We start from the raw sequence: 57,671 nt of genomic DNA on the forward strand, positions 1-57,671 counted from the left end.
TGACTTACGCGGAGGTCAACGACCACCTGCCGGAGGATATTTCAGATCCGGAACAGGTGGAAGACATCATCCGCATGATTAACGACATGGGGATCAACGTATTCGAGAGTGCTCCGGATGCGGACGCCCTTCTGTTGGCTGAAGCTGACACTGACGAAGCGGCCGCTGAAGAAGCAGCCGCAGCGTTGGCGGCAGTCGAAACCGACATCGGTCGCACAACCGACCCGGTGCGCATGTATATGCGCGAAATGGGTACGGTCGAGCTTCTGACACGCGAAGGCGAAATCGAAATCGCCAAGCGTATCGAGGAAGGCATCCGTGAAGTGATGGGCGCAATCGCGCACTTCCCTGGCACGGTCGAGCACATTCTCTCCGAATACACTCGGGTAACCACCGAAGGTGGCCGCCTGTCCGACGTCCTGAGCGGTTACATCGACCCGGACGACGGCATTGCGCCGCCTGCCGAGGTACCGCCGCCGATCGATCAGAAAGCCGAAAAGGCTGACGCTGCCGACGATGACGACGAAGAGTCTGACGGCGACGACGAGGAAGAGGCCGAAAGCGGTCCTGATCCTGTCGTGGCCGCCCAGCGCTTCGGTGCCGTCTCCGATCAGATGGCAATCGCCCTCAAGGTCCTCAAAAAGCACGGTCGTGGCAGCAAGCAGGCTAACGAGGAGCTTCTGGCTCTGGCCGAGCTGTTCATGCCGATCAAACTGGTTCCAAAACAGTTTGAAGGTCTGGTCGAACGTGTTCGTGGTGCTCTTGAGCGTCTGCGTGCACAAGAACGCGCCATCATGCAGCTGTGTGTGCGTGATGCACGCATGCCACGCGCCGACTTCCTGCGCCAGTTCCCGGGCAACGAAGTAGACCAGAGCTGGACCGACGCGCTGGCCAAAGGCAAGGCGAAATACGCTGAAGCCATCGGTCGTCTGCAAGCCGACATTCAACGTTGCCAGCAGAAGCTGACTGCGCTTGAAGAAGAAACCGGCTTGACCATCCTGGAAATCAAGGATATCAACCGTCGCATGTCGATCGGTGAGGCCAAGGCCCGCCGCGCGAAGAAAGAGATGGTTGAAGCGAATTTGCGTCTGGTGATTTCGATCGCCAAGAAGTACACCAACCGCGGCCTGCAGTTCCTCGATCTGATCCAGGAAGGTAACATCGGTCTGATGAAGGCGGTGGACAAGTTCGAATACCGTCGTGGTTACAAGTTCTCGACTTATGCCACCTGGTGGATCCGTCAGGCGATCACTCGCTCAATCGCCGACCAGGCCCGCACCATCCGTATCCCGGTGCACATGATCGAGACGATCAACAAGCTCAACCGTATTTCCCGTCAGATGCTGCAGGAAATGGGTCGCGAACCGACGCCGGAAGAGCTGGGCGAACGCATGGAGATGCCTGAGGACAAGATCCGCAAGGTATTGAAGATCGCTAAAGAGCCGATCTCCATGGAAACCCCGATCGGTGACGACGAAGATTCGCATCTGGGTGACTTCATCGAAGACTCGACCATGCAGTCGCCAATCGATGTCGCTACCGTTGAAAGCTTGAAAGAAGCTACGCGTGAAGTGCTGTCGGGCCTGACCGCCCGCGAAGCCAAGGTTCTGCGTATGCGCTTCGGCATCGACATGAATACCGACCACACCCTCGAGGAGGTCGGTAAGCAGTTCGATGTAACCCGTGAGCGTATCCGTCAGATCGAGGCCAAGGCGCTGCGCAAGCTGCGTCACCCGACCCGAAGCGAACACTTGCGTTCGTTCCTGGACGAGTAAGCACTAGCTTCCTGACAAAACAAAACCCCCGGCCAAGCCGGGGGTTTTGCATTTCAGGGAATAAGATTTCCGGCAGTGTGCCACCTTCCTTCAGCCCGGCTACACTCGACTCATTCTTATCGCTGAAACTATTGAGGCTGCCATGTTCTGGATGCCGGCCATTGTTTTCTTGTGCTTGATGGGGTCGACGACGGTCGACGCTCAGGTTCTCCCCCAAAGGGAAAAAACCTGGCAGGGCATGCACGGGGAGCCAATGCAGAGTACGGATGCTGCATTACCCGACATCGAACGCATAACCGAAAACAGCGCACCACATCCCGGCACCGCAGGCGCTGACGACAGCCTGCATGAAGCCCTGGCATTCACTGAATCGCCAGAAATCGACACAAGCACGCCGACATTGCCGCCGGAGGGTGCAGAGTCCCCAAAATTCTGGCGGGACTTCCTGCTCTATGGGCTTCCGGGGCTGCTGTTGCTTTCCACCATTCTGGCGGTGGTGGTACGCATCAACCGACGCCTCAGTTCGGAAATCTCCCGTCGGGTGGCGCTGGAACAGGAGCTTCGCAGCAGCGAATACCACTATCGCGGCATGATCGAAAGCCTGTCGGCCATCGCCTGGGAAGCCAACACCCACGATTACTCCTACAACTATGTTTCGCCGCACGCCGAAAACCTGCTGGGCTATCCGCTCCATGAATGGCGGCGGCCAGGTTTCTGGCGAAGCATCGTCCACCCAGCCGACCTGGAATGCGCCGAGGGCTTCTGCGCCCGGGAAACTGCACTAGGCAACGATCACAGTCTCGACTACCGCGTCATCAGCGCCGACGGCAGGGTATTGTGGGTGCGCGATATCGTCAGCCTGATCACCTATGGCCATGAACCGGTGATGCGCGGCTTGATGATCGACATCAGCGAAGCGAAGCAGACCGAGGAAGCCTTGCGCCGCTCTGAAGGCAAGTTTGCCTCGGTGTTTGCTCAATGCCCTGACATTCTGGTGATTGCGCGACTCTCCGACGGCTGTTTCCTGGAGGCCAACCAGGCGTTCGTTGAACAGATCGGTCTCAGCGCCAGTGAAGTCATCGGCCGAACTCCGAGCGACCTGAACATCTGGGGCATTCCGGACATCGGGCCAAGCCTGCTGCAACGCCTGCAAAAAGGCAGCATTCGCAACCTGGAGATGCCGTTTCGCCGCAACAACGGGCGCACCTTTACCGGCCTGCTGTCGGCCGAGCCGTTCGACCTCGACTCCACGCCAGCCGTAGTTGTCGTGGTACGCGATATCACACCGCTCAAGGAAGCCCAGCAACAACTGCAGCTGTCCGAAGAGAAGTTCGCCAAAGCTTTCCACTCGTCCCCGGATGGCCTGCTCATTTCGCGTCAAAGCGACGGATTGTTGGTGGAGATCAACGATGGGTTCAGTCGCATTACCGGTTATCACAGCTCACTGTCGCTAGACCGCACGACCCTGGATCTGGGGATCTGGGTCGATCTGAACGAGCGCCAGCAACTGTTGGAACAGCTTAGCCGCGACGGTTTCGTCAAAGACTTCACCAGCCATATTCGTCGCAGGGACGGTCAGATTCGATTGTGTGAAATTTCATCGCGACCGTTACCGATCGGTGGCGAAGACTGCATGCTGACCATCGCCCGCGACATCACGGAACGCCATCAGATGCAGGAGAAACTGCAACTGGCGGCCACAGTCTTCGAGAGCACCGCCGAGGGCGTGTTGATCACCGACACTCGCCAGCGCATCAACGCGGTTAACCGCGCGTTCAGCGAGATCACCGGCTACAGCGAGGGCGAAGCTATTGGCGAAACCCCGCGCTTGCTTGCCTCAGGGCTGCACGACAGCGCCTTCTACGCCGCCATGTGGTATCAGCTGACCGCAGAGGGGCACTGGCAAGGCGAGATCAGCAACCGACGCAAGAATGGCGAGATCTATCCCAGTTGGCTGACCATCAGCGCGGTGCGCAACCGCGACAAGTTCATCACCCACTTCGTCGCCGTGTTCGCGGATATTTCCAGCTTGAAGCAGGCGCAAGCTCGACTCGACTACCAGGCGCACCACGATCCATTGACCGGCCTGCCCAACCGCACGCTGTTCGAAAGTCGCCTGCACGCAGCGCTGAGCCACAGCAAGGAAGCCCACAGTCTGGGCGCCGTGTTGTTCCTCGATCTGGACCGGTTCAAACACATCAACGACAGCCTTGGCCATCCGGTGGGCGACCTGCTGCTCAAGGGCATCGCTTATCGTCTCAAGGAAAACCTGCGCGACATCGACACCGTTGCACGCCTGGGCGGCGATGAGTTCATCATTCTGCTACCGGGCCTGCAAAACGCCGGCGATGCTGAAACCATTGCGACAAAACTGCTGAACAGTTTCTCGGCGCCTTTCCAGGCCGGCGAGCACGAGTTCTTCATCAGTACCAGTATCGGTACCGCCATATTCCCAACTGACGGTGCAGACGTCGCGACGCTCATCAAGAATGCCGACGCGGCCATGTATCGCTCCAAGGCGAAGGGTCGCAATCGTGTGGAAAGCTACACCCGTGATCTCACTGCCCAGGCCAGCGAACGCATTGCGCTGGAGCACGAATTGCGCAGGGCCATCGAACGCAACGAATTCACCCTTTCCTACCAGCCTAAAGTCAGTCTGCTGACGCAGCGACTCGTAGGAGCCGAAGCCTTGATTCGCTGGACCCACCCGACCTTCGGCGATGTCCCACCGGAACGCTTCATTCCGCTTGCCGAAGAGAACGGCATGATCCTGCAGATCGGTGAATGGGTGCTGGAGCAGGCCTGTCACCAGCTACATGAGTGGAACCAGACCTACGACATTTTCGGATCGTTGTCCGTGAACCTGGCCGGTGCGCAACTGCGTCAGCCGAATCTGGTAAACCGCATCGAGCAACTGCTGACGCAATACCACTTGCAGCCCGGCTGCCTGCAATTGGAGATCACCGAAAACTTCATCATGTCCCAGACCGAGGAGGCACTTTCCGTACTACACCGCCTGAAAAAACTCGGCGTGCAACTGGCAATCGACGACTTCGGCACTGGCTACTCCTCACTGAGTTACCTCAAGCGTCTGCCACTGGACATCCTCAAGATCGACCAGTCATTCGTGCGAGGTTTGCCGGACGATCCACACGACGCCGCTATCGTCCGCGCGATCATCGCGCTTGGCCGCAGCATGCAACTGACCGTCATTGCCGAGGGTGTGGAGAGCCTGGAACAACAGCAATTCCTCGCCGACGAAGGCTGTGAACAGATCCAGGGCTACATCGTCAGCCTGCCCCTTCGCCCCGAGGAATTTTGCGCGACGTTTCTTCGTATCACCGTTTCAGACTTTTCGGATAGCACAGCACGTAAACCGTCGTTATAATCCGCGGCCAGACTGAGGGCCTATAGCTCAGTTGGTTAGAGCAGAGGACTCATAATCCTTTGGTCCACGGTTCGAGTCCGTGTGGGCCCACCACCTTTGAAAGCCGCGCATTGCGCGGCTTTTGTGTATCTGGCGAATGAGTCTCCAGGCCCGGCAGCGGATCAGGAGCCCCCTGAGGTATATTCCGGTTTGCTGCGAACACAGGGGTTCTCTGGTTCGAATTGAATCTCTTGCGCGCCGCTTGTAGTTTTCCACGATGGGGAATTACCCCCTCCCCAGACGGTCTGTTACCCCATGAATACACCCGCCATGCCCCTCTTCATCCGCCGCATTCTGCGTCCACTTCTGGACCCATATCGCCGTTATCGCCACGCCCGTTACATTCATGCCGGGCGTATCGTTGTCGGTCTGCTGGTGTCCATCCTGCTGACCACCGGGATTCACCTGCCCCATGGCGAATGGGCGTCGGTGACGATGCTGATCGTGATCGGCGGTCTTCAGCATCACGGCAATATCGGCAAGAAGTCTGTGGAGCGGGCCTACGGGACCTTGATTGGTGCGGCGCTGGGGTTGGCCGTCGTCGCGCAGGAAAGCTACTTGGGCATGCCGCTGCTGACGTACGTGATCATGTCGCTGATCTGTGGCTTCTTCGCCTATCACGCCATCGGCAAGGGTGGGTATACGGCGCTGTTGTCAGCCATCACGCTGTTTATCGTCGCCGGGCATGGCGATAACCCGATCACTGACGGGCTGTGGCGCACCGTGGATATTTTGATTGGGATCGTTCTGGCGCTGGCGTTTTCGTTCGCCTTGCCGCTGTATGCGGTGTACTCGTGGCGCTATAACCTGGCCATCGGCCTGCGCGATTGCGCAAAGGTCTATGAACGCATCAGCAGCGGCCAGTCGATCAGCGCCGACGAGCATCTGAAGCTGACCGCGCGCCTCAACGCGACGATGCTGCAACTGCGCTCGTTGATGCCGTCGGTATCGAAGGAAGTGAAGATTTCACTGGTTGAACTGGACGCCATTCAAAGCCATTTCCGCATGTGCCTGAGCACTCTGGAAATCCTCTCCAACCTGCGACCGGCTGAAATAGGCAACGTAGGCATGAACGCCGAGCAGCGTCGGATTCGTCGCATGCTGATCGGTATGGCGAGAGCCTTGCAAAGTGGCGCGACAGAGCGTCTGCAGCGTCCGACCGAATCCCTTGCCGTCGGCCCGGAAGCGCCCGCCGTTTCGGCCGACGTATTGGGTTATCAACTGATGACTCGACAATTGGCGCTGAACATCGAGGGCTTGCAGCAGCGGCTGGCGACGACGGCGAAGAAGTGGAAAATCTGATCTGCGCCGTCGCGTGATCGGTCAATAAACCGAAGGCACCACCATGTCCCGTGGCACCGGCGCCCGCAGGTAGTTGGCGTTGTACTCGCGTTCCGGCAGCACCACTTGGGGCGACTCCACATCGCCACGAGGAATCTGCTGCAGGAGGTGATGAATGCAGTTCAGACGCGCGCGTTTCTTGTCGTCGGCTTCGACGATCCACCAAGGCGCTACATCGGTGTGCGAGCGGGTGAGCATTTCCTCTTTGGCGCGCGTGTAATCTTCCCAACGACGGCGAGACTCAAGGTCCATTGGCGACAGCTTCCATTGTTTCAGCGGATCGTGGATGCGCATCAGGAAGCGGCGATATTGCTCATCATCCGTGATCGAGAACCAGTACTTGATGAGGATGATGCCCGAGCGTACGAGCATCTTTTCAAACTCAGGGACAGTACGGAAAAACTCTTCGTACTCGTCGTTATCGCAGAAGCCCATGACCCGCTCGACGCCTGCCCGGTTGTACCAACTGCGGTCGAACAGGACCATCTCGCCAGCCGCTGGTAGGTGCGACACGTAGCGCTGGAAATACCATTGAGTGCGTTCGCGTTCGCTGGGCGCGGTCAGTGCGGCGACCCGGCAAACCCGCGGATTCAGGCGCTGGGTGATACGCTTGATTGCGCCGCCCTTGCCTGCGGCGTCGCGACCTTCGAACAGCACCACGACCTTGAGCTTCTGGCTAACCACCCAATCCTGCAACTTGACCAGTTCGCCCTGCAGGCGCAGCAATTCGCGGAAATACACGCGCCGGTCAATGCCCTTCGGTACCTCCTCGCCAAGGTCGGCGAGCAGCCCGTCCAGACGAGCATCGTCGTATTCCATTTCCAGCTCTTCGTCGAAGCTGTCGAGGATATCGGCGTGGATGTAACGGGCGGTTTCGGACAAATCCAGATGCTGGCTATCGGTCATGGCGGGGCTCCCGGCGTGGATTCAGAGGGTCAGGGAGCCGATTTAGACATGCAGGGGGTGACAGCTGAATGACAGAGCGGTGACAGCAGGGAAAAGGCCTACAGAGAATGTCGATCTCACCTGCCAGCTCGAAGGGTTATTCAGTTGTCGAGGGTGGTTTCAACCGTAATTTGCTGTATCGCCTTGAAGGGCGCCAGCAGTGTTTCATCGGCCTGCGAAGAAGTGATTAAGGTCCATTCGCGCTCGATGGGCGTCCAGTGCTGCTGGCGAGCCCGACCGAGTTTGTCGGCATCGGCGAGGACGAAGACCTGCGCGGCACGCTTGATGATGCACTCCTTGAGATAGGCCTGCTGGTCGCTGGCTTCGCACAATCCGAATTCCGCGACCACACCGTCGGCGCCCATGAACGCCTTGTCGACGCTCAAGCGGCTCAAGGTCAGCTCGGCGAGCGGCCCCAGGGTGCTCATGCTCGAGCCGCGCAAGTCGCCACCGATCAATGTCAGGCGTATGCCCGGTGCGTTCGCCAGGGTCATGACAGCCAGAAGATTATTGGTGACCACATGCACGTTTTGCCGCGAACACAGATGCAGCGCCAGCGCCGCACAGGTCGTACCGCCGTCGAGCAGCACCGTGTCGCCATCGTCGACATGCAGCGCCGCCGCTTTGGCGATGGCGTCTTTCTGATCGCGTTGGGTCGCTTTGCGCTCTTCCAGCGACGCTTCCGGTTCATGCACACCAATCAGCGCGGTGGCACCGCCATGGGTGCGCACCAGATGACGCTGTTTGGCGAGCATGGTCAGGTCGCGGCGCACGGTGGCTTCCGACACGCCAAGCGCGGCGCTCAGCTGCTCGACGTTCGTGTCGCGAGCGCGCACCAGTTCGAGAATGGCGCGGTGTCGGTCGATAGCTTTCATGGGCGGCCTCGTTGCACAAAGGCCGCTGATCTTACACGACCGAGCCGCAACACCTCACCCCCGACGCGTGGCCAGTTCGGCGCCTTGACGCAGGGCCTCGAGCAGGCTGCGCTCGTCCGCGATGCCTTTGCCGGCAATGTCGAACGCAGTGCCGTGGTCGACCGAGGTGCGAATGACTTCCAGCCCGACCGTCACGTTGACCCCCGCTTCAAGCCCGAGCACCTTCACCGGGCCATGGCCCTGGTCGTGATACATCGCCACCACCAGGTCGAAATCGCCGCGGCCCGCGCGGAAAAACAAAGTATCCGCGGGCAGCGGCCCCGTGACATCGAGCCCTTGCTCCTGCAACAGTTTGACCGCCGGAATGATCTTCTCTTCTTCTTCGCCATAACCGAACAGACCGTTCTCGCCCGCATGTGGGTTGATGCCGCACACGCCAATGCGGGGCTTGGCGATATCCGCCTTGATCAAGGTCGCGTTGCCACGTTCGATGGTGCGCTGCACCAGACCCGGCTCGATCTTGCGGATCGCGTCAATGATGCCGATGTGGGTGGTGACGTGAATCACGCGCAATTGTGGCGCCACCAGCATCATCGACACTTCCTCGACGTTGGTCAGGTGCGCGAGCATTTCAGTGTGCCCAGGGTATTTGTGGCCCCCCGCGTGCAGCGCTTCCTTGTTCAGTGGCGCGGTGCAGATCGCATCGATCTGCCCCGCCTCGGCCAGTCGCACCGCACGGGCGATGTATTGATAAGCACCATCGCCGGCAATCGGCGAAAGCTGACCAAATGGCAGATCGGCCGGAATCAGGTTCAAGTCGATGCAGTCGATGACTCCCGGCTGGTATTGAGCTTCTGAAGCCTCCTTGATACGACGAATCCTGGCAGTGCCCTTGACGATCTCGTTGGCCAGTTCCAGGCGCCCGGCATCGCCGATCACCAAGGGGCGGCACTGCTGATACACCACGTCGTGGGTCAGACTCTTGACGATGATCTCCGGACCTACGCCAGTGGCGTCGCCCATGGTGATGCCGATGATGGGCAAATAGTTACTCATGATTTTTTACCTTGTAGCGCAGGATTCTTTACCGAGCCTGTGGCGTATTCCAAAGGCTCAACAGCGTTATTCATGTGTAGCCAGGCCGCGTAGAGCGCGTGATCGGTGCCAAACGCACCCGCCTTGGTCACCACACCAGGGCGATGGCCTTCGCGGCTGGAGATCGGGCGCCCGAATGCGACGCCCGCCTCGATTTCACAGAGCAGTTGCAGACTGCCGATACCCACTGCGCCGAGCATGGCCCGAGCGGTTTCGCCGCCGGTCGCGACCAGGCCGCCTACATGCGCGAAATGCGGGCGCACCATGGCCGCCAGCAGGGTGGAGAGGCGCGCGCCTTCGGCTGGATCAAACGCCTCATCACGGCCAATGCGCAGCAGCAGATCGTCGCCGCGACGCAGATATTCTCCGATACGAATTTCCCAACCGGCCCAATCCGCGTGTGCTTTGCCCTGACGCAACACCGCAGGCGGCACAACCAGCTCGCCAATCGATGCGCGCTCCTTGAGCATGGCGCACTGGCGCTCGGACACCCCGGAAAGACTTCCCACCAGTACCAGCGTCGGGGCGTGTTTTTCGCGGACAGCCTCCGGACTCTCTGCAGCATTTTTCGCCATCGCGGGCAACCCGGCTATTTCCCGGGCGAGACCACCAGATCCCACCCAGAACAGCGACTCGTCAATTGACACGGTGACGGTTGCCAGTGCTTGAAGGTCTTCGGCGGTCTGCGCATCGACAATCAACGCTTGAGTATCGCCGCCAGCAATCTCGACGATGTGGCTGGCCAAGGCGGCAGCATCGCCGCGCAAAGTGCTGAGACCCAGTTTTGCTGTACGCAGACCGGCGCCTTCGAGCAACGCTGCGATGTCCGCAGAGCGGTCCGTATGCTCAAGCTTCCAGGTGTCTGTGCTTTCCAGTGGTTGACCGTTGACCAGCACCTTGCCCTCAACCGTGGTTCGGCCGGTGGCAGGAAACGCGGGCGCAACGATCGCCAGGCCGGCGAGTGACTGGAGCGATGCGACTTCAGCAGCCCAATTGCCACGCAGCGTCGAATCGATCTTCTTGTACAGCCGCTGAGCGGGTTTGCGCAGCGTCTGACATGCCATCAGCGTGCGCTCTGCGGCTTGCGAGGCGGACAGGCGACGGGTATCGGTGTCGATGGCGACCACGCTGGCATCGCCGGTGTCATGGGACGCATCAAGGGTCACGACCGTGCTCAGACCGGCGCTGGCAAAGGCGATTGCGCAATCCGCCGCGCCCGACAGGTCATCGGCAATGATCAGCAATGTCATCGCACAGCCTCCCGCTCAGCCGTTATCTTCACTTGTTTTTCAGCGTGACGCTCTTTGTAGCGTTTGGCGACATATGCCGTAAGAATCGGCGACAGCACCGCCGTAACGACCACACACGCCGCGACCAGAAGCGTCGCCGAGCTTGCGGCTTCGGAGTAGACCGGATTCGCCGCGGCCACCAGTGCCGGAACCGCCGCCGCATTGCCTGCCGTGTTGGCTGCGGCAACGCCTGCGACGCCAGTGCCACCGGACGCCCGATCCGCGAAGTACAGCGCAATGCCGGTCAGCACGACGACCGCCAGACCCAGACCGATGCCCAGCAGGCCCGCCTGCCAGACCTTGTGCAGGTCCAGACTCGCGCCCAGTGCCAGCGCGAAAAACGGGATCATTACCGGTACGGCCTTGGCCAGAAAGTCGCGCATTTCGCGGTCGAGATTACCCAGCAGCATTCCCAGCAACAGCGGCAGGATAGCCCCCACCAGCGTCGGCCACGGAAAAGCCGCCAGACCTGCGACGCCGAGGGTGACCATGGTCAGAAACGGACCGGACTCCAGCGACATCACTGAATAAGCACCCACGTCTTCAGAGCGTCCGTATTGCCCCATGAGCGCCATGTACAGGCCACCGTTGGTGTCGTTCATTGCAGCCACGACCGCGAGTGTCGATAGGCCGGCGAAGATACCCGAAGTGATCGGTTGCTCACCCAGGAAGTGCCCCATGATCACGCCGATGACGATGGCGGTGCCCACCTTGGTGCCGAACAGCACGCCGCCCTTTTTCAGCAGATACGGCGTGGCCTTGATGTCGATGCTGGCGCCCATGCACACGTAGAACACCGCCAGAATCGGCAGCGACCCGGTGAACAGTGCGTTGGTGAACGAGCCAAAGAACTTCGGCATGTCGGGCAGAAACGTCGCGACCAGGGAGCCGATGAGTAAAGGCACGATCATCATGCCGCCGGGTACACGTTCAATGGTGCGCTTGATTGGAATATGGGCCACGGGGGTGCTCCTTATTTTTATAGGTCAGCTACGTATGTCGCTTCGAGGGCTGCAGGCTAAATGCTTGAATTTGAGCGAAATGATCATTTACCTGATCGATTCGCTCAAAACAGCCTATTCCATTCCTATAAAATGCGCAAACCGATCATAAAGATGATCGATCCAAGCATTTGCGCAAAGAGTCTGTTTCAGGCCATCAGTAGGTCGGCGGCGTGATAACCCACAGCACCACGGCATCGGTCTCGCCCGGATTGCCGTAGCGATGAGGCTCGTCGCTGGCAAAGCGGAAGCTGTCGCCTTCCGTCAGCAGGAAATGCTTCTCTCCCACCCACAGCTCGAACGTGCCAGTCAGTACGTAGCCAACCTCTTCGCCCTCGTGGGTATAACTGGTGCGGTTGTAGGCGCCGGGCGGGAACCGGGAATGGACCATCTCGATCTGGCCGCTGGGGCTCGGCGTGAGCAACTGGTCGTAAATGCCATCGTCGTAATGAATATTCTGCCGGCTGTCCTTACGCACCACATAGCCAGCGTCGGCCTCGCTGACCTCGGACCTGGTCGAGAAGAACCACTGGATATTCACGCCAAGGCAACGACCGATCTTCAGCAATGTGTCCACCGAAGGCCGAGACAGATCGCGCTCCAACTGGCTGATGTAGCCCACCGACAACTGGCTGCGTTGCGCCAGCTCGGCGAGGGTCAGGCCCTGGCGTTTACGCAACCCGCGAATCCGCTCACCAAGAAAGCTTTCGCCTGCCGGCGCATCGTCCGACACCGGCTTGGCCGTCCTGGCGCTGTCGCTGGTTTTTCCTTTGGTCATCGTTTACCTCGGTGCCTGTGTGCGGGATGCGCTGAGCGATGGGCAGTTTAAGCGGCGAAGCATGAAAATAGTCTATCGGGCAGAGCGTTTTTAACCGGCAGTGAAATTTCAGACGTTTTTTTCACAAAATAACGATTCCTATCTTCTTTTTTCACAGACGCTGGATTAGTCTCTAGCCACGCCCGCGCCCCAGCACGCAGGTCAGAACAACAATGAACACACTCGCCGAACGCCTGAAAAAAGCGTCGCGAACAAGAGCTCCAGCTTCCCCGTTTTGCAAACCAATGCCTGTTTCTATCCGCTTACCCCTATGCAGCCATGGGCGTGCCCGCGTGCGCCATCGACTGCGAAAAAAAGAGCCCTGCGGCCAAAGGAAAATGTCGATGAACAGTAAGAACCTGAAGATTGCGTGTGCGTTGTTGATGCTTTCGCCCTTGTCGGCGCTGGCGGCGGAAAATCTGGTGATCGTCGGTTTCGGCGGTGCGGCCCAGAAGATTCAGAACACGACGATCTTCGAACCCTTCGCCAAGAAGGCCGGTGTTGGTGTGGTGCAGACCGAGTACAACGGGGAAATGGCCAAAATCAAAGTCATGGCCGAAACCGGGCATGCCGACTGGGACGTGGTGCAGGTTGAGGCGCCGGATCTGGAGCGCGGATGCGCCGAAGGCCTGTTCGAGAAGCTCGACTGGCCGAAGCTCGCGGGTGGTCAACAATTGATCGACGGCGCTCAGCAAGACTGCGGCTCGGCTGCACTGGTCTGGGGCATGCCGTTGGTGTACGCCACCGACAAGGTCAAGAGCGCGCCGTCCAGCTGGGCCGACTTCTGGGACACCGAGAAATACCCGGGCAAACGCGGCTTGCGCAAAGGGGCGATGTACACCCTCGAATACGCGCTGCTGGCCGATGGCGTGCCCGCTGCCGATGTCTACAAAGTGCTGAGTACTCCGGCTGGCGTTGATCGTGCATTCGCAAAACTGGACAAGCTCAAACCGTATATCCAGTGGTGGGAGGCAGGCTCGCAGCCGATGCAGTGGCTCGCCTCAGGTGACATCGTCATGACCACCACCTTCAGCGGTCGTGGCGCGGTGGCTGCCAGCGAAGGGCTGAAAGTAGCGCCTGTCTGGAAAGGCTCGTTGTACAGCATGGACTACTGGACCATCGTCAAAGGCTCACAGCATAAAGACGCGGCGAACAAATTCATTACCTATGCCAACGAGCAGACGCCGCAGCAAGCCTTCTCGCAGTCCATCGCTTATGGCGTGACCAACACGGCGCTGAGCGACAAACTGGACCCGAGCAAAGCACCGTGGATTCCAACCTCGCCTCAGAACATGGCCGTGGCCATGCCGCTGAACATCGAGTTCTGGGTTGACCATGGCGAAGAACTGGAAGAACGCCTGAATGCGTGGCTGGCACGCTGAGCCAACCACCCACCGAGATTGACCGGAGGAACAATGACACACGCCTACAGCCCGCAGGAATGGCAGCTCAGACAGGAACTGGCTGCCTGTTATCGTCTGATTGCTCATTACAAGATGACTGATCTGATTTCGACGCATATTTCCCTGCGCATCCCTGGGCCGGACCATCACTTCCTGATCAACCCTTATGGGCTGTTCTTCGAAGAAATAACCGCGTCGAATCTGGTGAAGATCGATCTGGACGGCAACAAGGTCGAAGCGTCGCACTATCCGGTCAACCCTGCAGGCTTCGTGATTCACAGCGCAATTCACCGGGCGCGCGAGGATGCGCAATGTGTGCTGCACACCCACACCAGGGCGGGCTGCGCGGTAGCGGCACAGGAAGCTGGATTGCTGCCGGTGAATCAGATCTCTCTGGAGTTCTATGGCCGCGTTGGCTATCACGAGTACGAAGGGATCGCGCTGGACTTCAGTGAGCAGGAGCGGCTGGTCGAAGACTTGGGCGGCAACTCGGTGATGATCTTGCGCAACCACGGTTTGTTGACCGTTGGCGACAGCGTGAAGCAGGCGTTTTTGCGCATGTATTACCTGGAAAAAGCCTGCGAGATTCAGATCGCCGCGCAGGCAGGCGATGCCTTGCGTTACCCGCCAGACGAGGTCTGTCGTCGCACCGAGAAGCAATTCAACGAGCCTGGCCAGGACGTGGCTGAAGGCGAGTTGAGCGACCCTGATGCAGTGAATTTCGCGTGGGCTGCGTTGCTGCGTCTGTTGGATCGCGTGGCGCCCGACTACAAAAACTGAGGCGGGAAGCGGGTAACATGCCCGCTTACCTCTGGAGATCCATCCCTTGCCCGACACTCGTCCTCCTGCGCTCGACGATATCGACCGCCAATTGATCGCTTCCCTGCAGATCAACGCCCGCGAACCGGTCGCCAATCTGGCCCGTCAACTCGGCATCGCTCGCACGACGGTGACCTCGCGTCTGGCGCGTCTGGAAAAAAGCAAAATCATCACCGGCTACGGCGTTCGTCTCAGTCAACGGGTGGTTGATGGCGGGTTGCAGGCTTATGTCGGGATCACCGTTCAGCCGCGCTCGGGCAAGGAAGTATTGCGGCGTCTGACCGCTTTGGCTCAGGTGCAACAGCTGTGCGCGGTGAGCGGTGAATTCGATTATGTGGCGTGGCTGCGCACTGACTCGCCGGAGCAACTGGACCAGTTACTGGACCTGATCGGCAGCGTAGATGGCGTCGAAAAAACCACGACCTCGATCATTCTCAGTAGCAAGATCGATCGTGGGCAGCCGGTTTGATCCGATTAAGCGGCAACCGTTTCGCGAGCAAGCTCCCCCCCACATTGGGCCTGTGTTGAACGCTAATGTGGGATCGACGCAATACCTGTGGGAGGGAGCCTGCTCGCGAAAGCGTCAACTAAGTCGCATAAGGTCATAATGCTCACAACTCTCGTCAGTCTGCTAAAAAACTCTACATAACGACGACACTCTGCGTCTTATTAACGTCTCAGCTGTTATCTAGACTTGTTCACTTTCGCGCCACAGTCGAACAAGGTCAGCCATGAAGAACAATCGCCATCCCGCCGACGGTAAAAAGCCGATCACGATTTTCGGTCCCGACTTTCCGTTCGCCTTCGATGACTGGATCGAGCACCCGGCGGGACTCGGCAGCATCCCCAGCGAAAACCACGGCAAGGAAGTCGCCATCGTCGGCGCCGGCATCGCCGGGCTGGTGGCGGCCTACGAACTGATGAAGCTCGGCCTCAAGCCTGTCGTCTATGAAGCCTCCAAAATGGGTGGGCGTTTGCGCTCCCAGCAGTTTGAAGGCGCCGAAGGCATCATCGCCGAGCTTGGCGGTATGCGCTTTCCGGTCTCTTCCACCGCGTTCTATCACTACGTCGACAAATTGGGGCTGGAATCCAGACCTTTCCCCAACCCGCTCACTGCGGCGTCTGGCAGTACTGTCATCGACCTGGAAGGCACTACTCACTACGCACAGAAACTCTCGGATTTGCCTGCGCTGTTTCAGGAAGTGGCTGACGCCTGGGCCGATGCACTGGAAGACGGCGCGCAGTTCGCTGACATTCAGCAGGCCATTCGCGATCGAGACGTACCGCGCTTGAAGGAATTGTGGGACAAGCTGGTGCCGCTGTGGGATGACCGCACGTTCTATGACTTTGTCGCGACCTCCAAGGCCTTCGCCAAACTGTCGTTCTATCATCGCGAAGTGTTCGGCCAGGTCGGGTTCGGCACTGGCGGCTGGGACTCGGACTTCCCCAATTCGATGCTGGAAATCTTCCGCGTGGTCATGACCAACTGCGACGACCATCAGCACCTGATCGTCGGCGGCGTGGAACAAGTGCCGCTGGGCATCTGGCGTCACGCGCCGGAACGCTGCGCTCACTGGCCCGAGGGCACGAGCCTCTCGACGCTGCACCACGGCGCGCCGCGTACCGGGGTGAAACGCATTGCTCGCGCCGCCGATGGCCAGTTCGCGGTCACCGACAACTGGGGCGACACTCGCCATTACGATGTCGTTCTGGCGACCTGCCAGAGCTGGCTGCTGACGACGCAGATCGAGTGCGAAGAGTCGCTGTTCTCGCAGAAGATGTGGATGGCGCTGGACCGCACGCGTTACATGCAGTCATCGAAAACCTTCGTCATGGTCGACCGACCGTTCTGGAAGGACAAGGACCCGGAAACCGGCCGCGACTTGATGAGCATGACCCTCACCGACCGTCTGACCCGTGGCACCTATCTGTTCGATAACGGCACCTACTCCAACGGCGTCGATAAGCCGGGCGTGATCTGTCTGTCTTATTCGTGGATGAGCGACGCACTGAAAATGCTCCCGCACCCGGTAGAAAAACGCGTCAGCCTGGCCTTGGGCGCACTGAAAAAGATCTATCCGAAGGTCGACATTGCCGCACGCATCATCGGAGATCCGATCACAGTCTCGTGGGAAGCCGACCCACACTTCCTCGGCGCTTTCAAAGGCGCGCTGCCAGGCCACTACCGCTACAACCAGCGGATGTACGCACATTTCATGCAGAAGGACATGCCTGACGACCAGCGTGGCATTTTCATCGCTGGCGATGACGTGTCGTGGACACCGGCGTGGGTCGAAGGCGCGGTGCAGACTTCGCTCAACGCGGTGTGGGGAATCATGACTCACTTCGGCGGCAAGACCCACGCCGAAAACCCGGGGCCGGGAGACGTCTTCCACGAAATCGGCCCGATCGTTCTGCCGGAATAAGGAGCCTTCCATGCGCGTCGCTCTGTATCAATGCCCACCGTTGCCGCTGGATATCGGCGGCAATCTGCAACGTCTCAATACGCAAGCAATCGACGCTGCTGCGCAGGGCGCGGCATTGCTGGTGTGTCCGGAGATGTTCCTCAGTGGCTACAACATCGGCCCTCAGGCGGCACGTTCACTGGCCCAACGCAGCGACGGCCCCGCAGCCCAGGCAATTGCGGCCATTGCTCAAGCCACCGGCGTGGCGATCCTGTACGGCTATCCGGAGCGGGGTGACGACGAGCAGGTCTACAACGCCGTGCAACTGATCGATGCCAAAGGTTCGCGTCTCTGCAATTACCGTAAGACGCATCTGTATGGCGAGCTGGACAAGTCGATGTTCAGCGCAGGCGAGGAGCATTTTCCAGTCGTGGAATTCAACGGCTGGAAGCTGGGGTTCTTGATCTGCTATGACGTGGAGTTTCCCGAGAACACACGGCGTCTGGCGCTGGAAGGCGTCGATCTGATCCTGGTGCCGACCGCGAACATGGAGCCCTATGACTTCGTAGCGGAAGTGACCGTGCGGGCCCGCGCCTTCGAAAACCAGTGCTATGTGGTGTATGCCAACTACTGCGGGAGCGAGGGCGACATTCACTATTGCGGGTTGAGCAGCATCTGCGCACCGGACGGCAAACAGGTGGGCTTGGCGGGTCAGGATGAAACACTGGTGATCGCGGAGCTGGATCGGCAGTCGATGAGCGAATCCCAGGCGATCAACACGTATTTCAAGGATCGACGGCCGGGGTTTTACTCAGGGCTGGTGAAGTAAACCGTTGAACTCTATAGCAGTCCAGCTTGCCGACGGCATCATGGATATCTATCGTTCGGCAAGCCGGATTGCTACAGAGCAGCGTTTGCAAATATCACGAATCCACCTGTTATCCGCTAGCATGAGCAGTCACTTTCCCGAGCTTCTGCGGAATTCGTCATGCCTGTGCCCGATTCATCCAACCATCGTTCACTCACGCTACTCAATGGCTTGAGGGTGGTGCTGTATTCGGCGCCGCGCCTGAAACGTTGCGCGGCGGCGTTGCGAGTGGCGGCGGGCAGTCACGATGTTCCCGAGCAGTGGCCGGGACTGGCGCACTTTCTTGAACACCTTTTCTTTCTCGGCACCGAACGTTTTCCCGCCGAGCAGAACCTCATGGCCTACGTTCAACGGCATGGCGGGCAGGTCAACGCCAGCACACGAGAACGCACCACTGACTTCTTCTTCGAGCTCGCGCCGCCAGTCTTTGCAGGGGGGTTGGAACGTCTGTGCGAAATGCTCGCTCATCCGCGCATGTCGATGGCCGATCAGCTGCGTGAACGAGAGGTCCTGCACGCCGAATTCATTGCCTGGTCGCGAGACGCAGCGTCACGGGATCAACTGAAACGCCTGCAGCCGATCTCTCCGTTGCATCCGCTTCGCTGGTTTCACGCAGGCAATCGCTTCAGTTTGCCGGTCCCGCGTCCGGCGTTTCAGCTGGCGCTGCAGGACTTTTACCGACGGTTCTATCAGGCTGGGCAAATGACCCTGAGCCTCGCCGGGCCGCAATCGCTGGGTGAGCTGCAGGCTTTGGCCACTCGTTTTGGCGGCTATTTCGCCGCGGGTTCTCGGGCGGATCAGGTCAAGCCTCCAGCGCTGATAGGCAATCGTGTCGAACCACCCGCAGAAAATACCTCGCATCAGAGCCACCTGATATTTGCGTGTGAAGAATTGCCCGAGGGACACGAGCAGGCCGCTGCGTTTCTCTGCACCTGGATCAATAATGCGCAGTCAGGCGGTCTTGTGGCGGAGTTGCGTGACCGAGGTTTGATCGGGTCGCTCAAAATGAAGGTTCTGTACGAGTTTGCCGGGCAGGCTCTGCTCGATATCGCGATCGTCCCGGACGACCACGGGGCGCAGGTTGCGGCGTTTGTCTTCGACTGGCTGGCCTTTTTCAAAATCCGTTATCGCCACCTGCTCACCGAATACACCTTGCTCGAACAACGACGCCTTGCCGTGAGCGGCGCATTGGCTCTTGCCAGACACTTCAGCGCAGAGACAATCAACGAACCCGTCGTGCCTGCGTCGGCCCTCCGCGCTCTGGATGCCTTGCTGGATAGACTCATCCCGCAAACCCTGTTGCGGCCGGTCCCCGGCATTTCAGCGCAGCCGCCAACGAACATTGAATGGCGCCTGCCCGAGCCCAATCCTTTTCTGCGTCCAAGTTCTGAGCCTCTCACACACGTGCAGCCGCTGCCGGCATTCACGTTCAGCAACGCCGTGCCCGCCAACGGGGAAGCCACTGTCTATTTGCGCTGGACGCTATCGACGCCGCAGCCAAAGCTCGCGCTTATGCTCAACGACAGCCTGAGAGCCCTGACTGATGACGCACAGCAAGCGGGGGTGGCGATGACGTTCAACGCATACGGAAACTTCTGGCAGTTGAAATTGAGCGGGCTGACCGAACCTCTGCCTGCCGTACTGCAACAGGCGTTGCGCCAGCTGAGTCAGCCCGACGAGCAGGCGTTATCCCGTTATGGGCAGCCGAGCCACGAACCCGCACCTATGCCGATCCGCCAGTTGCTCAAGACGCTTCCTGATCATTATTTGAACAGCGAAGCCCCGTCGGAAACCGACGACCTGCAAAGCGTCTGGATCAATGCCCGCTGGATCGGCTTCGCCACCGGCATGCCGGAAAGCGGGCAAAACTCACTCATTCATGCCATGGCTCGGATTCCCGGCGATCCGGATGACAAACCCGGTCACCCGCCCCTTCAAGCGCGGGGCAAGCGCTGGCAGGAGGTGGCGTCAGAAACGTCCGAAGATGCGGTGCTGATGTTCTACCCGGCTCCGTCGACACTCATCGAAGATGAAGCCATCTGGCGACTGTTCGCACATCTGGTACAGGCGCCGTTCTATCAGCGTTTGCGTGTCGAACTGCAACTGGGCTACGCGGTGTTCAGCGGTTTCCGACAGATTGCCGGGCAAAGCGGACTGCTGTTTGGCGTGCAATCTCCCAGCGCCAGTGCCGCGCAGTTGATCGAGCACATAGAACGCTTCATCGCTGTGCTACCGACCCTGATCGAAACAGCCGACCTGCCAGTGCAGATAAATGCCCTGCAAAATCAGCTCGATCCTGCAGCTCTGGACATCCATCAAGCGTCCGAGATGCTCTGGCAGGCGCACATGGCAGGGCATTCGACGAATTACATCGAACGCCTGCAACATTCGTTTGCACATTTGCAGCAATATGGGCTGCAACGTGCCGCCAGTCGGGTAGCGCTACCCGAGGCTTCCGCGCTTTGCTTGTCCAATCGCCCCAGCCCAAGCAGGTCGGGCCGTGTAGCAGGGTGATCCTTGCTGAATATGCAAAAAGCTTTATCTGATATTTCATCATTGGAAGAGCGTTATTTTTAGTAACATAGCTCCCTAAGCATTTGAACGTCTCCTCTCGCAGGTGTACTAAAGATGTACTCACCCACCGTTGCATTAACCCAGAAGGAGTCTTTTATGTGGACTAAACCTGCTTACACTGATCTGCGTATCGGCTTTGAAGTCACCATGTACTTCGCAAGCCGTTGATCTCTGCGCGGTGAGAAGCCTCGGTTCGCCGGGGCTTTTTTGTTGAAGGATTTCAGATTTTCGGGCGCAGCAGCCCATTTGGCACGGAGTACTCATGCACATCCAGATTCTCGGCTCGGCCGCAGGCGGCGGTTTCCCTCAGTGGAACTGCAACTGCGTCAACTGCGCAGGCTTTCGTGACGGCAGCCTGCGAGCCCACGCTCGCACTCAGTCGTCCATTGCCCTGTCGGACGACGGCGTGAACTGGGTCCTGTGTAACGCATCCCCCGACATTCGCGCGCAACTGCAGGGCTTTGCGCCCATGCAGCCCAATCGCGGCCTGCGCGACACCGGCATCAGCGCGATCATTCTGATGGACAGCCAGATCGACCACACCACTGGCCTGCTGAGCCTGCGCGAGGGTTGCCCGCATCAGGTCTGGTGTACGGACATGGTCCACGAAGATCTGACCACCGGTTTCCCGCTGTTCAACATGCTCAAACACTGGAATGGCGGCCTGGTCTGGAACCGTATCGAGCTGGAAGGCAGCTTCGTGATCCCGGCCTGCCCGAACCTGCGTTTCACGCCGTTTCCGCTGCGCAGCGCGGCACCGCCCTACTCGCCTCATCGCTTCGACCCACATCCCGGCGACAACATCGGTTTGATGGTCGAAGACACCAGGACCGGCGGCAAACTGTTTTATGCGCCAGGCCTGGGCAAAGTCGATGATGCCCTCATGGAGAAAATGAGCGGCGCCGACTGTCTGCTGGTAGACGGCACGATGTGGGATGACGATGAAATGAAACGCCGTGGCGTTGGCACCCGCACCGGCACCGAAATGGGCCACCTGGCGCAGAACGGCCCTGGCGGCATGCTGCAAGTGCTGGAAAAACTGCCGAAACAGCGCAAGGTGCTTATTCACATCAACAACACCAACCCGATTCTCGACGAAGATTCGCCCGAGCGCGCCGAACTGGCCCGCCGTGACGTTGAAGTGGCCTTTGATGGCATGAGCATCGAGCTTTAAGGAGCCGACATGAGCGACCCGACGCCGCTGTCCCCCGCTGAATTTGAACAGGCCCTGCGTGCCAAGGGCGCGTACTACCACATCTACCACCCGTTCCACGTGGCGATGTACGAAGGCCGCGCGACCCGTGAACAGATTCAGGGCTGGGTCGCCAATCGCTTCTACTATCAGGTGAACATTCCCCTGAAGGATGCCGCGATTCTGGCCAACTGCCCGGACCGCGAAATCCGTCGCGAGTGGATTCAGCGCCTGCTCGATCACGACGGTGCGCCCGGCGAAGATGGCGGCATCGAAGCCTGGCTGCGCCTGGGCCAGGCGGTGGGTCTGGATCCGGACCAGCTTCGCTCGCAGGAACTGGTTCTGCCGGGCGTACGATTTGCCGTCGATGCCTATGTGAACTTTGCCCGCCGCGCCAACTGGCAGGAAGCGGCGAGCAGCTCGCTGACCGAATTGTTCGCGCCGCAGATTCATCAGTCGCGCCTGGACAGCTGGCCGCAGCATTACCCGTGGATCGATCCGGCCGGCTACGAATATTTCCGTACGCGTCTGGGCCAGGCGCGGCGCGACGTCGAGCATGGTCTGGCGATCACCCTGCAACACTACACGACGTGGGAGGGCCAGCAGCGCATGCTGGAAATCCTGCAGTTCAAACTCGACATTTTGTGGAGCATGCTGGACGCCATGAGCATGGCGTACGAGCTGAACCGTCCGCCCTATCACAGCGTCACTGACCAGCGTGTCTGGCACAAAGGAATTGCCCTATGAGCTTCAATCGCGAACTGGTGCCGAGCTGGCGCCGGGGTTATCGGTTTCAGTTCGAGCCCGCACAGAATGGTCATGTGCTGCTGTACCCGGAAGGCATGATCAAGCTCAATGAAAGCGCCAGCGAAATTGGCGGCCTGATCGATGGGCAGCGCAGTGTTGCTGCGATCATCGCCCTGCTCGACGAGAAATTCCCTGGCGTTCCCGAGCTCGGCACCGACGTCGAGCAATTTATGGAGGTCGCTCGTGCAGAACACTGGATCGAACTTGCCTGAAACCGGAGTTGACCCAGGCTCTGAGTCAGCGCCAGCCCACACGCAACCGTATATTCCGCCGACGCCTGCCGTCGGCCTGCCACTGTGGCTGCTCGCCGAACTGACGTATCGCTGCCCGCTGCAATGCCCCTATTGCTCCAATCCGCTGGATTTCGCCAAACAGGGGCAAGAGTTAAGCACCGAGCAGTGGTTCAAGGTCATGGCCGAAGCCCGGCAAATGGGTGCGGCGCAGATCGGCTTTTCCGGTGGTGAACCACTGGTGCGCCAGGACCTTGCCCAACTGATCGCCGAGGCCCGCCGACTGGGTTTCTACACCAACCTGATCACCTCCGGAATCGGCCTGACCGAGCAGAAGATCATCGACTTCAAGGAGGCCGGTCTGGACCATATCCAGATCAGCTTTCAGGCCAGCGACGAGCAAGTGAACAACATGCTCGCAGGGTCGAAAAAGGCCTTCGCGCAGAAGCTGGAAATGGCCCGTGCGGTGAAGAAGCACGGCTATCCGATGGTGCTGAACTTCGTGACCCACCGGCACAACATCGACAAGATCGACAAGATCATCGAGCTGTGTGTGGCGCTGGAAGCGGACTTCGTCGAATTGGCCACCTGCCAGTTCTACGGCTGGGCGCAGCTGAATCGCGTCGGTCTTTTGCCGACCAAGGATCAGTTGGTGCGCGCCGAACGCATCACCAACGAATACCGCGAGAAGCTCGCAGCCGAGAATCACCCGGTCAAACTGATCTTCGTCACTCCCGACTATTACGAAGAGCGCCCCAAAGCCTGCATGAACGGCTGGGGCAACCTGTTCCTGACGGTCACCCCGGATGGCACCGCCCTTCCCTGCCATGGCGCGCGGCAAATGCCGATTCAGTTTCCCAATGTGCGCGACCACAGCATGCAGCACATCTGGTACGACTCGTTCGGCTTCAATCGTTTTCGCGGTTACGAATGGATGCCTGAGCCTTGCCGCTCCTGCGACGAGAAGGAAAAGGACTTCGGCGGCTGTCGCTGTCAGGCGTTCATGCTCACGGGTGATGCGAGCAATGCGGACCCGGTGTGCAGCAAGTCGCCGCAACACAGCCTGATCACCCAAGCCCGCGACGAAGCCGAGTATGCTAGCCAGACCATCGAGCAACTGGCTTTCCGCAATGAACGAAACTCACGCCTCATCGCAAAATCCTGATCTGTTCTCTGCCGCCCAGGCCGTGGCGGCAGGCATCGATTTCGCCGAGCTGAGCGTCAGTCCCGCCGGCCTTTTCTGGAACGAATTCCGCCCGCAGGACGCGGCCTCTCGCATATGGCGCTGGCAAGACGGCGCCACCACTTGCCTGACGCCGAACGGCTTCAGTGTTCGCAGCCGCGTGTATGAATACGGCGGCGGCTCGTTTTGCCTGACCGATGATTCAGTCGCGTTCGTCAACGAAACCGATCAACAGATCTATCTCCAGCCCTTCGACTCCAGCACCCCACAGGCCCTGACTCAGGGCGACAAGCGCTATGGCGATGTCCGATTCGCCCGTGGGCAGATTCTGGCGGTCGAGGAGGATCAAGATGTTCACCGGCTGGTGTCTCTCGGTCTCGCCGATGGCCGACGTGAAATCCTGGCAGAAGGGGCGGACTTCTATGCGTCGCCAACCCTGAGCCCCAACGGTGATCGTCTGGTATGGATCGAGTGGTGGCGCCCCCATCAGCCCTGGACGTCGACGCGCCTGATGAGCATGGAGCGTCTGGCCGACGGAAACTGGGGACGCGCGCATTGCCTGGCAGGCGGTCTGGGACTGGAAGCGCTGCAACAGCCGCGCTTCGACGATCAAGGCCGCTTGTACTGCCTGACCGATCGCTCTGGCTTTTGGCAGCCGTGGGTCGAAACGTTAGAAGGTCTTGAAGCATTGCCCGCCGCCAAAGCCGATCATGCCCCTGCCCCATGGCAGCTGGGCGGTTCGAGCTGGTTACCGTTGAGCGACGGCGCTTATCTGGCGACTTGGTCCGAAGACGGAGTCGGCGTTTTAGGCCTGCGCTTGGCTGACGGCACTCAGGAAAATTTCAGCGGCGATTACAGTCGTTTTCGTAGCCTGGCTATCGACGATGACTTTATCTACGCTATCGCCGCTTCGGCCATCTGCCCCTCGGCCGTGATCGCGATCAACCGCGCCGACAGAAGTGTTCTGGTGCTGGCTGGAGGTGTTTCACCCTTGCCCGCCGAGCGCATCAGCCGCCCGCAGACGTTGCGTTATCCAAGCGGATCGGGGGAGGCTCACGGCTATTTCTACCCGGCCATGAAAGGCGAGGAAAAACCGCCACTGGTGGTGTTCATCCACGGGGGCCCGACTTCCGCCTGTTATCCCGTGCTCGATCCACGCATTCAATACTGGACGCAACGCGGTTTCGCCGTCGCCGACCTCAATTATCGCGGCAGCACCGGTTATGGCCGCGCATATCGACAGGCGCTGTTTCTGGAATGGGGCGCGGTGGACGTCGAAGACGCCTGCGCAGTAGTGGATTATCTGGGCAATAAGGGCCTGATCGACCCGAGCAATGCATTCATCCGCGGCGGTAGCGCCGGTGGCTATACCACCTTATGTGCGCTGGCTTTCAAGGACGTCTTTCGCGCGGGCGCGAGTCTGTATGGAGTCAGCGATCCACTGGCGCTCGCCGAAGCCACGCACAAGTTCGAGGCGGATTATCTGGACTGGCTGATCGGCGACCCGGACATCGACATGGTCCGCTACCGCGAACGCACGCCGTTGCTACATGCCGATCGGATCAAGGTGCCGGTGATCTTCTTTCAGGGCGAACTCGACGCCGTGGTCGTCCCCGCCCAGACCCGCGACATGCTCAACGCTCTCTTGGAGAAAGGCATCCCAGCCGAAGGCCACTTCTACCCTGACGAACGCCACGGCTTTCGCAAGGCCGCCAACCAGGCCCATGCGCTGGAGACCGAATGGGCGTTTTATCGCAAGGTGATGGATAGCTGAGTCTTGCAACTGCAGCAGTCCGGCTGCTGGCGGTGGCGATTTAATCAACGCCACCGCCGGCAAGCCGCACGGCTACAGGTCCTGGAGGCGAACTTTCTGCTGCTTACTTACGGCTGGCAATGATGTAAACCGCATGAATGATGCCGGGGAAGTAACCGAGCAGGGTCAGCAGGATGTTGAGCCAGAAAGCGCCGGCGAAGCCGACTTGCAGGAACACGCCCAGGGGTGGCAGCAGGATAGCGATGATGATACGAATGATGTCCATGGGTAGAGCTCCTGATCAATAAGATGGCCCATGAAGGCCACACAGCTAATCGACTCTGCCGCGTCGCAGACGTTCACTTTTTGGCTATCAGCGAGCCATCATCCAGCGCGCAAAAAAACGCCCCGCCCCAAGGGTTTCCGGAGCAGGGCGAGCGTACAAAACGCAAGACGGTATGGGGTGTTAAATCCGGGTCACGCCATCAGGCCCGTTGGAACGGCGTGGCGTTGCGGTTTGGCATTGGAAGTCGTGCGTGAGGGACGCATTGAAGTGGGTTCAGGCACGCAGCCAGGAAGCTGTTCGATTTGTGCTGTGCAGGCATGACCGCGAGCGAGCAATGCCGCACTGCGCGGGCTGCGATTGGAGTGATCGCCCAGCACCACGATATCTGCTGAGACCTCATAGGCGTCTTCACACAACAATCCACCGTGCTGACCCACGGTGCCCCGCGCCTCATTGAGAATCAGCAGGATATTCAGTTCGCGACAGAGTTTTTCCACGCCTTTCACATAGGCTTGCGAAGCGGGCGTCACCACTGCACTGCCTTGGATCGGCTCCAGCACGATAGCGACGGTGTTCGAGTCCACTGCCGCATCGATTGCCACCCGATCATTGAATGGCACACAGCTGAAGTGGCTCGCCATCGATTCGATCAGCACATCGAAACGTCCGCCACTGGCGACCACAACGCCGCATTTGCCACGCCGATGTCGCTCGCCCCATTTACGCGCCAGTGTTATCGCCCCAGTAAAGGCATCCTGTTCATCGACGAACAGACCAGCCTGATCGCTATGGGTACGTTGGCGCAGCCGTTGTAGCGGGGATAGCAGTGCGGGAGCGACAAGGACATCACCGGCTTCTGTTTGCGCCTGGCGCAGCAGCTTGAGCAGGTTCATGAGCGCGCCCCCTTCAACCGCTGAAATCGTCGCTCATCGATATCGCCGATCAATCCTTGATCCAGATTTTTCGCTTTACCTATGTAAGCATCTTCGACTCGAACACTGCTCATTGCGCTTTATCGCCCTGCAACCCCTGTGAGTTGGGCGTAGACTATGCCCCGACAACCTCTACGGCCATTTCGATTTTCCAGCCATTTCGATAAGAATCACTTATGGATATCCGCCAACTGCGCTATTTCGTCGCGGTGTATGAAGAGGGGCACGTGGGTCGGGCCGCCGAGCGTCTCTCCCTGTCGCAGCCTGCGCTGTCCCAACAGATTCGTTTGCTGGAACACAGCCTCGACGTCAGCCTCTTCGAACGCACCAGTAAACGCCTGCTGCCCACCCTCGCCGCACACACCTTGTATAACCATGCCGTTCCGCTTCTGGACGGGATGCAGCGGGCTCGCGACGCGCTACGTAACTTCAAGGGGCAATCCCAGAGAACCTTGGCCATTGGCGTGATGCAGACCGTGCATTCGAGCTTGGTGCCGCAAATGCTGGAACATGTGCGAAAGGCGCAACCCCATTTGGTCGTACAGATCTACGAGCTGAGCGCGATGGAAATCGAACGTCGTCTGCTCAATGGCTCGCTGGATATCGGCATCAGTTATCTGCCGCCACGTCAGCCGGGGCTGCACGGCATGCTGCTGTACGAAGACGAACTGAAACTCGTCATTCCGGCGAACCATCCCCTGCGCGAATTCAAGAAGGTCTCGATGAGCCAGGCGGCGGAATTGCCGATGCTGTTGCTGGGTGAGGAGTTTCAGGTGCGGCAGATCTGGCAGACGCAGCTGAGCAATCTGGGTCGTCGCCCTCACGTGCAGGCCGAGCTGAACAATATGTCAGGGATTCTCGACAGCCTGACTCACATGAAGCTGGCGACCGTGTTGCCGGGCCGCGCTCAGGATATTCAGGACAACGAAGAATTGCTCTGGAAGCCATTGAGCGAACCGAGGGTGCCGCTGCAGATCGGCCTTGTGTATCGAGATGCACAACGACAGCAGGCGACGCTGGAATTGCTCAGGTCCGTGCTGGACGAAGTGGAGAACCCGAAACCGGCGACTCTGGAGAGGGATGTAGGGAGCGGAGAAGGTTTTACGAAGCGCAGATAAAAGAAAACCCCGCCGAGGCGAGGTTTTCCAGACTGTTTCCCTGTGACTTCCTTTTCGTCCCGCCATCCTGGCAGGTATTCCCTACGTGTCCATGTTGTCTGTTTGCGCATCCTGCGCGACGTCCATGTGTGTAGATTAATGTTGGATCCATTAGAGCGATAGAGCCAGATTGTCAGCACGTCGTGTAAGCAAATGCTTACACGAGCGCGACTTCATCAGAACTGCGATGCGTCCAGCAGGTACAGGGATTCACTGCCTGCTTTTACCGACGCCGCAAGTGACTGAATTCTCGGCAAAAGACGCGCGAAATAGAAGCGCGCCGTTCCCAGCTTGCTCGCGTAGAAGTCTTCCTGGGCCTCTTTGCCCAACGCGGCCTTGGCAGACATCGCCCACATATAGGCATAGGCCACGTAGCCGAAGACGTGCAGATACTCGACCGATGCGGCGCCGATCTCGTTGGGATTGCTGCGTGCGCGGTCCAGTACCCAGTCGGTCAATTCATCCAGGGTGGTCAGCGCAGCGCCCAGCGGCTTGGTGAATTCTCCGAGGGAGGCGTCAGACGCGGCGATGAATTGGCGAACCTCTTCCGAGAACAGCTTGTAATACGCGCCACCGCTGCCGACGACCTTGCGACCCATCAGGTCCAGCGCCTGAATGCCGTTGGTGCCTTCGTAGATCTGGGTGATGCGCACGTCGCGAACCAGCTGCTCCTGGCCCCATTCACGAATGTATCCGTGGCCGCCGAACACTTGCTGGCCGTGGACGGTGGTGTCCAGGCCCATGTCGGTAAGGAAAGCCTTGGCCACCGGCGTCAGCAACGCAACGAGTGCGTCGGCGCGCTCACGCACCTGCGCATCTTCGCTGTACTTTGCGGTATCGAGCTGCATGGCGACATACGTCGAGAACGCGCGACCGCCCTCGTTCAGGGCTTTCATCGTCAGCAGCATGCGACGCACGTCAGGGTGAACGATGATCGGGTCGGCGATGGTGTCTTTGGACTGCGCGCCAGTCGGCGCACGGCTTTGCAGGCGGTCGCGAGCGTATTCGATCGCGTTTTGATAGGAGCGCTCACCCGACGCCAACCCCTGAATGCCAACGCCCAGACGCTCGTAGTTCATCATGGTGAACATCGCCGCCAAGCCCTTGTTTGGCTCGCCGATCAGATATCCTTCAGCCCCATCGAAGTTCATCACGCAGGTGGCGGAGGCCTGAATACCCATCTTGTGCTCGATAGAGCCACAGGAAAGGGTGTTGCGCGCACCCAGGCTACCGTCGCCATTGACCAGGAATTTCGGCACCAGGAATAGAGAGATGCCTTTCGGGCCTGCTGGCGCGTCCGGCAGTTTCGCCAGCACCAGGTGAATGATGTTTTCGGTGAGGTCGTGCTCGCCACCGGTGATGAAGATCTTGGTGCCACTGATCTTGTAGGCCCCATCGACCTGCGGTTCAGCCTTGGTGCGGATGATGCCCAGGTCAGTCCCGGCATGGGCCTCGGTCAGGCACATGGAACCGGCCCAGATACCCGCATACATGTTTGGCAGGTAAGTGGCTTTCAGTTCTTCGCTGGCGTGAGTGTTGATCGAAACGCAGGCGCCGGAGGTGAGCATCGGGTACAGACCGAACGCCAGGCTCGAGGAGTTGACCATTTCTTCGACCTGAGCCGAAACCGCCTTGGGCATGCCCATGCCGCCAAACTCGGGATTGCCGCCAACACCGACCCAGCCGCCTTCGGCGTAGGTCTTGTAGGCCTGAACGAAGCCTGCCGGCGTGGTCACGGCGGTGTCATTCCAGTGGCAGCCCTCTTCATCGGCTGCGCGGCTTAGAGGCGCGACTGATCTGCTGGTGACCTTGCCGGCTTCTTCGAGAATCGCCTCCACGGTTTCTGCATCCACCGCTTCGGACAGCTCGGGCAACGTGGCCCAGAGTCTGGAGACTTCGAACACTTCATTGAGGACGAAGCGCATATCGCGCAAAGGCGCTTTGTAGTCAGCCATGGCAAACCTCGCAAACAGCAGCAGAAAACCCGGAAAAGAGACGCCGCAGTCATTCTGCGGCGCCGATGTGTCAGTTGATCCGAGTGTACATGAACACCATTTGCGACACATAGGGTCAGGTAGTGACCATTTATCAAATTATGGTCACCCGAAAACGACAGGTATGGAAAGGCCTTCACCGGAAGGTGAAAGCCTTTGATTACATAGAATAAGGAGATGTCACTCAGCTGGCGGCGGCCATTCTCACAGCACCGCGCTTGTTGGTCTGGCCATGGGCGATGACGCAATTTCGACCAGCACCCTTCGCCGCATACAGCGCCTGGTCGGCGGCCTTGAGCACTTCTTCAGGGTTGCGATGCTCGGGTTGGCGCTCGGCAACACCCATGCTCACGGTGACTGAAACGGTCGTGGCTTGGGACCCTGCGCGGCGCTGGCGGCCTTGCTGGTCATCCTGTGGCCGACTGTCCGGGTTACGTAAATGGATGGCGTAGTTAGCGATGGTTTCCCGAATGACCTCCAGATGCGGCATGCACTCGTCCAGCGTCTTGCCCGCGAAAACAATGGCGAATTCCTCCCCGCCGTAGCGATAGGCCCTACCGCCGCCGTTAGTGATCTTCGACAGTTTGCTGGCCACTAGACGCAGCACCTGGTCGCCCACGTCGTGGCCGTGGGTGTCGTTGAATTTCTTGAAATGGTCGACGTCACTCATCGCCAGCACATAGTTGCGACCCAGACGCTGCATGCGCTCGTTGAGCGCACGACGTCCCGGCAAGCCGGTCAGCTCATCGCGGAACGCCATCTGATACGCCTCATGGGCGACCGCCGAAGCGATCATCAGCATGACCTGGCTGCACATGATATTCAGGGTGAACGGCAGGATGAAGGTTTTCGGCAATGCCCAGAACAATCCGACCAGACCCACCAGCTGCGCGGCATGCAGCGGGCGAGGCTTGCGGATGTACTGGGTGGTCAGCACAGCAAACGCAATCAGGAAGGTGGCGTAGGACAACTGAATCAGGCTCATCCACTCGCCATGCAACGACGGCCAGCGAATGTCGGCAAGCCACGCCAGCAAGCTTTCCGGAAAGCTCTGCTCAAGCCCGAGGGCCACGCTGCCGACGGCGACCAGCACCGCCAGGCGCGCGACCAGATCCTGAAACAGATGCGTGCGTTCTTCCCAGGAGGCATATAACGCGAACATCACCGGGAGCAGCAAACAACAGAGATGAAACACCACCGCTGCGTCTTCACGGACTTTTCCGTTATCACGGTAGTAATCGGTCTGGGTGTCGAGCAGGAAGTAGGCGATGTACACCGTGATCATCAAAAACAGCTCGCGCTGGCGTTTGTAAACGCCGCAATACGCACCACCCAACAACAACACCAGGGTGGGAAGCACGTTGAACAGTGAAGTGAAGAACACATTGAGGTCCTTCACATACGCAGCCGCGAGTCCGGCGAGCAAGAGCGCCAGTGAGGGTAGGAAATGGCTGATACGTGCAGCGGAAGGGCGCAGCAAGAGGAGTGACTCCTACTTTTTCAAATCAAATGGCATTGTGCCTTTATCGGCCGAACATCAGATTTGATTAGTAGAAAATGTGAGGCAGATCACTCTTTTCGTGTGCTCACAAAAAAGCCGCCTATCCCGAAGGACAAGCGGCTTTGAGCTAAAACCCTGGGGCTGGCTTAGTACGCCAGGCCGAAGTGCTCTTCGTTCATGTCCATCAGGTTGCCTGCGCCCGACAGCATGGCTGCAACGTGGGTGCGGGTACGCGGCAGGATGCGCTGGAAGTAGAAGCGCGCAGTTTGCAATTTGGCGGTGTAGAAGGCTTCTTCGGTGGTGCCGGCTGCCAGCTTCTCAGCTGCGACACGTGCCATGTCAGCCCAGAAGTACGCCAGGCAGACGTAGCCGGAGAACATCAGGTAATCCACCGAAGCAGCACCGACTTCTTCACGGTCCTTCATGGCGGCCATGCCGACCTTCATGGTCAGATCGCCCCACTCCTTGTTCAGTGCAGCCAGCGGAGTAACGAATTCGTTGACCGCTTCGTTGCCTTCCTGCGCCTGGCAGAACTTGTGAACGATCTTGGTAAAGCCCTTCAGCGCCTCGCCTTGAGTCATCAGCACTTTACGACCCAGCAGGTCGAGGGCCTGAACGCCGGTGGTGCCTTCGTACAGCATCGAAATGCGGCTGTCGCGAACGTTCTGCTCCATGCCCCACTCGGCGATGAAGCCGTGGCCGCCGTAGATTTGCACGCCATGGTTGGCGGATTCGAAACCGACTTCGGTCATGAACGCTTTGGCGATCGGGGTCATGAACGCCAGCAGGCCGTCAGCTTGCTTTTTGGCTTCTGCGTCGTCGCTGTATTTGACGATGTCGACCTGCTTGGCGGTGAAGTACACCATCGCGCGAGTACCCTCGGCGAAAGCCTTCATGGTCAGCAGCATACGACGCACGTCCGGGTGAACGATGATCGGGTCAGCGGCTTTGTCCGGCGCTTTCGGGCCAGTCAGCGAACGCATCTGCAGGCGTTCACGAGCGTATTTCAGACCGCCCTGAAAGCCGATCTCGGCGTGAGCCAGACCCTGAAGAGCGGTGCCCAGGCGCGCGGTGTTCATGAAGGTGAACATGCAGTTCAGGCCCTTGTTCGGCGGGCCGATCAGGTAACCGGTGGCGCTGTCGAAGTTCATCACGCAAGTGGCGTTGCCGTGGATGCCCATTTTGTGTTCCAGCGAACCACAGCTCACCGCGTTGCGCTCGCCAACACTGCCGTCGGCAGCTGGCAGGAACTTGGGAACGATGAACAGCGAGATGCCTTTGGTGCCAGCAGGCGCGTCGGGCAGGCGGGCCAGCACGATGTGGACGATGTTATCGGCCATGTCGTGTTCGCCAGCGGAAATGAAGATCTTGGTGCCAGAAACTTTGTAGGAACCATCAGCCTGAGGTTCGGCCTTGGTGCGCAGCATGCCCAGGTCGGTACCGCAGTGAGGTTCGGTCAGGCACATGGTGCCGGTCCATTCGCCGGAAACCAGTTTGGTCAGGTAAGCGTCTTGCTGCTCGGGGGTACCGTGCTCGGAGATGGTGTTCATCGCGCCATGGGACAGGCCTGGGTACATGCCCCACGACCAGTTGGCTTCGCCGACCATTTCGCTGACTGCAAGGCCCAGCGACTCAGGAAGGCCCTGACCGCCATGAGCGACGTCGTGGGCCAGGCTAGGCCAGCCGCCTTCGACGAACTGCTTGTACGCTTCTTTGAAACCAGTCGGAGTCTTAACGCCAGACTCGCTCCAGGTGCAGCCTTCTGTATCGCCAACACGGTTCAGCGGTGCCAGTACCTGCTCACAAAACTTGGCGCCTTCCTCGAGAATGGCGTCGACCATGTCAGGCGTGGCGTCCTGGCATGCTGGCAGACTCTGATAGTGCGCTTCGTAGCCGAGCAGCTCGTCACGAACGAAGCGAATATCACGCAAGGGGGCCTTGTAGTCAGGCATAGCGATAAACCTCTGCTGATGAATCCTGGAATTGATGACCGTAGGGTCACTGCGGGGACTCGCCCCTGCGCCGACGTCTATGGTTTTGTTCGGCGGTCAAACAGTTGTTTGAAACATACGTTTACGCCCAATTGTTGTCAAGGGTGCGTCATGAACCTTTCATCGACGATGCGTTGGAGATCACGAACGAACGCGCCCGCAGCACACTGAAAGTGCTGAGCCGATTGGGTTGAGTCTAGTTGACGGGGCGTCGAGAACGGCGGTCAGAGCGCCGCGATTCGGACGGCTGATAGGGCGTTATTCAGGGAAGGGCGAAGCAGACGTCGACGTGCGCCGAAGCGCACGTGAAAGGGGGTCAAGCGTAGGTGTCGATCAATGTGCCGAGCATTTCGTCGCTGGCCTTTTCGACTTTGACGCCAGCCTGGACCTGGATCTTGCCTTGGGTCAGTTCGACGATATTGGTCGCCATGTCTGACGCAGGAGGGCGGTCGACCGCTCGCAAGCGCTCAAGCTGAAAATCAGAAGATTGAGTGCGTCCGGACACTTCAGTCGCCGGGCTGGCCAATTGAGTGGCGGCCTGATCGACACGATTCTGCCCGACCTGAATAGCGCTCAGGCCTGGATACAACGTGTTGTTCAGTGAGATTTGCATGACCACGATCCTCTGTTCATAAAACGAACAGTCAGCATTGAAACAGACGAAGCGAGAAAACGCCCGTCAAAAACCATAATGGCATTAGGCCTCCTAATAGAGAAAGACCAAAACCGTCGACGAACGTTACTGCGTAGCAACCGGTGACACGCCCTGCGTGAAAATGGTGCAGCGCGAAACAGTTCCAGGCTTCACCATAACCGGTTGGCGCCCTGCTCGCCGCGTCCATAGTCTGGAAATGTGCAGTGGCGCACATCCTGCATCCTGTGCTGAACTGCCCTTCCACGGACCCGCCCTCGAACGTCTCCATGCGCCCAAAGGAATTGAAACACTGGACCACCGGCATCGCTCATCTTCTCGACCTTCCGGGAGGCGCCGCGCGTCTGGCAGGTTTGAGTCAGTGGCTGAAGCAGATTGCGCCGGTCGATCACTTCGTCCTGTTCGTCTACGAGGGCAACCACCGTCCGTTGGCGCTGTTCGACACCTTCGCGCCTGACAAACGCAAGATTTACGTCGACGACTATCAGGTCGGGCCTTATCTGCTCGATCCGTTTTATCTTGCCTGTACACGCAAGCAGCAGCCAGGGCTGTGGCGCCTGCGCCAGTTCGCCCCGGACCACTTCTACCTCAGCGAGTATTACCTGGCGTATTACCAGCAAACGGGCCTGGCGGAAGAAGTCGCGTTTTTCGTCGATCTGGGCGGTGACGCGATGGCCGTGCTGTCACTGATGCGTGCGACCGCCAGCTGCGCATTCAGCCGTGACGAACTGCAGTTGATGGAGTGCGCGCAGGCGGTCGTCGAGCAGGTCATTACCGAGGCGTGGCGTCAGCATCGCGTGCAACAACCTCGCTCGCCTCAGGATCTGGACTTCAAGGTTCACGCCGCTTTCGACCATTTCGGCGATCACATCCTTACCGGACGCGAGCAGGAAATCGTTCGCCTGCTGCTGCGCGGTCATTCCAGTGCCTCGGTGGCAGAACAGCTTTCGATCAGTCCGGGGACGGTGAAAATCCATCGCAAGAACATCTACGCGAAGCTCGGCATCGGCAGCCAGGCCGAGCTTCTGGGGCTGTTCATACGTGAGCTGACGGGGCCGGATATCGCCGTTTCCGCCTAAGGGCTTCACCGTGGGAGCTGCCGGAGGTTACGACGGTGGCGAAAGCGGTTGTTCGGCCAGTAGAGGTGTATCGGATGTACCGGCCTCTTCGCGACCCTCGTAACCTCGGATTGCTCCGACAGAGGATGCGTTGTTCCACCGATCTGCTGCCCCCCGAAACTGCGGGATGATCTGGATTCTCGACTGAATATCCAGAAACGACCTCTATCCCCCGAGGGATATATACAGCGCAAAACCGCGATTGTTAGTTTGGCCTCCATTGCAGCGAACCCTGCACGGAATGCGAGAGCCAATGATGAGCGACAATCGCCACGAAAACGATATCGAGTTCTGCAACGTAGAAAAGCACTACGGGAACCTGAAGGCCGTCAACAACCTGAGTTTTCAGGTCAAGCGCGGCACGTTTCATTCTTTTCTCGGTGGCTCCGGCTGCGGCAAGACCACGACGCTGCGCATGATCGCAGGCTTCGATCAGCCGACCCTCGGCGAGGTGCGTCTGGGCGGCAAGAATGTCGCAGGCGTGCCGGCCTATCAGCGTCCGGTGAACATGGTCTTCCAGCATTACGCGCTGTTTCCTCACATGACCGTGTCGCAGAACATCGCCTACGGGCTGCGTTATCTGACACCCCGCCCCGATAAAAAAGAACAGCAGCGGCGCGCCGACGAAGCGCTGGAAATGGTGCGGCTCTCCGGGCTTGGCCACCGCAAGCCCAGCGAGCTGTCCGGCGGCCAGCAACAACGAGTGGCTCTGGCCAGAGCCTTGGTGAACAAACCGACCGTGCTCTTGCTCGACGAACCACTGGCGGCGCTGGATCGCAAGTTGCGCAAGGAAATGCAGTCCGAACTCCTGCGCCTGCAACGGGAAGTCGGCATCACCTTCGTGCTGGTGACCCACGATCAGGAAGAAGCGCTGTCGATGAGCGACAGCATCAGCGTCATGCACAGCGGCTCGATCATCCAGACCGCCTCGCCCGAGCAACTCTACGAAGCGCCAGCGACTCGTTATGTGGCGGACTTCATCGGCGAATCGAATCTGTTCAACGGCACCGTTCGCCATGTGCAGGGCAATTCAGCACTGCTGCGCACAGAGCAAGGCATCGAACTGAGCAGCCCGCTGACGCCCAACGGCACGACCCTGAGCGCGAACACCGAAGGCTGCATCGCGGTGCGCCCGGAGCTGATCGACATCGCCGCGAGGGGCAGCCTGCAAGGACGGGATGTCACGCTGGACGGCTGCGTGGAAGACCGCATCTATCTCGGCAACATCACCGAATACCGTGTGCGCACTCAGCCGTTCGGGATCGTCTGCGTGCGAGTGCCGCGCCAGCATGGTTCGGGCACCCAAAGCACTTTCGACAACGCAGGTTTTGAACACGGCGCGGCAGTGCAGGTGGGCTGGAACAACGCCAGCGGCCTGGCCATGGCCCTGTAGCGACTAAAGCAGCGAGCAAAGCAACTCTAACGATCGAACACTTATCAGACGGGGAGAATGCCATGGACCAGAAGACCTTTATCAAGACGATGCGCAGCTGGCAGAACGGTTCGATCACTCGCCGGGACTTCCTTGGGCGCACAGGCCTTGGCATTGCGGCTGCGGTGGTCGCCACCAACATGCCGGGGCTGCTCGCTGGCAGCTCGAGCGCCAGTGCGTTGGGCGCTGAAAAGAGCATCGGTGATCGACTCGGCCTGGCGACCTGGCCCAACTATCACAGTCAGGACAACCTCGATAATTTCGCCAAGACCACCGGCGCGCGCGTCGCGATGAGCGTGTTCGGCTCCAACGAAGAAATGCTCGCCAAACTGCAGGCCGGTGGTAGCGGCTGGGACGTGCTGGTACCGACCAACTACACCATCAGCACCTACGTGAAACTGGGCCTGATCGAGCCACTGGATCTGGCGCGCATTCCCAACTTCGACCCGTCAGCGTTCCAGGAAAAATTCATGGCCCAAGGCACGGTCGACGGCAAGGTCTATGCCGTGCCGAAAAACTGGGGCACCACCGGCATGGCCTACGACAGTGCCAAGCTCAAGGCCAAGCCTGCGTCGTGGAAAGAGTTCTGGGCCATCGCCAAGGATCAGGCCGACGGCCGCACCATGGTCCACGATTATCAACTAACGGCCATCGGCAACGCGCTGAAGTCCTTCGGTTACAGCTTCAACTCCCTTGATCCGAAAGAACTGGCGGACGCCGAGAAGCTGCTGATCGAGGTCAAGCCGCACCTGTTCGCGATCAACTCCGATATCCAGCCATCGATGCGCAGCGGCGACGCAATTCTCGCCATGTCCTGGACCGGCGATGCCTCGCAACTGCATCGTGACATTCCGTCGATGGTCTATGCCCTGGGCAAGGAAGGCGGCGAGTTGTGGAGCGACTTCTTCGCGATCCCGAAAAGCGCCGAGCACAAGGACGCCGCCTACGCATTCATCAATTACCTGCTCGACCCACAGCACAACAAGCTGGAAGTGCTGAGCCATGGCTACCCGAGCGGTGACAAGCGCGTCGACGCGCTGCTGCCCGCGGCAATGCTCAACGACCCGATCATGTACCCGGCCGCCGAGCAGTTGAGCCCGCTGGAGTTCGGCGCTGCCGCGACGCTGACCAGCCCGTTGCGCGCCGAACTGATGGCCCGCTTCAAGTCCGCATGACCTCTCGCTATGAGCAATAAGGAACCGCACATGGATGCCGTCATTAACTCAGCCGCGCGGCACGCCGAGGCCAGCGCGGCCGACGCTGATACTCAGCGCGCGCAGGACAAGCGGCGCAGCCTGGGGCGCCGAATCACGCTGCTGATGCTGCTGCCGTCGACCCTGTGGTTCCTGCTGCTTCTGGTGATGCCGCTGGTGATCATTCTGGTCTTCAGCTTTGGCGAACGCAGTGCCGTCGGCGGATACGCCGGGGGCCTGACGCTGGCCAACTATCTAAACCTCGGCTCCCGCGCCGCCGCGTTTGGCAACACGTTGTTGCTCGCGCCCCTAGGGACGCTGGTGTGCCTGCTGGCCGCTTATCCGCTGGCGTATTTCCTTGCGGTCAAGGCCGGCAAGAATCGCTCGTTGTTACTGACGCTGGTGATCGTGCCGTTCTGGACAAGCTTCCTGATCCGCACCTACGCATGGATTTTCATCCTCAGCGGCAAAGGCATTCCGGCGCTGCTCGCCAGCGTCGGGCTGGACGACGTGCGCCTGATCAACACGCCGTACGCGGTGCTGATCGGCATCGTCTACGGCTACCTCCCGCTGATGGTGTTTCCGATCTACGTCAGCCTGGAAAAACTCGACAAACGCCTGCTGGAAGCTTCGGCCGATCTGGGCGCCAGCGCCTTCGAAAGCTTTCGACGCATCACTCTGCCCCTGTCTGCTCCGGGGATCATTACCGGGGTGATGCTGGTGTTCATTCTGCTGATGGGCGAATTCCTGATCCCCGCCGTGCTCGGTGGCGGCAAAGTGTTCTTCGTCGGCAACGCACTGGTGGACCTGTTCCTGCAGTCGCGCAACTGGCCATTCGGCAGTGCGCTGGCGATGACGCTGGTGGCAATCATGCTGGTGATCATCGGCATCTATCTCAAACTGGTGGCCCGCTACGGCGGCAAGCCCGGCGAAGGAGCGCTCTGACATGTGGCTGCGCACGTACTCCACTTCGCTGTACCTGTTTCTCTACCTGCCGATCGCCCTGATCATGCTGTTCAGCTTCAACGCCGGTCGCAGTGGCCTGGCCTTCGAATGCTGTTCTGTGCAGTGGTTCGGTCGCGCCTTCAGCAACCCTTTCATCATGGAAGCCTTGGGCAACAGCGCGCTGATCGCAACCTGTTCGGCAGTGCTGGCAACGCTGTTCGGCACGCTGGCGGTGTTTGGTTTGCAGCGCGCCAACAGCAAGGTGCGGCTGGTGTTCGATGCCCTGACCTACTGCGCAATCATCATTCCCGGCATCGTCATCGGCATCTCGACGTTGATCGCCTTCATCAGCGTGTTCGACCTGATCAACCCGCTGCTGGCCCAGCTGATGCCGAGCATTCCCAAGTTGAACATGGGGTTTTTCACCGTAGTCGCAGCCCATTCCTTATTCACCATGGCGCTGGTCATGGTGATTGTGCGCAGCCGCGTCGATTCTCTGGACAAAGCGTTGCAGGAGGCCTCCGCCGATCTGTACGCCCCGCCACTGGAGACCTTCTGGCGGGTGACCCTGCCGCAGATCACCCCGGCGATCATGGCGGGCTTCCTGCTGGCGTTCACCTTCAGCTTCGATGATTTCATCATCGCGTTCTTCGTCGCGGGACCGGAAACCACGCTGCCGATCTACATCTTTTCGTCGATCCGGCGAGGTGTCACGCCGGAAATCAATGCCGTCTCGACCGTGATCATCTGCGCCTCGCTGGCTTTGCTGTTCACCTCCCGCTATCTGCAGAATCGCCGCACAGGAGCCTCACATGCGTGATCAGTTGTACATCAACGGCGAGTGGGTCAGCCCCGATCTGGGCGGCTACATGGATGTCATCGATCCGGCGACCGAGCAGGTTCTGCAACGGGTCGCGGCCGGCACCGAAGAAGACATCGATCACGCTGTGCGTGCTGCGCGAAGGGCGTTCGACAGCGACTGGGGGCAGACTACAGGCGCCGAACGGGCCGTCTGGCTGGAGGCGCTGGCCGACGAACTTCACGATTCGCAGGATGAGTTGGCGACGCTGGAAGTAGGCGATAACGGCAAACCCTTGCCTGAAGCGCAATGGGACATCGGCGATGCGATTGCCTGCTTTCGCTATTACGCGGGGCTGGCTCGTGAGCTGGACGGTCGGCAGGATCAGCCATTGGCCCTGCCTGACGAACGCTTTCGTTGCCGCACTCGCCTGGAGCCGATCGGCGTCGCCGGGCAGATCATTCCGTGGAACTACCCGCTGCTGATGGCCGCCTGGAAAGTCGCCCCGGCACTGGCAGCAGGGGCGACAGTCGTATTGAAACCCTCGGAGCTGACGCCACTCACAGCCCTGGAACTGGCAGGCGCCGCAGACCGTATCGGTCTTCCGGCGGGCGTGCTGAACATTGTCACGGGACTTGGGGCCGATGCGGGCAGCCCACTCACGTTGCACCCTGGCGTCGACAAGCTGGCTTTCACCGGCAGCGTCCCGACGGGCTCGAAAATCATGGCGGCGGCCGCCAGCGACATCAAGAACATCAGCCTGGAGCTGGGCGGAAAATCAGCGTTCATCGTGTTCGACGACGCCGATGTCGAGGCGGCAGTGGAATGGATTCTGTTCGGGATTTTCTGGAATCAGGGGCAGGTCTGCAGCGCGACGTCCCGCCTGCTGGTGCAGGAAGACATTGCTCCGCGCCTGATTGAACGACTGGTCGAGGAGACTCGCAAGATCACTATCGGCCAAGGTCTTGAGGAAGGCGTGCTGCTCGGACCGCTGGTAAGCCGCGGTCAATACGAAAAGGTCTTGGGCTTCGTCGATCAAGGTAAGGCCAGCGGCGCGAAGCTGCTCACCGGAGGCAAGCGTCCAGCGCATCTGGAGCAGGGTTACTTCATGGAACCTGCGATTTTCGACGAGCCTGCGCACAACAGCATCATCTGGCGCGAAGAAATCTTCGGGCCGGTGCTCTGCATCAAGCGCTTCAAGGATGAACAGCAAGCCGTGCAGATGGCTAACGCCAGCCGCTTCGGCTTGGCGGCGGCAGTGATGAGCGCCGATCCGCAACGAGCGACGCGCGTGGCCAATCAGCTGCGCGCCGGAATCATCTGGGTGAACTGCTCACAACCCACCTTCGTCGAAGCGCCCTGGGGAGGAATGAAGCACAGCGGCATTGGCCGGGAGCTGGGCCAGTGGGGGCTGGATAACTATCTGGAGGTCAAGCAGGTGACCGAGTACGTCAGCGATCAGGCTTGGGGGTGGTATATCAGATGATTTCACCTGATTTGACGCAGAGCGTCAGACGAAGCATTCCCACGCAGAGCGCGGGAACGATCACTGGATCTGACGAACCCAGCGCTCTAGTCCAGCAGCTCCAGATGCAAATGCTCGGCAACCATTTCCGCAGTGGCCTTCTTCATGTGGGGCACGCGGCCCAGGCACGGCGCGGGCAAGCGCTCGGCCAGAGTCGCGAGGTTTTCTTCGAGGCGCGAGGTTTTGGGGTCGATGATATTCGCCACCCAGCCCGCCAGTTGCAGACCGTCGTTAGCGATAGCCTCCGCCGTGAGCAACGCGTGGCTGATGCAACCCAGCCGCACACCCACCACCAGGATCACGGGTAGCTTCAACGCGATTGCCAGATCGGAAAGGTTTGCCTGATCCGCCAGTGGCACGCGCCAGCCGCCCGCGCCCTCGATGAGGGTGAAGTCGGCCTGTTTGGCCAAGATATGGCGCATCGGTTCAAGCAACGAACTCACCGTCAGCGCTACCCCCGCCTCCCGCGCTGCCAGATGCGGGGCAATGGGCGGCTCGAAGGCAACGGGGTTGACCTCGTTATACGTCAATGCGATGGAACACTCGGCGCGCAATGCCACCGCGTCGGGGTTGCGCAGGCCCTTGGGCTTCACATCGCAGCCGGAGGCGACAGGCTTGCCCGCCGCCGTGCTCAATCCGGATTGTCGCGCCGCATACAAAAGCCCGGTGGCAATGGTGGTCTTGCCAACATCGGTATCGGTTCCCGCGATGAAATACGCAGCGCTCATCTTGGCGACCATCCGTTCAGAATTTTTCAAACTATTGCCTATTCACTATAGCGCTCACACGAACGGCGCTCGCAAAACCGGTCACTTTTTAAACAATCGCAGGTTTTTCCAGCACGGCATAGACCACCTGATAGGTCGCCGGCAGGCCTTTTTCCTGACGATAGCCTTCATAAGCCTCGATCAGCGCCTGAATGCGCGCTCGCCCGGTCAACCCGCCCGGACGTCCCGGATTGATGTTGTGGGCGCCGAGGGCCTTGAGTTCGTGGGTCAAGCTGCGCACGTCGGGGTAATGCAGAACGTGGGGCAGCACAGCCAGGCTGCGCACTCGCAGACCGCTGGCGGTGCACAGCGTCTGATAGTCCTCGAAATCACGGAAACGATTGACGTGAACCATGCCGTCCACGGCCTGCCAGCTGTCGCGCAGTTCATACAAGGTGCCGACGCACAGGCTGGCAAAGCCGAACACGCCGCCCGGCAGCAACACTCGATTGGATTCGCTCAGGACCGCAGCGAAATCCGAACACCACTGCACGGCCAGGCTGGAAAACATCAGTTCGACGCTGCCATCGCGCAGCGGCAGGTTCTCGGCATCGCCGGCCACGTAATGCTGCGCGCCACCCGAAGGACGTGCGTGACGCAACATGCCTTCGGCGATATCTAGCGCGACACCTTCACTCTGCGGAAAATTCTGCGCCAGCACGCGACTGAAATAGCCCGTCCCGCTACCCAGATCGAGCCAACGCGAGGGCGTCATCTGAGGCAGACGTGACATCAGCTCGGTACCAACGGCGCGCTGCAGATCGGCAACGCTGTCGTAGCTCGCCGCTGCCTTGGAAAATGACGCCGCTACCTGACGCTTGTCAGGCAGATGGCTCTGGGTGGTCGCCTGTTGCTGTTTCACGGCCTTCAACACCGCACAATGGGAAAGATCAGTCATCACCGGACTCATGTAGGAACGCCTGGACCGCCGCAGCGACGCCGTGGGGGTTTTCCAGGATGAATGCGTGGCTCGCCTGTTCGATCATGCCGACTTCGATATCGGGCAAAAGATTGAGCAGATCGGCCGAAGCCTCAGCCGGGACCAACGCATCAAGACCGCCGAACAGATGTAACTGCGGCCCTCTGAAAGCCTGCAGCGCGGCGCGAGTGTCCATTTGTTCGAGCAATTTCAGGCCCTCGATCAGGCCATTGCTGGTGCCGTGGGGGGCGCCAGCCTTGAGTTGTCGCGACAACGCGCGTGGCTCTTCGGCGCCTTGTACGCAAAGCAGGCTGAAGCGCTTGAGGGTCGCATCCGGATCGGCCTTGCAGCCTGCGATGAACGCATCGAAATCGGTCTGTGGCATCGCGTTCGGCCATTGGCTGCGGGCGACGAAGCAGACGTTGCTGGCGAAGGTTGCCAGCCCGCAGCAACGCTCGCCACGTCGCGCCGCCAGCTCGGCTGCCAGCATGCCACCCAAGGACCATCCGCCGAGCCAGACGTTGTCCGGCAGGCTCGAATCCAGTTCGTCGAGCCAGTCGCCGAGGTCGTCGTTGTCCATGTCCGGCAACGGTTCGATCTCGACGCGCAGGTGTTCGTCCAGCCCTCGTAGCGCCGCAGCCAAAGGCTCCAGCGGCGAAACGCCAAGCCCCCAGCCTGGCAGCAGGATCAACCGATCACGCATGATGTGCGCCCACCGTTTCACTTTCCCCCAGCAGCGGCCAGCACTGCTCCAGTGCTTCCAACAATAGCTGCACCTGAGCCTGGCTGTGGGCCGCGGACAAGGTAACGCGCAAACGCGCGCTGCCAGCAGGAACGGTCGGAGGGCGAATCGCGGTGACCATCAGGCCGCGTTCTCGCAGCATCTGCGACAAGCGCAGGGCGCGACCGCTGTCGCCGATGAGAATCGGCTGGATCGGCGTGAAACTGTCCATCAGCTCCAGGCCAATGGCTTGCGCGCCATCGCGGAACTGCTTGATCAAAGCCTTCAGATGCTCGCGGCGCCAATGTTCGGTGCGCAGCAGTTCCAGGCTTTTCAGGGTGGCGCAGGCCAAGGCTGGTGGTTGGCTGGTGGTGTAGATGTACGGCCGGGCAAACTGGATAAGGGTTTCGATCAGCTCTTCGCTGCCCGCGACGAACGCCCCGGCGGTGCCGAACGATTTGCCCAGGGTGCCGATCAACACCGGCACATCATCCATGCTCAACCCGAAATGCTCGACGATCCCTGCGCCGTTCGCACCCAGCGGGCCGAAGCCATGGGCATCGTCGACCATCAGCCAGGCATTTTTTTCTTTCGCGACCTTGGCCAGCGCAGGCAAGTCAGCGATGTCGCCGTCCATACTGAACACGCCGTCTGTTACGACCAACGTGTCACCCACGGCCTTTTCCAGCCGATTGTTCAGGCTGTCAGGGTCGTTGTGCAGATAACGAGAGAAACGCGCGCCGCTGAGCAGGCCGGCGTCGAGCAAAGACGCGTGATTGAGGCGATCTTCCAGAACGGTATCGCCCTGCCCCACCAGAGCCGTAACGGCACCGAGATTGGCCATATAACCGTTGGAGAACAGCAAGGCGCGCGGGCGACCGGTGAGGCCTGCAAGTGCTTCTTCGAGTTCATGGTGCGGTGTGCTGTGGCCGATGACCAGGTGCGAGGCCCCGCCACCCACCCCCCAACGCTCTGCGCCTGCTTTCCAGGCCTTGATGACCTCAGGGTGATTGGCCAGCCCCATGTAGTCGTTGTTGCAGAATGCGAGCAACGGTTTGCCGTCGACCACAACCTCGGGGCCCTGCGGGCTCTCGAGCAGCGGGCGTTGACGGTAAAGGTGTTCGGCACGCCGGGCAGCGAGACGTGCGCTCAGATCGAAAGACATGCAGGCCTCGTGGTTCAGATCACAAGAATCGAAGTAAATGCGGTCTCTGTGGGAGGGCGCTTGCTCGCGAATACGCAATCACGTTCAACATTGATGTCGAGTGACCTGACGCCTTCGCGAGCAAGCTCCCTCCCACAGGATTTTGCATTTCAATCAGCAGAGTCTGTGACGAGATCAAACCGCCGCGTCGTAGAACATCTCGCTGCTCTTCTGCTCGATCAGCGCCTGCTCGATGGCCGCCTGATGCAATTCATCGGAGTGCTCTTCGCGCGCTTCCGGCTGGATGCCCAAACGGGAGAACAGCAGCATGTCCTTGTCGGCTTGCGGGTTGGCGGTGGTCAACAGCTTGTCGCCGTAAAAGATCGAGTTGGCGCCGGCGAAGAACGCCAGGGCCTGCATCTGATCGTTCATGGCTTCGCGGCCTGCGGAAAGGCGTACGTGGGACTGCGGCATCAGGATGCGCGCCACGGCCAGCATGCGGATGAAGTCGAAAGGATCGACATCCTCGGCGTTCGCCAGCGGCGTGCCCGCAACCTTCACCAGCATGTTGATCGGCACCGACTCAGGGTGCTCTGGCAGGTTAGCCAGTTGAATCAGCAGATTGGCGCGGTCGTCCAGCGACTCGCCCATGCCGAGAATGCCGCCGGAACAGATTTTCATGCCCGCATCACGCACGTACGCCAGGGTCTGCAGACGCTCGCTGTAAGTACGGGTGGTAATGATGCTGGTGTAGAAGTCCGGCGAGGTGTCGAGGTTGTGGTTGTAGTAATCAAGACCCGCGTCAGCCAGTGCCCTGGTCTGATCCTGATCCAGCTTGCCCAGGGTCATGCAGGTTTCCAGGCCCATGGCCTTGACGCCTTTGACCATTTCCAGCACATACGGCATGTCTTTGGCCGACGGGTGCTTCCAGGCGGCGCCCATGCAGAAACGGGTCGAACCAATGGCCTTGGCGCGCGCAGCCTCTTCCAGCACTTGCTGGACCTGCATCAGCTTTTCTTTTTCAAGTCCGGTGTTGTAGTGGCCGGACTGCGGGCAGTACTTGCAGTCTTCAGGGCAGGCGCCTGTCTTGATCGACAGCAGGGTGGAGACTTGAACGCGGTTGGCATCGAAATGAGCGCGGTGCACGGTTTGCGCCTGAAACAACAGGTCATTGAACGGCTGTGTGAACAGTGCCTTGACCTCGGCTAGATTCCAGTCGTGACGCAAAGTGGCATTGATGCTGGCGCTCATGGGCGGCTCCTTGATGTTTTTTGGCGAGTACCCGGGCGGTCAGCTCAATCGGCAAAACCAGAAAGTCCCCAGGCGCAACACGGATGTTCGGCATATTTAAGGAAGAGACATGCCCTGTCAACTGCGCAACGATCATCAGGTTTACATCTGGCTAAAAAACGTACAGATATGTTTGTTGTGCGATGAACGCACCGATTCCCCGACCCCCATCTGCATGGCCTGCGAAAGCGAGCTGCCCTGGCTGATGGATCAATGCGAACGCTGTGCCTTGCCGTTGCCGATGTCCGGCCTGACCTGCGCGCAATGCACCCGGCAGTCGCCCGCGTTCAATGAAGTCGTCGTACCGTGGCTCTACGACTTCCCCATCGACGCGTTGGTCACGCGCTTCAAGCATCAGGGTAAGTGGCCCATCGGGCGCTTGCTCGCCGAACTCCTTGCCCAGACCTTACAGCATCGCTTCGACGAAGGGCTGCAACGCCCGAATGTGATGATCCCCGTACCGCTGGCCAACAGAAGAATGCGTGAGCGCGGCTACAACCAGGCAGCGATGCTCGCCCATTGGCTGGGCAGTTTGCTGCAATTGTCTGTAGACGAAAGAACGGTCAGACGCGTAAAGGAAACGCCCGCGCAACAGGGTCTGGATGCCAAGGCCAGGAAGCGTAATCTGCGTGAAGCGTTCGCGTTGTCCGATTCGGCTTGCGTGGTCGATAAGCATGTCGCCTTGATCGACGATGTGCTGACCACGGGCTCTACCGCTGACACTCTTGCGCGATTGATGATCAGGGCCGGGGCCAGGACGGTGGATGTGTATTGTCTGGCGAGGACGCCTAAGCCTCGGGATTGAATATTCCAGTGATAATCCCCTGTAGCATTCCAGTTTGCCGGCGGTAGCGATGCCACAGACGCTGCCCCCGGCAAGCCGGACTGCTACAGGGCGTCGTGTGGAACCCAAGGAAACTGGCTTACACTCTGCCCTCATCTCCACAAAAAATTGCCGAATATGTCGCTACCCACGTCCCTCACCCAACACATGGTCCGCCGCCCGCATCGCATCGCGCTGTTGCAGCACATTGCCGAGCAAGGCTCGATCACCCGTGCGGCGAAGAGTGCTGGGCTCAGTTACAAGGCTGCCTGGGATGCCATCGACGAGTTGAATAACCTGGCGCAACAACCGCTGGTCGAGCGCAGTGTCGGCGGCCGCGGCGGTGGTGGAGCGAAGCTGTCGGAAGAAGGTGAGCGTGTACTGCGTCTGTATCAACGCTTGCAGGCGTTGCAGACCCAGTTGCTGGAAACGCCGGAAGAGTCGAGCGATCTGGCGCTGCTCAGTCGCCTGATGTTGCGCACCAGCGCACGCAACCAATTGCACGGTCAGGTGGCGAGCATCACCCCGTTTGGTCGCAACGACATGATCAGCTTGAAACTGGCAGGGGGGCTGACGATCGATGCGCAGATCACTCACGACAGCACCCTGCGTCTGGAACTGGAAACAGGTACCGATGTGTTCGCATTGATCAAGGCTAGTTGGCTGGAGTTGCTGGCGCCCGATCAGCCAGTAACAACTGGACACAATTGCCTGGCCGGGCAAATCGAGGAAATTCTCGACGCAGAAGACGGCCCCTGCGAGGTGAGAATTGGCCTTTCAAGCCGCCAGACGTTGTGCGCGCTGGCCGAGCCGGATTATCTCAAGTCCTTGAAACTCAAGGTTGGAAGCGATGTACAGGTGCGGTTCGCACCGTCCTATGTACTGATTGGCACCCCGCTCTAAGTCTTTATCTGTGCCGTATCACAAGGTCAATGCCGTCGCAGGACGGACACAATAGCGTCATCAGGGCTGAATAAGGTTTGCGCCAAAACCGCAGGAAGCCCGTGATGAAACGCTTAGAAGAAAACCAGTCCACCGACCTTGAAACCCTGGTGCAGGAGAACAGCGGCGGCCTGACCCGCCGACGCTTTATCAGCGCAGGCGCCCTGTGCGGTGCCGCGATGTTCCTGGGTGGCAACCTGCTCAGCCGCAGCGTAATGGCTGCCAGTGTCAGCGCGGGTAACAGCACGCTACTCGGCTTCGACAGCATCTCCTCCTCCACGGCCGACGCGATCGCGCTTCCACCGGGCTACAAGTCTTCGGTACTCATCAGCTGGGGTCAGCCGCTTCACGCCAACGGCCCGGCCTTCGACCCGAGCGGCAAAGGAACGGCGAAGGCGCAGGAGCTGCAGTTCGGCGACAACAACGACGGCATGAGCCTGTTCACTTTTCCCGACGACGACGCTGACAACTCCAGCCGCGCGCTGATGGCGATCAACAACGAATACACCAACTACCGTTACTTGTTCGATCACGGCAAGGACCCGCAATCCGCCGAGGATGTGCACAAGGCTTTGGCCAGCGAAGGCGTTTCAGTGATCGAGGTGAAGCGCGACGGCGGTCAGTGGAAATTCGTCCAGGGCTCCAGGTACAACCGGCGCATTCACGGTAATTCGCCAATTCACCTGAGCGGCCCGGCAGCTGGCCATGAATGGCTGAAAACCGCTGCAGACAAGACCGGTAAAAACGTGCTCGGCACCTTCCAGAACTGCGCCAATGGCAAGACGCCATGGCGCACTTATCTGACGTGCGAAGAGAACTTCACTGACTGCTTCGGCAGCAGCGATCCCGCACAGTCATTCGATGCTGCCGCCAAGCGTTACGGCGCGGTCGCGACCAGCAAGGAAGTGAACTGGCACCCGCACGATCCGCGATTCGACTTCGCGAAGAACCCCAATGAATTCAACCGCCACGGCTGGGTGGTGGAAATCGACCCGTTCGACCCGAAGTCCACGCCGGTCAAGCGCACAGCCCTGGGCCGCTTCAAGCATGAAAACGCGGCGATCACCGAGACCAAAGACGGTCGCGTTGTGGTGTACATGGGCGATGACGAACGCGGCGAGTTCATCTACAAGTTCATCAGCCGCGACAAGGTCGATCACAAGAATCCGAAAGCCAACCGCGACATCCTCGACCACGGCACGCTGTACGTAGCGCAGTTCGACAGCGGCGACAGCCACCCGGATCACCCGAAGGGCCAGGGCAAGTGGATCGAACTGACCCACGGCAAAAACGGCATCGATGCCTCTAACGGGTTTGCCAACCAGGCAGAAGTGTTGATTCATGCGCGCATTGCGGCGAGCGTCGTCAAGGCCACGCGCATGGACCGCCCGGAATGGATCGTGGTCAGTCCGAAAGATGGTCAGGTCTATTGCACGCTGACCAACAACGCCAAGCGCGGCGAGGACGGCCAGCCAGTAGGAGGCCCGAACCCTCGGGCGAAAAATCAGTACGGGCAGATTCTGCGCTGGCAGGAAACGGGCTCCGACGCAGCGTCCATGGCGTTCGCCTGGGATCTGTTCGTGGTCGCGGGAAATCCGGGCGTGCATGCCGGCACACCTCAAGGCGGATCGAGCAACATCACCCCGCAGAACATGTTCAACAGTCCGGACGGCCTGGGTTTCGACAAGGCTGGACGGCTGTGGATTCTCACTGATGGCGACTATTCGAACGCAGGTGATTTCGCCGGAATGGGCAACAATCAGATGCTTTGCGCCGATCCGGCCAGTGGCGAAATTCGTCGATTCATGGTCGGGCCGGTAGACTGTGAAGTCACCGGCATCAGTTTCGCGCCGGACCAGAAAGCGCTGTTCGTGGGCATTCAGCATCCGGGTGAGAAAGGCGGCTCGACCTTTCCCGAGCATTTGCCCAGCGGCAAGCCGAGGTCTTCGGTGATGGTGATTACCCGGGAAGATGGTGGCGTGATCGGCGCCTGATTTTTCAATGGAGCCCCTTCGCTGCACCAGTCCGGCTTGTCGGCGGTGACATTCTCAGGATCACAACCGCCGGCAAGCCGGATTGGGACAGGGGTTTGTCGGGCCGCTGCCCCATCTCCCGACAATCCATTGGTCTCATTTCTCTTGCTCTGCGTTACCATGACTGGCCCGACGCGGCAGCCTGCCGCGCGCAGGAGTACGCATGGCCCACCCGTTCGCAACACTCACACCTGACCTTGTGCTGGACGCCGTCGAGAGCATCGGCTTCGTCAGCGACGCCCGGATTCTCGCGCTCAACAGCTACGAGAACCGCGTCTATCAGGTCGGCATCGACGAAAGCCAGCCGCTGATCGCCAAGTTCTACCGGCCCAATCGCTGGACCACCGAAGCCATCCTCGAGGAACACAGCTTCACCGCCGAGCTTGCCGAGGTGGAGATTCCGGTAGTCGCGCCACTTGTACACAACGGCCAGACTCTGTTCGAACACGCGGGCTTTCGCTTCACACTGTTCCCCCGTCGTGGCGGCCGCGCGCCAGAGCCGGGCAATCTCGATCAGCTGTACCGCCTGGGCCAGTTGCTCGGGCGCATTCATGCCGTGGGCGCGACTCGCCCTTTCGAGCATCGCGAAGCGTTAGGCGTGAAAAATTTCGGCCACGACTCGCTCAATTACCTGCTGGAAAACGACGTCATCCCCCGCAGCCTGCTGCCCGCCTACGAGTCGGTCGCCAAGGATCTGCTCAAGCGCGTCGAAGATGCCTACGCCGCCACCCCTCACCAGAACATCCGCATGCACGGGGACTGCCACCCCGGCAACATGATGACCCGCGATGAGATCTTCCACATCGTCGACCTCGATGACTGCCGCATGGGGCCGGCGGTTCAGGACATCTGGATGATGCTGGCAGGTGATCGTCAGGAGTGTCTGAGTCAGTTGTCGGAATTGATGGACGGCTACAACGAATTCCACGATTTCGACCCTCGTGAACTGGCGTTGATCGAACCTCTGCGCGCCTTGCGCCTGCTGCATTACAGCGCCTGGCTCGCACGTCGCTGGGATGACCCGGCGTTCCCGCACAGCTTCTCCTGGTTCGGCACCGAGCGTTATTGGGGCGATCAGGTGCTGGCGCTGCGTGAACAAATGGCCGCGCTTAATGAGGAACCGTTGAAGCTGTTTTGAAATTGCCCGCAAGCCCTGTAGCACTCAGGCTTGCCGGCGGTGACCTTCTCAAGATCGCTGCCGCCGGCCAGCCGGACTGCTACAGAAGTACCGCCCCTCACACCAGAACACACAAAAAAACTTGCCGAAGGACCACCCATGCAAGCTGCCAACCCGCGTCGCGGGTACATTCTGGGCCTGAGCGCCTACATCATCTGGGGACTGTTCCCGATATATTTCAAGCTGCTCTCCTCAGTCCCGGCGCTGGAGATCATCGTCAACCGTGCCATCTGGTCAGCGATCTCCGGCTCTCTGCTACTGCTGGTGTGGAAGCATCCGGGTTGGTGGCGTGAGCTGCGTGACAACCCACAGCGTCTGGCGATTCTGGCAGGTAGCGGCACATTGATCGCCGCCAATTGGCTGATCTACGTGTGGGCGGTGAACAACAACCACATGGTCGAGGCGAGCCTGGGTTATTTCATCAACCCGCTGATCAACGTGATGCTCGGCATGGTTCTGCTGCGTGAGCGGCTGCGCCCGTTGCAGTGGGTCGCGGTGATCCTCGCGCTGATCGGCGTTGCACAGCAGGTCTGGCAAGTCGGCAGCTTGCCCTGGATCTCGCTGGCGCTGGCGTTCAGCTTCGGTTTCTACGGGCTGATCCGCAAACAGGCACCCGTCGCGGCACTGCCGGGGTTGGTGGTGGAGACCTGGATTCTGGTGCCATTGGCGATTGGCTGGCTGCTGTTCAACCCTATGGCCCATAGCGCGCAACCGGAATTCTGGACCACTTCGGAGGCGATCTGGCTGGCGATGGCAGGCCCGGTAACACTCGTGCCGCTGGTTTGTTTCAATGCAGCAGCCCGACACCTGCCCTACGCCACACTGGGCTTTCTGCAGTACATCGCACCGACGCTGGTGCTGTCGCTGGCGGTGCTGATGTTCGGCGAGCACATGCCTTCCGCCACGTTGGTGACCTTCGTATTCATCTGGGTGGGTCTGATCATCTACACCATCGACGGCTGGCTGGCGATGAAACGCCGCGCCGAGCGTTGATCAAAAAACGCACAACTGCTGACAAGCCACGATAAGCGTGGCCTGCAGCAGTTCTCGCGCAGCTTGAGTTGCGTCAGATAAGCCCTGTCTCTGCGGATTACTCATCCGTTTTGAGTTTCAACTCCACCATCAGATCGTCAGCTAGGGTTTCGAGACGCTTCTGCAACACATCCAGCGAGAGCGTCAGCGGCAACCCCAGCAACGCATTGGCACGGAAAAGCGGCTCACTGCTCATGGGCGCAGGTTCGACGTTGGTCACCAGTTGCTCGACATTGACCCCTTGTTCGGTCAGAAGGCGCGTCACGTCCCGCACGATTCCCGGCCGATCGTTGCCCACCAGTTCCATGCTGATCGGTTTCCAGCTGCACGATGCTTCAAGACCGATTTCCGCAAACTGCACACGAATGCCATGGGTCGACAAACCTTGCAGGGCGTCCCTCAACTCGGTGTGGGCCTCGGCGGGAACGCCTATCCGAAGAATCCCGGCAAACTGCCCGGCCATGTGAGTCATGCGGCTTTCCAGCCAATTGCCACCGTGATTTGCAATGCACGATGCGATCTGTTCGACCTGCCCCGGTTTGTCGGGGGCAAATACGGTGACGATAAGATGGTCCACGGTCGACTCCTTTTTTTGCATGTCCGCAGGCGGGATGGCGGCACCTGCGCGGCTGTCGGGCAAGTATAGGCAAGGGTCGGTCGAGCGCCCGACTGCTTCCACGAGAAACAATATGTGTACTATTTCCACAATTCTCTGGAACAATTCACTGTTTTTTTGAGAACATCCGTAACCCCGACGTGACTCATTGTGAAAAACCAGTCGATCGGTGACATATTCAGTCTGATTTTCACACCGCGACTCATCATGTAGTATTCCGCCGCGTTCACTACATAACGTTGGACAGATGCCTGACTGTGCATCGCCGCTCGTTGAAACCTGTTCCGCAAAGCGCACAACGCCTTTCCTTCAGGTCCTCCCGGCCCCGGCCCAGCCGCCAACCATGGCAAGATCTGGCAAGGGTGAGCAGCGATGTCGATGGCTTTAACAAGAGAGCGCTCGAGATTGAAGCGCAGATAGCTGAGCAGAGTGAGGCAAGCAATGACTGAACACGTTCAAGTCGGTGGCCTTAAGGTCGCCAAAGTCCTGCTGGATTTCGTGAACAACGAAGCCCTTCCTGAAACCGGTGTTGAAGCCGCCGCTTTCTGGGCCGGTGCCGACAAGCTGATCCACGAGCTGGCGCCGAAGAACAAAGCCCTACTCGCCAAACGTGACGACTTCCAGGCGCGCATCGATGCCTGGCACCAGTCCAATGCCGGCAAGGCCCACGACGCCGCCGCATACAAAGCTTTCCTGCAGGAAATCGGTTATCTGCTGCCAGAAGCGGCGGACTTCCAGGTCACGACGCAAAACGTTGATGAAGAAATCGCTCGCATGGCCGGCCCGCAGCTGGTCGTGCCTGTAATGAACGCCCGTTTCGCCCTCAACGCTTCGAATGCCCGCTGGGGCTCGCTGTACGACGCGCTGTACGGCACCGATGCCATCAGCGAAGAAGGCGGCGCGGAAAAGGGCAAAGGCTATAACAAGGTTCGCGGCGACAAGGTCATTGCCTTCGCTCGTGCATTCCTCGACGAAGCCGCGCCACTGGCCGCTGGCTCCCATGTCGATTCCACCAGTTACAAAATCGTCGATGGCCTGCTGATCGTCGGTCTCAAGGGCGGCAGCAATACCGGCCTGCGTGACGATGCGCAATTGATCGGCTTCCAGGGTGATGCCTCGGCACCCACCGCGATCCTGCTCAAACACAACGGCTTGCACTTCGAAATCCAGATCGACGCCTCCAGCCCTGTCGGCCAGACCGATGCCGCAGGCGTCAAAGACGTGCTGATGGAAGCGGCACTGACCACCATCATGGACTGCGAAGACTCCATCGCAGCGGTCGATGCCGACGACAAGGTCGTGGTCTACCGCAACTGGCTGGGCCTGATGAAGGGCGACCTGTCCGAGGAAGTCTCCAAGGGCGGTTCGAGCTTCACCCGCACCATGAACCCGGACCGCGTGTACACCTCGCCTAAGGGTGAGCCAGTGACGCTGCACGGTCGTTCGCTGCTGTTCGTGCGTAACGTCGGCCACCTGATGACCATCGACGCAATCCTGGACAACCAGGGCAATGAGGTGCCGGAAGGCATTCTCGACGGTCTGGTGACCAGCCTCGCGGCGATCCACAACCTCAAGGGCAACACGTCGCGCGCCAACAGCCGCGCCGGCTCCATGTACATCGTCAAACCGAAGATGCACGGCCCGGAAGAAGTGGCGTTCACCAACGAGCTGTTCGGTCGGATCGAAGAAGTCCTGAACCTGCCGCGCAACACGCTGAAGGTCGGGATCATGGACGAGGAACGTCGCACGACGATCAACCTCAAGGCCTGTATCAAGGCGGCGAGCGAACGCGTGGTGTTCATCAACACCGGCTTCCTGGACCGCACCGGCGATGAAATCCACACCTCCATGGAAGCAGGCCCGGTCGTGCGCAAGGCGCAGATGAAGGCTGAGAAGTGGATCGGCGCGTACGAAAACTCCAACGTCGATATCGGCCTGAAATGCGGGCTGCAAGGCCGTGCCCAGATCGGTAAAGGCATGTGGGCAATGCCTGACCTGATGGCCGCAATGCTCGAACAGAAAATCGCTCACCCGCTGGCAGGCGCCAACACTGCGTGGGTGCCGTCGCCGACTGCGGCTGCTCTGCATGCGCTGCACTATCACAAGGTCGACGTGTTCGCCCGTCAGGCTGAACTGGCTCAACGCGCAGCGGCGTCGGTCGATGACATCCTGACCATTCCACTCGCGCCGAACACCAACTGGACGCCTGAGGAAATCCAGAACGAACTGGACAACAACTCCCAGGGCATCCTCGGCTACGTGGTGCGCTGGATCGATCAGGGTGTGGGTTGCTCGAAGGTGCCGGACATCAATGACGTCGGCCTGATGGAAGACCGTGCGACGCTGCGCATTTCCAGTCAGCACATTGCCAACTGGTTGCGCCACGGCGTGGTCAACGAGCAGCAAGTGATGGATAGCCTCAAGCGCATGGCGCCGGTGGTGGATCGCCAGAATGCCAATGACGCGCTGTATCGCCCTCTGGCGCCGGACTTCGACAGCAACATCGCCTTCCAGGCGGCGGTCGAACTGGTGATCGAAGGCACCAGGCAGCCTAACGGCTATACCGAGCCGGTGCTGCATCGCCGTCGTCGTGAGTTCAAGGCAAAGAACGGTCTGTAAAAAGCCCCGTTGAACAAAAAGGCGGTGTGTCCCACGACACACCGCCTTTTTTGTTTAGCTCATCCCCAATTCCCGCTTCACCAGCCTTAACAACTGCTTGGTGTTGATCGGCTTGAGCAGAAAGTCCACCACGCTCAAATGCATCGCATCGATGGCATCGCGGACATGCGCATCGCCCGACACGATAATGATCGGCAGCGCTGCACGGTCCGAATCCCGCACTTGCCGGATCAGATCCAGACCATCGCACGGCGCCATGCGCAAATCGGTGATCAGCAACGCGATGGAAGGCCGAGTCTGCAGCAGATGCATCGCGCTGGTACCGCCTGCAGCCGTAATGCAGCTGATGTCGTTGAGACTGAGGATTTCGGCCAATATTTCCCGCGCATCCTTGTCATCGTCGACGATCAGCACCCGTTGTGGCGATTGCGATGGAGGCGCCAGCATCACCTCATTGAGGGCTTCGCGCTCTTCATCACTCAAAATGTCGTGATCGAACATACCCGTCTCATCTTCCTGTCGACTCCCATTCTGACAGCGCAAACAGACTGAATACGCTGCACGCTTTGTCGGCTTCATGCCAGGGCTTGAACCCTACGCAGGAGAGGCGCCGATACGGTATTGATCCCCTCCTTCGATGCTGTCCTGCGGCTCTCTCGTCACCTAAGACTTACGTCCAATGGGCACTGCCCGATAAGCGGTCGACCATGGAGCCATAAAAACAAGTGGTACCGGTCATGAGCAAAGCGGACGCTTTTACCCAGGCAGGAAAAACAGCCGTGTTGCAGAACATCCACGGCACGATGCAATTCCTGCAGAAATTCCCGCCATTCAATCAGATGGAGAATGCCCATCTCGCCTATCTGGTCGAACAATGCCAGCTGCGTTTCTACGCTACGGATGAGAGCATCATCAAGCCTGGCGATGGGCCAGTAGAGCATTTTTATATCGTCAAACAGGGGCGCGTCGTTGGCGAGCGACCTCATTCGGCCAAAGGCGGCACTGAAACCACGTTCGAAATCACCACTGGCGAATGCTTTCCTCTTGCAGCGCTACTGGGCGAGCGCGCCACCCGCACCGAGCATCTGGCGGCCGAAGATACGTTTTGCCTGCAACTTAACAAGCAGGCGTTCATCAAACTGTTCGCGCTCTCCAGCAGCTTCCGCGACTTCGCCCTGCGCGGGGTCAGCAGCCTGCTGGAACAGGTCAATCAGCAAGTAAAGCAGAAGGCGGTTGAAACACTTGGCACCCAGTATTCGCTGAACACTCGCCTAGGCGAACTGGCCATGCGTCACCCGGTGACCTGTTCGCCGGAAACGCCCCTGCGCGAAGCCGTCAAACAGATGGACGAGCAGCAGGTGGGCAGCATCGTGATCGTCGATGAAGCCAAGGCGCCGCTGGGTATTTTCACGCTCCGCGATCTGCGCCAGGTGGTCGCCGATGTGAATGCCGATTTCGGGCAGCCGATCCGGCACAGCATGATTCAGGCACCTTTCTATCTCAGCCCTGATGCCAGCGCATTCGATGCAGCCATCGCCATGACCGAACGGCACATCGCACACGTCTGCCTGGTCAAGGATCAGCGCTTGTGCGGCGTGGTGTCCGAGCGTGATCTTTTCTCGCTGCAACGCGTGGATCTGGTGCACCTGGCCCGGACCATTCGTAGCGCCCCACGCATCGATTCCCTGAGCAACATGCGTGGAGACATCGTGCAACTGGTGGACCGCATGCTGGCCCATGGCGCGTCTTCTACGCAGATCACCCAGATCATCACCCTGCTCAACGATCACATGGTCTGCCGCGTGATCGAACTGGTGCTGGAAGAACGCGGAGATCCCGGCATCCCGTTCAGCTGGCTGTGCTTTGGCAGCGAGGGCCGTCGCGAGCAGACGCTTTATACCGATCAGGACAACGGCATCCTGTTCGAAGCCAAGGACGCCGCTGAGGCTGCCGAAACCCGCGGCCGACTGCTGCCCATCGCCGAGCGTATCAATCAGGGTCTGGCGCTGTGCGGTTTCGCGCTGTGCAAGGGCGGGATCATGGCGAGCAATCCCGAACTGTGCCTGTCGCGGGTCGAATGGGCGCGGCGCTTTGGCTCGTTCATTCGCGAGGCGACCCCGGAAAACCTGCTGTCTTCCAGCATCTATTTCGACCTGCGAGTAGTGTGGGGCGACGAAACCGGCGGCGAACAGTTGCGCCAGAGTATTCTGGCGCAGGTCGCCGACAACAAATTGTTCCAGCGCATGATGGCCGACAACGCTCTG

48 protein-coding genes and 1 tRNA gene (2 of these 49 cut by a window edge) are annotated in these 57,671 nt (G+C 59.6%); 30 read left to right on the forward strand and 19 right to left on the reverse strand.

Translation table 11 applies throughout. The features are described 5' to 3' along the window. The 4 genes from rpoD to BWR59_RS07195 form a co-directional block, all read left to right on the forward strand. Window positions 1–1,775 carry the 3' portion of an RNA polymerase sigma factor RpoD gene (rpoD, locus tag BWR59_RS07180; protein WP_081564947.1) on the forward strand. It extends 70 nt beyond the left edge of the window, so only the last 1,775 of its 1,845 coding nucleotides appear in the window; the start codon falls outside the window, past its left edge; its stop codon occupies window positions 1,773–1,775. Between the two features lie 142 nt (window positions 1,776–1,917). Continuing rightward, the gene (locus BWR59_RS07185; RefSeq protein WP_081564948.1) at window positions 1,918–5,163 is read left to right on the forward strand and encodes a bifunctional diguanylate cyclase/phosphodiesterase; all 3,246 of its coding nucleotides are present in this window, start codon (window positions 1,918–1,920) and stop codon (window positions 5,161–5,163) included. A 16-nt stretch (window positions 5,164–5,179) separates the two neighbouring features. Further along, window positions 5,180–5,256, forward strand: a tRNA-Ile gene (locus BWR59_RS07190). A gap of 216 nt (window positions 5,257–5,472) precedes the next feature. Beyond that, window positions 5,473–6,504, forward strand: a complete 1,032-nt coding sequence (locus tag BWR59_RS07195; RefSeq protein ID WP_230981974.1) for an FUSC family protein — start codon at window positions 5,473–5,475, stop codon at window positions 6,502–6,504. A 21-nt stretch (window positions 6,505–6,525) separates the two neighbouring features. On the opposite strand, the gene ppk2 is transcribed toward BWR59_RS07195, so the two are convergent. The 6 genes from ppk2 to BWR59_RS07225 all read right to left on the reverse strand — a co-directional run bounded on the left by ppk2 (window position 6,526) and on the right by BWR59_RS07225 (window position 12,526). Next, a complete protein-coding gene (gene ppk2 / locus BWR59_RS07200; RefSeq protein WP_081564950.1) occupies window positions 6,526–7,449 on the reverse strand; it encodes a polyphosphate kinase 2 in 924 nt (307 codons plus the stop codon). 140 nt (window positions 7,450–7,589) lie between these two features. Further along, window positions 7,590–8,363, reverse strand: a complete 774-nt coding sequence (locus BWR59_RS07205; protein ID WP_081564951.1) for a DeoR/GlpR family DNA-binding transcription regulator — start codon at window positions 8,361–8,363, stop codon at window positions 7,590–7,592. Between the two features lie 54 nt (window positions 8,364–8,417). Further along, entirely contained in the window at window positions 8,418–9,419 is a 1,002-nt protein-coding gene (gene pdxA / locus BWR59_RS07210) for a 4-hydroxythreonine-4-phosphate dehydrogenase PdxA (protein ID WP_081564952.1), read from the reverse strand. After that, complete coding sequence (locus BWR59_RS07215) at window positions 9,416–10,708, reverse strand: four-carbon acid sugar kinase family protein (protein WP_081564953.1); 1,293 nt, start codon at window positions 10,706–10,708, stop codon at window positions 9,416–9,418. The genes pdxA and BWR59_RS07215 overlap by 4 nt, the downstream gene beginning before the upstream one ends. Continuing rightward, entirely contained in the window at window positions 10,705–11,709 is a 1,005-nt protein-coding gene (locus BWR59_RS07220) for a 2-keto-3-deoxygluconate permease (RefSeq protein WP_081564954.1), read from the reverse strand. Before BWR59_RS07220 ends, BWR59_RS07215 begins: the two co-directional genes overlap by 4 nt. 196 nt (window positions 11,710–11,905) lie before the next feature. Continuing rightward, window positions 11,906–12,526, reverse strand: a complete 621-nt coding sequence (locus tag BWR59_RS07225; protein ID WP_081564955.1) for a cupin domain-containing protein — start codon at window positions 12,524–12,526, stop codon at window positions 11,906–11,908. Between the two features lie 383 nt (window positions 12,527–12,909). Between BWR59_RS07225 and BWR59_RS07230 the strand changes: the two genes are divergently transcribed. The 12 genes from BWR59_RS07230 to BWR59_RS07285 all read left to right on the forward strand — a co-directional run bounded on the left by BWR59_RS07230 (window position 12,910) and on the right by BWR59_RS07285 (window position 25,820). Further along, entirely contained in the window at window positions 12,910–13,947 is a 1,038-nt protein-coding gene (locus BWR59_RS07230; RefSeq protein ID WP_230981975.1) for an ABC transporter substrate-binding protein, read from the forward strand. A gap of 33 nt (window positions 13,948–13,980) precedes the next feature. Beyond that, the gene (locus tag BWR59_RS07235; RefSeq protein ID WP_081564957.1) at window positions 13,981–14,748 is read left to right on the forward strand and encodes a class II aldolase/adducin family protein; all 768 of its coding nucleotides are present in this window, start codon (window positions 13,981–13,983) and stop codon (window positions 14,746–14,748) included. A 46-nt stretch (window positions 14,749–14,794) separates the two neighbouring features. Next, the gene (locus BWR59_RS07240) at window positions 14,795–15,256 is read left to right on the forward strand and encodes an Lrp/AsnC family transcriptional regulator (RefSeq protein WP_081564958.1); all 462 of its coding nucleotides are present in this window, start codon (window positions 14,795–14,797) and stop codon (window positions 15,254–15,256) included. A gap of 262 nt (window positions 15,257–15,518) precedes the next feature. Continuing rightward, window positions 15,519–17,213 carry an NAD(P)/FAD-dependent oxidoreductase gene (locus tag BWR59_RS07245; protein WP_081564959.1) on the forward strand — a complete coding sequence of 565 codons (1,695 nt, stop codon included), beginning with the start codon at window positions 15,519–15,521 and terminating at the stop codon, window positions 17,211–17,213. 10 nt (window positions 17,214–17,223) lie between these two features. After that, window positions 17,224–18,021, forward strand: coding sequence for a carbon-nitrogen hydrolase family protein (locus BWR59_RS07250; protein WP_081564960.1), 798 nt, complete (start codon window positions 17,224–17,226; stop codon window positions 18,019–18,021). Window positions 18,022–18,180: 159 nt separating this feature from the next. Continuing rightward, window positions 18,181–20,574, forward strand: a complete 2,394-nt coding sequence (gene pqqF / locus BWR59_RS07255) for a pyrroloquinoline quinone biosynthesis protein PqqF (protein WP_081564961.1) — start codon at window positions 18,181–18,183, stop codon at window positions 20,572–20,574. A gap of 156 nt (window positions 20,575–20,730) precedes the next feature. Continuing rightward, a complete protein-coding gene (gene pqqA, locus BWR59_RS07260; protein ID WP_008365141.1) occupies window positions 20,731–20,802 on the forward strand; it encodes a pyrroloquinoline quinone precursor peptide PqqA in 72 nt (23 codons plus the stop codon). A gap of 94 nt (window positions 20,803–20,896) precedes the next feature. Beyond that, entirely contained in the window at window positions 20,897–21,808 is a 912-nt protein-coding gene (gene pqqB, locus BWR59_RS07265) for a pyrroloquinoline quinone biosynthesis protein PqqB (RefSeq protein ID WP_081564962.1), read from the forward strand. A gap of 9 nt (window positions 21,809–21,817) precedes the next feature. Then, a complete protein-coding gene (gene pqqC, locus BWR59_RS07270; RefSeq protein WP_081564963.1) occupies window positions 21,818–22,573 on the forward strand; it encodes a pyrroloquinoline-quinone synthase PqqC in 756 nt (251 codons plus the stop codon). Then, window positions 22,570–22,845 (forward strand): pyrroloquinoline quinone biosynthesis peptide chaperone PqqD, encoded by a 276-nt coding sequence (gene pqqD, locus BWR59_RS07275; protein ID WP_081564964.1) that lies wholly within the window; start codon window positions 22,570–22,572, stop codon window positions 22,843–22,845. Before pqqC ends, pqqD begins: the two co-directional genes overlap by 4 nt. A 52-nt stretch (window positions 22,846–22,897) precedes the next feature. Continuing rightward, on the forward strand, window positions 22,898–24,028 hold the full coding sequence (gene pqqE, locus BWR59_RS07280) for a pyrroloquinoline quinone biosynthesis protein PqqE (RefSeq protein WP_168184464.1): 1,131 nt from the start codon (window positions 22,898–22,900) through the stop codon (window positions 24,026–24,028). Next, entirely contained in the window at window positions 23,994–25,820 is a 1,827-nt protein-coding gene (locus BWR59_RS07285; RefSeq protein ID WP_081564966.1) for a S9 family peptidase, read from the forward strand. The genes pqqE and BWR59_RS07285 overlap by 35 nt, the downstream gene beginning before the upstream one ends. A gap of 103 nt (window positions 25,821–25,923) precedes the next feature. On the opposite strand, the gene BWR59_RS07290 is transcribed toward BWR59_RS07285, so the two are convergent. Together BWR59_RS07290 and BWR59_RS07295 are read right to left on the reverse strand one after the other, a co-directional pair. Continuing rightward, complete coding sequence (locus BWR59_RS07290) at window positions 25,924–26,085, reverse strand: YqaE/Pmp3 family membrane protein (RefSeq protein ID WP_081564967.1); 162 nt, start codon at window positions 26,083–26,085, stop codon at window positions 25,924–25,926. Between the two features lie 191 nt (window positions 26,086–26,276). Beyond that, window positions 26,277–26,978 (reverse strand): aminotransferase class III-fold pyridoxal phosphate-dependent enzyme, encoded by a 702-nt coding sequence (locus BWR59_RS07295; RefSeq protein WP_081564968.1) that lies wholly within the window; start codon window positions 26,976–26,978, stop codon window positions 26,277–26,279. Window positions 26,979–27,193: 215 nt separating this feature from the next. Between BWR59_RS07295 and BWR59_RS07300 the strand changes: the two genes are divergently transcribed. After that, on the forward strand, window positions 27,194–28,135 hold the full coding sequence (locus BWR59_RS07300) for a LysR family transcriptional regulator (RefSeq protein ID WP_081564969.1): 942 nt from the start codon (window positions 27,194–27,196) through the stop codon (window positions 28,133–28,135). 215 nt (window positions 28,136–28,350) lie between these two features. Here the strand turns inward: BWR59_RS07300 and BWR59_RS07305 are convergent, their stop codons facing one another. The 4 genes from BWR59_RS07305 to BWR59_RS07320 all read right to left on the reverse strand — a co-directional run bounded on the left by BWR59_RS07305 (window position 28,351) and on the right by BWR59_RS07320 (window position 34,273). After that, window positions 28,351–30,129, reverse strand: a complete 1,779-nt coding sequence (locus BWR59_RS07305) for an acyl-CoA dehydrogenase C-terminal domain-containing protein (RefSeq protein WP_081564970.1) — start codon at window positions 30,127–30,129, stop codon at window positions 28,351–28,353. Between the two features lie 223 nt (window positions 30,130–30,352). Further along, the gene (locus BWR59_RS07310; protein ID WP_081564971.1) at window positions 30,353–31,648 is read right to left on the reverse strand and encodes a GGDEF domain-containing protein; all 1,296 of its coding nucleotides are present in this window, start codon (window positions 31,646–31,648) and stop codon (window positions 30,353–30,355) included. Between the two features lie 167 nt (window positions 31,649–31,815). Further along, complete coding sequence (locus BWR59_RS07315) at window positions 31,816–33,621, reverse strand: phenylacyl-CoA dehydrogenase (protein ID WP_081564972.1); 1,806 nt, start codon at window positions 33,619–33,621, stop codon at window positions 31,816–31,818. Between the two features lie 355 nt (window positions 33,622–33,976). Next, window positions 33,977–34,273 carry a pyrroloquinoline quinone biosynthesis protein PqqE gene (locus BWR59_RS07320; protein ID WP_074752257.1) on the reverse strand — a complete coding sequence of 99 codons (297 nt, stop codon included), beginning with the start codon at window positions 34,271–34,273 and terminating at the stop codon, window positions 33,977–33,979. A 308-nt stretch (window positions 34,274–34,581) separates the two neighbouring features. Between BWR59_RS07320 and BWR59_RS07325 the strand changes: the two genes are divergently transcribed. From BWR59_RS07325 to BWR59_RS07350, 6 genes are all read left to right on the forward strand, one after another. After that, entirely contained in the window at window positions 34,582–35,391 is an 810-nt protein-coding gene (locus BWR59_RS07325; RefSeq protein WP_081565248.1) for a LuxR C-terminal-related transcriptional regulator, read from the forward strand. A 295-nt stretch (window positions 35,392–35,686) separates the two neighbouring features. Further along, a complete protein-coding gene (locus BWR59_RS07330; RefSeq protein ID WP_081565249.1) occupies window positions 35,687–36,823 on the forward strand; it encodes an ABC transporter ATP-binding protein in 1,137 nt (378 codons plus the stop codon). 62 nt (window positions 36,824–36,885) lie between these two features. After that, entirely contained in the window at window positions 36,886–38,037 is a 1,152-nt protein-coding gene (locus tag BWR59_RS07335; RefSeq protein WP_081564973.1) for a spermidine/putrescine ABC transporter substrate-binding protein, read from the forward strand. A 30-nt stretch (window positions 38,038–38,067) separates the two neighbouring features. Continuing rightward, on the forward strand, window positions 38,068–39,000 hold the full coding sequence (locus tag BWR59_RS07340) for an ABC transporter permease (protein ID WP_143490787.1): 933 nt from the start codon (window positions 38,068–38,070) through the stop codon (window positions 38,998–39,000). 1 nt (window position 39,001) lies between these two features. After that, a complete protein-coding gene (locus BWR59_RS07345; RefSeq protein WP_081564974.1) occupies window positions 39,002–39,820 on the forward strand; it encodes an ABC transporter permease in 819 nt (272 codons plus the stop codon). Further along, entirely contained in the window at window positions 39,813–41,285 is a 1,473-nt protein-coding gene (locus BWR59_RS07350; RefSeq protein WP_081564975.1) for an aldehyde dehydrogenase family protein, read from the forward strand. Before BWR59_RS07345 ends, BWR59_RS07350 begins: the two co-directional genes overlap by 8 nt. Window positions 41,286–41,371: 86 nt before the next feature. On the opposite strand, the gene bioD is transcribed toward BWR59_RS07350, so the two are convergent. The 5 genes from bioD to bioB all read right to left on the reverse strand — a co-directional run bounded on the left by bioD (window position 41,372) and on the right by bioB (window position 46,126). Then, window positions 41,372–42,052, reverse strand: coding sequence for a dethiobiotin synthase (gene bioD / locus BWR59_RS07355; RefSeq protein WP_081565251.1), 681 nt, complete (start codon window positions 42,050–42,052; stop codon window positions 41,372–41,374). Between the two features lie 88 nt (window positions 42,053–42,140). Beyond that, window positions 42,141–42,989, reverse strand: a complete 849-nt coding sequence (gene bioC, locus BWR59_RS07360; RefSeq protein ID WP_081564976.1) for a malonyl-ACP O-methyltransferase BioC — start codon at window positions 42,987–42,989, stop codon at window positions 42,141–42,143. Beyond that, entirely contained in the window at window positions 42,982–43,713 is a 732-nt protein-coding gene (locus tag BWR59_RS07365; RefSeq protein WP_081564977.1) for an alpha/beta fold hydrolase, read from the reverse strand. Before BWR59_RS07365 ends, bioC begins: the two co-directional genes overlap by 8 nt. Further along, on the reverse strand, window positions 43,706–44,896 hold the full coding sequence (gene bioF, locus BWR59_RS07370; RefSeq protein ID WP_081564978.1) for an 8-amino-7-oxononanoate synthase: 1,191 nt from the start codon (window positions 44,894–44,896) through the stop codon (window positions 43,706–43,708). Before bioF ends, BWR59_RS07365 begins: the two co-directional genes overlap by 8 nt. A gap of 174 nt (window positions 44,897–45,070) precedes the next feature. Further along, window positions 45,071–46,126 carry a biotin synthase BioB gene (gene bioB / locus BWR59_RS07375; RefSeq protein ID WP_081564979.1) on the reverse strand — a complete coding sequence of 352 codons (1,056 nt, stop codon included), beginning with the start codon at window positions 46,124–46,126 and terminating at the stop codon, window positions 45,071–45,073. A gap of 109 nt (window positions 46,127–46,235) precedes the next feature. Between bioB and BWR59_RS07380 the strand changes: the two genes are divergently transcribed. From BWR59_RS07380 to rarD, 5 genes are all read left to right on the forward strand, one after another. After that, window positions 46,236–46,970: a ComF family protein gene (locus tag BWR59_RS07380; RefSeq protein WP_081564980.1), complete on the forward strand. Its 735-nt coding sequence runs from the start codon at window positions 46,236–46,238 to the stop codon at window positions 46,968–46,970. A gap of 156 nt (window positions 46,971–47,126) precedes the next feature. After that, on the forward strand, window positions 47,127–47,891 hold the full coding sequence (locus tag BWR59_RS07385) for a TOBE domain-containing protein (RefSeq protein WP_081564981.1): 765 nt from the start codon (window positions 47,127–47,129) through the stop codon (window positions 47,889–47,891). A gap of 104 nt (window positions 47,892–47,995) precedes the next feature. Next, a complete protein-coding gene (locus BWR59_RS07390) occupies window positions 47,996–49,924 on the forward strand; it encodes a PhoX family phosphatase (RefSeq protein WP_081564982.1) in 1,929 nt (642 codons plus the stop codon). A 202-nt stretch (window positions 49,925–50,126) separates the two neighbouring features. Then, window positions 50,127–51,101 carry a serine/threonine protein kinase gene (locus tag BWR59_RS07395; protein ID WP_081564983.1) on the forward strand — a complete coding sequence of 325 codons (975 nt, stop codon included), beginning with the start codon at window positions 50,127–50,129 and terminating at the stop codon, window positions 51,099–51,101. A 138-nt stretch (window positions 51,102–51,239) separates the two neighbouring features. Continuing rightward, on the forward strand, window positions 51,240–52,133 hold the full coding sequence (gene rarD, locus BWR59_RS07400) for an EamA family transporter RarD (protein WP_081564984.1): 894 nt from the start codon (window positions 51,240–51,242) through the stop codon (window positions 52,131–52,133). Between the two features lie 97 nt (window positions 52,134–52,230). Here rarD and BWR59_RS07405 read toward each other — a convergent pair whose 3' ends face one another. After that, the gene (locus BWR59_RS07405) at window positions 52,231–52,749 is read right to left on the reverse strand and encodes an ACT domain-containing protein (protein WP_081564985.1); all 519 of its coding nucleotides are present in this window, start codon (window positions 52,747–52,749) and stop codon (window positions 52,231–52,233) included. A gap of 480 nt (window positions 52,750–53,229) precedes the next feature. Here BWR59_RS07405 and BWR59_RS07410 point away from each other — a divergent pair, with 480 nt between their 5' ends. Then, the gene (locus BWR59_RS07410; RefSeq protein ID WP_081564986.1) at window positions 53,230–55,407 is read left to right on the forward strand and encodes a malate synthase G; all 2,178 of its coding nucleotides are present in this window, start codon (window positions 53,230–53,232) and stop codon (window positions 55,405–55,407) included. Between the two features lie 54 nt (window positions 55,408–55,461). On the opposite strand, the gene BWR59_RS07415 is transcribed toward BWR59_RS07410, so the two are convergent. Further along, window positions 55,462–55,908 (reverse strand): response regulator, encoded by a 447-nt coding sequence (locus tag BWR59_RS07415; protein WP_081564987.1) that lies wholly within the window; start codon window positions 55,906–55,908, stop codon window positions 55,462–55,464. A gap of 236 nt (window positions 55,909–56,144) precedes the next feature. On the opposite strand from BWR59_RS07415, the gene BWR59_RS07420 reads away from it, so the two are divergent. After that, on the forward strand, window positions 56,145–57,671 hold the 5' portion of the coding sequence (locus tag BWR59_RS07420) for a putative nucleotidyltransferase substrate binding domain-containing protein (protein WP_081564988.1). The gene runs 408 nt beyond the window's last position; only the first 1,527 of its 1,935 coding nucleotides appear in the window; it begins with the start codon at window positions 56,145–56,147; its stop codon lies beyond the right edge, outside the window.

Origin of the sequence: Pseudomonas sp. Bc-h, assembly GCF_002080045.1 — a bacterium.
Taxonomy (GTDB): domain Bacteria; phylum Pseudomonadota; class Gammaproteobacteria; order Pseudomonadales; family Pseudomonadaceae; genus Aquipseudomonas.

What these genes read in the sequence shown, in the direction of transcription:
- pqqC (WP_081564963.1), top strand. Translation starts at nt 21,818, where the DNA reads ATGAGCGACCCGACGCCGCTGTCCCCCGCTGAATTTGAACAGGCCCTG.
- BWR59_RS07390 (WP_081564982.1), top strand. Translation starts at nt 47,996, where the DNA reads ATGAAACGCTTAGAAGAAAACCAGTCCACCGACCTTGAAACCCTGGTG.
- pdxA (WP_081564952.1), bottom strand. Translation starts at nt 9,419, where the DNA reads ATGAGTAACTATTTGCCCATCATCGGCATCACCATGGGCGACGCCACT.
- BWR59_RS07340 (WP_143490787.1), top strand. Translation starts at nt 38,068, where the DNA reads ATGGATGCCGTCATTAACTCAGCCGCGCGGCACGCCGAGGCCAGCGCG.
- BWR59_RS07225 (WP_081564955.1), bottom strand. Translation starts at nt 12,526, where the DNA reads ATGACCAAAGGAAAAACCAGCGACAGCGCCAGGACGGCCAAGCCGGTG.
- BWR59_RS07215 (WP_081564953.1), bottom strand. Translation starts at nt 10,708, where the DNA reads ATGACATTGCTGATCATTGCCGATGACCTGTCGGGCGCGGCGGATTGC.
- pqqD (WP_081564964.1), top strand. Translation starts at nt 22,570, where the DNA reads ATGAGCTTCAATCGCGAACTGGTGCCGAGCTGGCGCCGGGGTTATCGG.
- BWR59_RS07320 (WP_074752257.1), bottom strand. Translation starts at nt 34,273, where the DNA reads ATGCAAATCTCACTGAACAACACGTTGTATCCAGGCCTGAGCGCTATT.
- BWR59_RS07345 (WP_081564974.1), top strand. Translation starts at nt 39,002, where the DNA reads ATGTGGCTGCGCACGTACTCCACTTCGCTGTACCTGTTTCTCTACCTG.
- BWR59_RS07410 (WP_081564986.1), top strand. Translation starts at nt 53,230, where the DNA reads ATGACTGAACACGTTCAAGTCGGTGGCCTTAAGGTCGCCAAAGTCCTG.
- pqqF (WP_081564961.1), top strand. Translation starts at nt 18,181, where the DNA reads ATGCCTGTGCCCGATTCATCCAACCATCGTTCACTCACGCTACTCAAT.
- BWR59_RS07185 (WP_081564948.1), top strand. Translation starts at nt 1,918, where the DNA reads ATGTTCTGGATGCCGGCCATTGTTTTCTTGTGCTTGATGGGGTCGACG.
- BWR59_RS07285 (WP_081564966.1), top strand. Translation starts at nt 23,994, where the DNA reads ATGAACGAAACTCACGCCTCATCGCAAAATCCTGATCTGTTCTCTGCC.
- BWR59_RS07330 (WP_081565249.1), top strand. Translation starts at nt 35,687, where the DNA reads ATGAGCGACAATCGCCACGAAAACGATATCGAGTTCTGCAACGTAGAA.
- BWR59_RS07245 (WP_081564959.1), top strand. Translation starts at nt 15,519, where the DNA reads ATGAAGAACAATCGCCATCCCGCCGACGGTAAAAAGCCGATCACGATT.
- BWR59_RS07305 (WP_081564970.1), bottom strand. Translation starts at nt 30,129, where the DNA reads ATGGCTGACTACAAAGCGCCTTTGCGCGATATGCGCTTCGTCCTCAAT.
- BWR59_RS07395 (WP_081564983.1), top strand. Translation starts at nt 50,127, where the DNA reads ATGGCCCACCCGTTCGCAACACTCACACCTGACCTTGTGCTGGACGCC.
- BWR59_RS07415 (WP_081564987.1), bottom strand. Translation starts at nt 55,908, where the DNA reads ATGTTCGATCACGACATTTTGAGTGATGAAGAGCGCGAAGCCCTCAAT.
- BWR59_RS07380 (WP_081564980.1), top strand. Translation starts at nt 46,236, where the DNA reads ATGCCCTGTCAACTGCGCAACGATCATCAGGTTTACATCTGGCTAAAA.
- BWR59_RS07250 (WP_081564960.1), top strand. Translation starts at nt 17,224, where the DNA reads ATGCGCGTCGCTCTGTATCAATGCCCACCGTTGCCGCTGGATATCGGC.
- BWR59_RS07315 (WP_081564972.1), bottom strand. Translation starts at nt 33,621, where the DNA reads ATGCCTGACTACAAGGCCCCCTTGCGTGATATTCGCTTCGTTCGTGAC.
- BWR59_RS07365 (WP_081564977.1), bottom strand. Translation starts at nt 43,713, where the DNA reads ATGCGTGATCGGTTGATCCTGCTGCCAGGCTGGGGGCTTGGCGTTTCG.
- bioF (WP_081564978.1), bottom strand. Translation starts at nt 44,896, where the DNA reads ATGTCTTTCGATCTGAGCGCACGTCTCGCTGCCCGGCGTGCCGAACAC.
- BWR59_RS07295 (WP_081564968.1), bottom strand. Translation starts at nt 26,978, where the DNA reads ATGAACCTGCTCAAGCTGCTGCGCCAGGCGCAAACAGAAGCCGGTGAT.
- BWR59_RS07350 (WP_081564975.1), top strand. Translation starts at nt 39,813, where the DNA reads ATGCGTGATCAGTTGTACATCAACGGCGAGTGGGTCAGCCCCGATCTG.
- BWR59_RS07290 (WP_081564967.1), bottom strand. Translation starts at nt 26,085, where the DNA reads ATGGACATCATTCGTATCATCATCGCTATCCTGCTGCCACCCCTGGGC.
- BWR59_RS07195 (WP_230981974.1), top strand. Translation starts at nt 5,473, where the DNA reads ATGCCCCTCTTCATCCGCCGCATTCTGCGTCCACTTCTGGACCCATAT.
- BWR59_RS07300 (WP_081564969.1), top strand. Translation starts at nt 27,194, where the DNA reads ATGGATATCCGCCAACTGCGCTATTTCGTCGCGGTGTATGAAGAGGGG.
- BWR59_RS07335 (WP_081564973.1), top strand. Translation starts at nt 36,886, where the DNA reads ATGGACCAGAAGACCTTTATCAAGACGATGCGCAGCTGGCAGAACGGT.
- bioC (WP_081564976.1), bottom strand. Translation starts at nt 42,989, where the DNA reads ATGACTGATCTTTCCCATTGTGCGGTGTTGAAGGCCGTGAAACAGCAA.
- ppk2 (WP_081564950.1), bottom strand. Translation starts at nt 7,449, where the DNA reads ATGACCGATAGCCAGCATCTGGATTTGTCCGAAACCGCCCGTTACATC.
- BWR59_RS07325 (WP_081565248.1), top strand. Translation starts at nt 34,582, where the DNA reads ATGCGCCCAAAGGAATTGAAACACTGGACCACCGGCATCGCTCATCTT.
- BWR59_RS07230 (WP_230981975.1), top strand. Translation starts at nt 12,910, where the DNA reads ATGAACAGTAAGAACCTGAAGATTGCGTGTGCGTTGTTGATGCTTTCG.
- BWR59_RS07205 (WP_081564951.1), bottom strand. Translation starts at nt 8,363, where the DNA reads ATGAAAGCTATCGACCGACACCGCGCCATTCTCGAACTGGTGCGCGCT.
- bioD (WP_081565251.1), bottom strand. Translation starts at nt 42,052, where the DNA reads ATGAGCGCTGCGTATTTCATCGCGGGAACCGATACCGATGTTGGCAAG.
- rarD (WP_081564984.1), top strand. Translation starts at nt 51,240, where the DNA reads ATGCAAGCTGCCAACCCGCGTCGCGGGTACATTCTGGGCCTGAGCGCC.
- BWR59_RS07385 (WP_081564981.1), top strand. Translation starts at nt 47,127, where the DNA reads ATGTCGCTACCCACGTCCCTCACCCAACACATGGTCCGCCGCCCGCAT.
- bioB (WP_081564979.1), bottom strand. Translation starts at nt 46,126, where the DNA reads ATGAGCGCCAGCATCAATGCCACTTTGCGTCACGACTGGAATCTAGCC.
- BWR59_RS07235 (WP_081564957.1), top strand. Translation starts at nt 13,981, where the DNA reads ATGACACACGCCTACAGCCCGCAGGAATGGCAGCTCAGACAGGAACTG.
- pqqB (WP_081564962.1), top strand. Translation starts at nt 20,897, where the DNA reads ATGCACATCCAGATTCTCGGCTCGGCCGCAGGCGGCGGTTTCCCTCAG.